36 protein-coding genes are annotated in these 49,273 nt (G+C 45.0%); 20 read left to right on the plus strand and 16 right to left on the minus strand.

The features are described from left to right. Window positions 1-126 precede the first annotated feature (126 nt). Window positions 127-933, minus strand: a complete 807-nt coding sequence (locus FHW89_RS27610; RefSeq protein ID WP_172338274.1) for an AraC family transcriptional regulator — start codon at window positions 931-933, stop codon at window positions 127-129. Window positions 934-1,013: 80 nt separating this feature from the next. Further along, window positions 1,014-1,901 carry an oxidoreductase gene (locus FHW89_RS27615; protein WP_172338275.1) on the minus strand — a complete coding sequence of 296 codons (888 nt, stop codon included), beginning with the start codon at window positions 1,899-1,901 and terminating at the stop codon, window positions 1,014-1,016. 301 nt (window positions 1,902-2,202) lie between these two features. On the opposite strand from FHW89_RS27615, the gene FHW89_RS27620 reads away from it, so the two are divergent. Together FHW89_RS27620 and FHW89_RS27625 are read left to right on the plus strand one after the other, a co-directional pair. Continuing rightward, window positions 2,203-4,362 (plus strand): DUF5703 domain-containing protein, encoded by a 2,160-nt coding sequence (locus FHW89_RS27620; RefSeq protein WP_172338276.1) that lies wholly within the window; start codon window positions 2,203-2,205, stop codon window positions 4,360-4,362. 7 nt (window positions 4,363-4,369) lie between these two features. After that, on the plus strand, window positions 4,370-5,755 hold the full coding sequence (locus FHW89_RS27625) for a GDSL-type esterase/lipase family protein (protein WP_172338277.1): 1,386 nt from the start codon (window positions 4,370-4,372) through the stop codon (window positions 5,753-5,755). Window positions 5,756-6,244: 489 nt separating this feature from the next. Here FHW89_RS27625 and FHW89_RS27630 read toward each other — a convergent pair whose 3' ends face one another. The 5 genes from FHW89_RS27630 to FHW89_RS27650 form a co-directional block, all read right to left on the minus strand. Continuing rightward, on the minus strand, window positions 6,245-6,715 hold the full coding sequence (locus FHW89_RS27630) for a carboxymuconolactone decarboxylase family protein (protein ID WP_172338278.1): 471 nt from the start codon (window positions 6,713-6,715) through the stop codon (window positions 6,245-6,247). Window positions 6,716-7,239: 524 nt separating this feature from the next. Beyond that, a complete protein-coding gene (locus FHW89_RS27635) occupies window positions 7,240-9,270 on the minus strand; it encodes a PAS domain S-box protein (protein WP_172338279.1) in 2,031 nt (676 codons plus the stop codon). Between the two features lie 211 nt (window positions 9,271-9,481). Then, complete coding sequence (locus tag FHW89_RS27640; RefSeq protein WP_172338280.1) at window positions 9,482-11,002, minus strand: RagB/SusD family nutrient uptake outer membrane protein; 1,521 nt, start codon at window positions 11,000-11,002, stop codon at window positions 9,482-9,484. Window positions 11,003-11,012: 10 nt separating this feature from the next. Continuing rightward, the gene (locus tag FHW89_RS27645) at window positions 11,013-14,348 is read right to left on the minus strand and encodes a TonB-dependent receptor (RefSeq protein ID WP_172338281.1); all 3,336 of its coding nucleotides are present in this window, start codon (window positions 14,346-14,348) and stop codon (window positions 11,013-11,015) included. A gap of 204 nt (window positions 14,349-14,552) precedes the next feature. Next, window positions 14,553-15,713 (minus strand): FecR family protein, encoded by a 1,161-nt coding sequence (locus tag FHW89_RS27650; RefSeq protein WP_172338282.1) that lies wholly within the window; start codon window positions 15,711-15,713, stop codon window positions 14,553-14,555. A gap of 139 nt (window positions 15,714-15,852) precedes the next feature. On the opposite strand from FHW89_RS27650, the gene FHW89_RS27655 reads away from it, so the two are divergent. Beyond that, entirely contained in the window at window positions 15,853-16,434 is a 582-nt protein-coding gene (locus FHW89_RS27655) for an RNA polymerase sigma factor (protein WP_172338283.1), read from the plus strand. 268 nt (window positions 16,435-16,702) lie between these two features. Here FHW89_RS27655 and FHW89_RS27660 read toward each other — a convergent pair whose 3' ends face one another. Next, a complete protein-coding gene (locus tag FHW89_RS27660) occupies window positions 16,703-17,113 on the minus strand; it encodes a hypothetical protein (protein ID WP_172338284.1) in 411 nt (136 codons plus the stop codon). Window positions 17,114-17,116: 3 nt separating this feature from the next. Continuing rightward, window positions 17,117-17,665: an RNA polymerase sigma factor gene (locus FHW89_RS27665; protein WP_172338285.1), complete on the minus strand. Its 549-nt coding sequence runs from the start codon at window positions 17,663-17,665 to the stop codon at window positions 17,117-17,119. A 114-nt stretch (window positions 17,666-17,779) separates the two neighbouring features. Here FHW89_RS27665 and FHW89_RS27670 point away from each other — a divergent pair, with 114 nt between their 5' ends. From FHW89_RS27670 to FHW89_RS27750, 17 genes are all read left to right on the plus strand, one after another. After that, a complete protein-coding gene (locus FHW89_RS27670) occupies window positions 17,780-18,127 on the plus strand; it encodes a hypothetical protein (RefSeq protein ID WP_172338286.1) in 348 nt (115 codons plus the stop codon). Between the two features lie 122 nt (window positions 18,128-18,249). After that, complete coding sequence (locus FHW89_RS27675; RefSeq protein ID WP_172338287.1) at window positions 18,250-20,682, plus strand: outer membrane beta-barrel family protein; 2,433 nt, start codon at window positions 18,250-18,252, stop codon at window positions 20,680-20,682. 263 nt (window positions 20,683-20,945) lie between these two features. Continuing rightward, window positions 20,946-21,698 (plus strand): MBL fold metallo-hydrolase, encoded by a 753-nt coding sequence (locus FHW89_RS27680; protein WP_172338288.1) that lies wholly within the window; start codon window positions 20,946-20,948, stop codon window positions 21,696-21,698. Between the two features lie 383 nt (window positions 21,699-22,081). Continuing rightward, the gene (locus tag FHW89_RS27685; protein WP_172338289.1) at window positions 22,082-23,086 is read left to right on the plus strand and encodes a YncE family protein; all 1,005 of its coding nucleotides are present in this window, start codon (window positions 22,082-22,084) and stop codon (window positions 23,084-23,086) included. 105 nt (window positions 23,087-23,191) lie between these two features. Then, window positions 23,192-23,869, plus strand: coding sequence for a response regulator transcription factor (locus FHW89_RS27690; RefSeq protein WP_172338290.1), 678 nt, complete (start codon window positions 23,192-23,194; stop codon window positions 23,867-23,869). Next, window positions 23,866-25,125: a cell wall metabolism sensor histidine kinase WalK gene (locus tag FHW89_RS27695; protein WP_172338291.1), complete on the plus strand. Its 1,260-nt coding sequence runs from the start codon at window positions 23,866-23,868 to the stop codon at window positions 25,123-25,125. Before FHW89_RS27690 ends, FHW89_RS27695 begins: the two co-directional genes overlap by 4 nt. 145 nt (window positions 25,126-25,270) lie before the next feature. Further along, a complete protein-coding gene (locus FHW89_RS27700) occupies window positions 25,271-26,506 on the plus strand; it encodes a TolC family protein (RefSeq protein ID WP_172338292.1) in 1,236 nt (411 codons plus the stop codon). Between the two features lies 1 nt (window position 26,507). Further along, window positions 26,508-27,452: an efflux RND transporter periplasmic adaptor subunit gene (locus FHW89_RS27705; protein ID WP_172338293.1), complete on the plus strand. Its 945-nt coding sequence runs from the start codon at window positions 26,508-26,510 to the stop codon at window positions 27,450-27,452. After that, entirely contained in the window at window positions 27,449-30,505 is a 3,057-nt protein-coding gene (locus FHW89_RS27710; RefSeq protein ID WP_172338294.1) for an efflux RND transporter permease subunit, read from the plus strand. The genes FHW89_RS27705 and FHW89_RS27710 overlap by 4 nt, the downstream gene beginning before the upstream one ends. Window positions 30,506-30,802: 297 nt before the next feature. Beyond that, window positions 30,803-31,483 (plus strand): response regulator transcription factor, encoded by a 681-nt coding sequence (locus tag FHW89_RS27715; protein WP_172338295.1) that lies wholly within the window; start codon window positions 30,803-30,805, stop codon window positions 31,481-31,483. Continuing rightward, window positions 31,480-32,847, plus strand: a complete 1,368-nt coding sequence (locus FHW89_RS27720) for an ATP-binding protein (protein WP_172338296.1) — start codon at window positions 31,480-31,482, stop codon at window positions 32,845-32,847. Before FHW89_RS27715 ends, FHW89_RS27720 begins: the two co-directional genes overlap by 4 nt. Before the next feature lie 387 nt (window positions 32,848-33,234). Next, window positions 33,235-33,942 carry an MgtC/SapB family protein gene (locus tag FHW89_RS27725; protein ID WP_172338297.1) on the plus strand — a complete coding sequence of 236 codons (708 nt, stop codon included), beginning with the start codon at window positions 33,235-33,237 and terminating at the stop codon, window positions 33,940-33,942. A 20-nt stretch (window positions 33,943-33,962) separates the two neighbouring features. Then, entirely contained in the window at window positions 33,963-36,674 is a 2,712-nt protein-coding gene (gene mgtA / locus FHW89_RS27730) for a magnesium-translocating P-type ATPase (protein ID WP_172338298.1), read from the plus strand. A 94-nt stretch (window positions 36,675-36,768) separates the two neighbouring features. After that, entirely contained in the window at window positions 36,769-37,890 is a 1,122-nt protein-coding gene (locus tag FHW89_RS27735) for an efflux RND transporter periplasmic adaptor subunit (protein ID WP_172338299.1), read from the plus strand. An 18-nt stretch (window positions 37,891-37,908) separates the two neighbouring features. Continuing rightward, window positions 37,909-41,010 carry an efflux RND transporter permease subunit gene (locus FHW89_RS27740; RefSeq protein ID WP_172338300.1) on the plus strand — a complete coding sequence of 1,034 codons (3,102 nt, stop codon included), beginning with the start codon at window positions 37,909-37,911 and terminating at the stop codon, window positions 41,008-41,010. Between the two features lie 12 nt (window positions 41,011-41,022). After that, complete coding sequence (locus FHW89_RS27745; protein WP_172338301.1) at window positions 41,023-42,312, plus strand: TolC family protein; 1,290 nt, start codon at window positions 41,023-41,025, stop codon at window positions 42,310-42,312. Window positions 42,313-42,616: 304 nt separating this feature from the next. Further along, window positions 42,617-42,934 (plus strand): DUF1275 family protein, encoded by a 318-nt coding sequence (locus tag FHW89_RS27750; RefSeq protein ID WP_371742499.1) that lies wholly within the window; start codon window positions 42,617-42,619, stop codon window positions 42,932-42,934. Between the two features lie 134 nt (window positions 42,935-43,068). Here FHW89_RS27750 and FHW89_RS27755 read toward each other — a convergent pair whose 3' ends face one another. The 7 genes from FHW89_RS27755 to FHW89_RS27785 form a co-directional block, all read right to left on the minus strand. Beyond that, a complete protein-coding gene (locus FHW89_RS27755) occupies window positions 43,069-44,037 on the minus strand; it encodes an ABC transporter permease (protein ID WP_172338302.1) in 969 nt (322 codons plus the stop codon). Next, a complete protein-coding gene (locus FHW89_RS27760) occupies window positions 44,018-44,998 on the minus strand; it encodes an ABC transporter ATP-binding protein (RefSeq protein ID WP_172338303.1) in 981 nt (326 codons plus the stop codon). The genes FHW89_RS27755 and FHW89_RS27760 overlap by 20 nt, the downstream gene beginning before the upstream one ends. Window positions 44,999-45,021: 23 nt before the next feature. Then, window positions 45,022-45,876 (minus strand): NEW3 domain-containing protein, encoded by an 855-nt coding sequence (locus FHW89_RS27765; RefSeq protein WP_172338304.1) that lies wholly within the window; start codon window positions 45,874-45,876, stop codon window positions 45,022-45,024. Between the two features lie 106 nt (window positions 45,877-45,982). After that, on the minus strand, window positions 45,983-46,543 hold the full coding sequence (locus FHW89_RS27770; RefSeq protein WP_172338305.1) for an ATP-binding protein: 561 nt from the start codon (window positions 46,541-46,543) through the stop codon (window positions 45,983-45,985). A 384-nt stretch (window positions 46,544-46,927) separates the two neighbouring features. Further along, window positions 46,928-47,686, minus strand: a complete 759-nt coding sequence (locus tag FHW89_RS27775; protein ID WP_172338306.1) for a hypothetical protein — start codon at window positions 47,684-47,686, stop codon at window positions 46,928-46,930. 150 nt (window positions 47,687-47,836) lie between these two features. Beyond that, complete coding sequence (locus FHW89_RS27780) at window positions 47,837-49,087, minus strand: HAMP domain-containing sensor histidine kinase (RefSeq protein WP_172338307.1); 1,251 nt, start codon at window positions 49,085-49,087, stop codon at window positions 47,837-47,839. After that, a partial coding sequence (locus tag FHW89_RS27785; protein WP_172338308.1) for a winged helix-turn-helix domain-containing protein occupies window positions 49,087-49,273 on the minus strand: 187 nt, incomplete at its 5' end. The genes FHW89_RS27785 and FHW89_RS27780, both read right to left, overlap by 1 nt.

Below are 49,273 nucleotides of genomic sequence, written 5' to 3' on the forward strand. Positions count from 1 at the left end.
ACAAAGTATTTAGTTCTTAACCCCCCCCTGCACCCCCCATTTCAACAATAACAACTAGTACTAAATAGAACTATCTTAAAACCAAAGGTGAGTCGATATGCGTCATACTATCGATACATCACTACATCACACCCTCGATGGCGCTACACCAAACGTTTTCTTAAAAGCATAAGAGAAATGTGAAAGATCCTCAAAGCCCAGTTCCAGGTAAACATCAGATGGGGCTTTGCCTTGTTCCTTGATCTGGTAGTGTGCCTCCTGCAATCTTTTTTGCTGTAACCAGCGGCTTGGGGTGATGTGGAAGATCTTTTCAAAATCGCGCTTAAAAGTGGCCAGGCTACGGCCGGTTAAATACGCAAACCTTTTGAGCTGTACGTTAAAGTGGAAATTTTTATTCATAAAGCCTTCCAGGTCAATTTTACCAGGCTCGCTAAAATCAAACAGCACATCTTTAAGTTCGGGGTTGCCCTGTAGCAATATTAGGATGGCCTCACGCAATTTGATAGCCAGCAGGTTTTTATCCATGGGTAGCTGAATATGTTCATAAGGCTGCAACGAATCCATAAAGCTTTTGTAAAGCGCGTTAGGTTTTAGGACAACGATGCTATCGCCCTCATATTGCTTTTGCGCCGTATAGCCATATTCCATACTAAAATTGCGGAGCGTTTGCTGGTCCAGGAGCACCGATACCGATTTAAACTCGCCGCCTGGAGGGGGCTGTTTCAGGAATTTAACCAGCTGGTTGCGCCGACTCAGCCTGAAATCGCCGGGACCGGAGTGATATACTTTATTCGCGTCGGTAAGGGTAAGGTCGCCCGAGATCTGGAAGCTGAAAGCATGCTCCGGGATAAACTGTTCGCCGCCACGGCTCCGGGTATAATAACAGGAGTAATGGATCTCTGATTGCGGACTTAGTTCGTTCTCTTTTAGCATATAAATCAAATTTAAAAAATTAAAACAGGATCACCCGCAAATTGCAGATGACCCTGTTGGGGATATCCTATATCAAATGATTATTTGCCCTTCTTGTTGATGAGATTTTTACCCATTTCTGTTTCCAGGAAATCTTCGGCTTCATGGTGGTCTGTAGAAAGGCTCACCGGTAGCCATTTTTCCATTTCGGCAGCACGCTGGCTATCGGCATTTTTTAATAAAGCGATAGCTTCACTGCCCAGTACCAGGTGTGTTGGTGGCTCTGGATTGTCAACGAGTTCCACCATTACTTTGGCCGCTTTATCCGGATCGCCTACGGGTACAAATTTACCGCTTTTGAAAAAATTGGTACGGGCTTCTACGGTTGATTCATAACCCTCAACCAATGGGGCGTAGGTCATGGAATCGCCTGCCCAGTCGGTACGGAAACCACCTGGTTCCACACAGGTTACATGGATGCCCAGATCGGCTACCTCTTTGGCCAGCGCTTCGCTGAAACCACCCAGACCAAACTTGGCTGCCTGGTACATGGTTAGTCCGGCATTACCCACGCGCCCGCCAACCGAGCTGATCTGCAAAATACGGCCCGAGCGTTGCTTACGCATATAAGGCAATACCACACGGGTGATTTCGATAGGAGCATACAGGTTGGTTTCCAGCTGGCTGCGAACCTGCTCATCCGTAAAAGCTTCGGCAGCGCCAATGATGCCAAAACCGGCATTGTTCACCAGTACGTCGATACGGCCAAAATGGGCGATGGTGCTTTCAACAGCCTTAACGATCTGTGCTTTGTTGGTTACGTCCAATTGCACCGGAAATAACTGACCGGGATATTGAGCGGCCAGGTCTTTTAATTGTTCGGGTTTGCGGGCCGTAGCAGCAACTTTATCGCCTTTGGCCAGTACTGCTTCTGTTAGGCTGCGTCCCAATCCGCGGGAGCTACCTGTTATAAACCATATTTTTGTCATTGTATTTTTTATTTTGTTTGTATAACAAAGGTCGGTAGTATTTGAGGATGCCGCTTTGTTGAAACGCTCAAGTTGCTTTGTTGAAACGTTCAGAGCCTCACCCCAACCCTCTCCTTTGGAGAGGGGGCTAAAAAAGAAAATTTGGAAAGTCCTCTCCTTTGGAGAGGATTTAGGTGAGGCTTCCCCCGGGTTAATCCTTTTTTAATATTTTATTAAGTTCCCTTGGTTTATTTGTATCACCAATTAACCTATTATTGTTATTCCAAACCAATTACTAACACCATTCCGCAAATAGACCAATATGTATAAAAAGTACTTCGGACAATTAAGCCTTGGCCTGACATCGATTGCGTTGACCTCAACCGCGTTTGCCAAACCCCTTCAACAGGATACCCTGCTTAACCAATACAACGTAACCTGGGATACGCCCGGACCAACATCGGCACAATCAATGCCCCTGGGTAATGGCGATATCGGCCTTAATGTGTGGGTAGAGAAGAACGGCGACCTGGTATTCTACATCAGCAAAACGGATGCCTGGGGTGGCGAACTCAAGGAGCAAAAAGATCCCTGGATGCAGCAAGGCGGCGTACTCATGAAGCTGGGCGCTATCCATGTGTCCGTGAGCCCCAACCCATTGACCAAAAGCACTGCCTTTAAACAGATACTGAAGCTTAAAAACAGCGAGATATTGGTGCAGGAAGGGGAAGGCAGATCGGCAGTGAAGCTGCGGGTTTGGGTGGATGCTAATCACCCGGTGATCAGGGTGGAGGCGCAGAGCGGCAGCCTGGTAAGTGTGAACGTAAAGTTGGATAACTGGCGGGCGGGCCAAACCGATACCATACTAAACAATCAGCAAAACCAGATAGCCTGGTATCATCATAATTCGGCAACAACTGATCCACACCTGGCTAACCTGACCTTTGGTGCCATAGTAAAAGGTAAAGGACTTGTAAGCAAAGATGCATCAACATTGCAATCCGGCAAAGTGACCTCGCAGTTGATCTCTATTTATCCTTTAACCGCTGTTGCCGGTAGTGGCGAACAATGGCTGTCGAAATTAAAACAACAGGTAGCCGGGATCGAAAAATTAGGGCTCGAACAAACCCGCGCTGCGCATCAGCAGTGGTGGCGGCAGTTCTGGAATCGCAGCCATATATTTTTAAATGGCGACGAGCAGGCCAGGCAGGTTACCCAGGGTTATGTATTGCAGCGTTTTGTTACCGCCTGCGCGGGTCGTGGTACAGGACCTATCAAGTTCAACGGGTCGATATTTGTGGTGGATAATCCTAATTGGAAACGCGATGGCAAGGCCGATGTGCAAAATGCCGATTTCAGAGCCTGGGGAGGGCAATACTGGTTCCAGAATACCCGTGCCATGTACTGGCCTCGCCTCATGGCCGGCGACTTTGACATGATGCTGCCCCTGTTTAATATGTACGCCAAAATATTACCGGCTAACACGGCGCAGGTAAAACAGTTTTACAATCATGGCGGCGCCTACTTTGCCGAAACCTCGCCGTTTTGGGGTGGCTTGCAATATATGGGCCCGGATGTAAAAGCCAATTATACCGGTCATTATTTTACGCCGATACTGGAGTTGAGCATGATGATGCTCGACTATTATGAATATACAGGCGACGCTAAATTTGCTAAACAAACCCTGCTGCCGATAGCCACCGCGGGGCTGCAATTTTTTGATCAGCATTTTGGTCGCGACAGCACAGGTAAACTCCTGCTTGATCCGGACAATGCCATCGAGATGTTCTGGAAGGTGCACAACCCTGCACCGGATATCGCGGCGCTGCATGCCGTGATTAGCCGGATGCTGCAATTGCCTGCTGCGCTTGTTGATGATAAAACCCGGGCGCAATGGCAAAAGTTATACAGTATACTGCCGCCGCTGCCGGTAAGCGAGGATAGAAAATTATTGCTGCCTTATACCGGTCCGCAAACGGCCAAATCATTCAACAGCGAAAACCCGGAGCTGTACTCCATCTATCCGTTCAGGCTGTATGGCATCGGCAAGCCCGACCTGGAACTGGCACGTAATACTTTTGATGCCCGTAAACAACGCGCCAAAGGCTGCTGGGTGCAGGACCCTATACAGGCCGCCATGCTGGGTGAGGCCGATGTGGCCAAAGACTATGTTAGCTTCGCGCTTACCCGCAAAGCGCCCGATCTGAAATTCCCCGCTTTCTGGGCATCGGGCAATGATTATCATCCCGATGAGGATAACGGAGGCAACGGCGAAAACGGTCTGCAACAAATGCTGCTGCAAGCCGATGGCAAAAAAATTATCCTGCTACCCGCCTGGCCCGCCGGGTGGAATGCCGATTTTAAGCTGAACGCCCCTTACAATACTACCGTTGAAGGCAAAGTACTGAACGGCAAATTACAAAACCTTAAAGTTATCCCGGCCAGCCGCATGGCCGATGTGATAGATATGAGCAAGAAATAAGATCATTATGAAAAACATTCTCATCGTATGCATGGCCTTATGCCTGGTATTACCGGCAAGGGCTATCACCCGAATTACTTGTATAGGCGCGAGCATTACCCATGGTGCAACCCTGCCCAATCCGGCAACACAGGCGTTCCCGGCACAGCTGGGAGCTTTGTTAGGTAAGGATTACCAGGTGAGCAATTTTGGTGTGAGCGGCGCTACATTACTAAGCAAAGGTAATTTCCCTTATGTGAGCACACCGGCCTATCAGCAGGCATTGAAAAGCAACCCGGATATTGTATTTATAGATCTGGGTGGTAATGATGCGAAGGCTATCAATCGCCCGCGCTATAATGAATTTGAGGGCGACTACCACACGCTCATCAAATCTTTCCGGGAGCTGCCATCGCACCCGCGCATCATTTTACTGTTGGCTATGCCTTCTTTTGAAAAGGACAGCACAGGCATTTATGATCCGGTTATTGTAAATCAGGTAAACCCGCACATCAGGCAGGTAGCGTATGACGAAAAACTGGAAGTACTGGATATGCATTCGCCGTTGATCAACCATGCGGAGCTGATGCCCGACGGGATTCACCCCAACATACAGGGCTCGGCCATCGCTGCCCAAAAACTGTATGACGCCGTATTGCTGAAGCCAGATAACGGGTTTGATATTTTTAAAGCCATCAAAGAACCCTATAAAACCGACTCGTTTTACGGCTATCCTTGCGCTACATTTACCCTTGATGGTCGGGAATGTAAAGTGGTAAAACCCAAGCGGGCGGCCAAGGGCCATCCCTGGATCTGGCGGGCACGCTTCTGGGGCCACGAGCCGCAAACAGATATCGCCCTGCTGGAACATGGTTTTCATGTGGTATACAGCGACGTAGCCGAACTGCTGGGCAACGACGAAGCCATTACCCGCTGGAATAATTTTTACAAGATCCTGCACGATGGCGGTCTGGGCCAGAAAGCGGTACTGGAAGGCATGAGCCGCGGAGGCATTTATATCTATAACTGGGCAGCCGTTAATCCAACAAAGGTAGCTGCGGTATATGCCGATAACGCCCTGCTCGATCTGCAGTTTTGGTCAGACTCCACTCTACTTAAAAAAGATTTTAACCTCAAACAGGTAAAGGACCTGGCGGCGCTGAAGGCAAGCCCGATAGATAAAATTTCGCATATAGTAGCCGGGAAATACCCCATGCTGCATCTCTCGGCCGATGAAGACGAGGCCCTTGATCCCTCAAAAAATACGCTGCTGTTTGAGCAAAAGGTAAAAGCCTTGGGCGGCTCCATCACCGTGATCCACAAACCTGGTTTTAAACACCACCCGCACAGCCTGCCCAATCCGCAGCCCATTGTTGATTTTATTTTGAGGGCAACGGGATATACTAATTATTGATTTTCCTGTTTGAACTTATTGCTGCAATAAGGATTGAGAAAATCAGAAGGAGCGGGAGACAGCGCGATTCCCTCCCTCGGGAGAGTAGGGAGGGGTTTACACTGCCTTCATCATGAATAAACCCCACTTTCCACAGTCGCTCGGCCGGAGCCTACAGGTGTTGGGAATACGGAAAAAGAGCGGAGGGCAGTGCGATTCCCCTTTTGAGAGGGGTGTAGGGGTGTGTTCTTCTGCTTCATGAATACACCCCTTCCATCACACAAGCCTACGCCCCCCTCTCAAGGAAACTTGATCGGTATTAGAAGGATGTCATTTCGAACAAGGTACGAGGAGAAACTATCTCTTGAGCGCAGCGAAAAATCTTATACATCAGATAGGCAAATCTTATAAGATTTCTCTTCGCTCTACTACACGCTCCTACCCCTGCTCATCGAAATGACACTTTTTTTTAGGGACTGCACCACAAGGGTAAATTAAATACCTATTTTATTACGCCCTTACCTTATACTGACCGGGTTGGTAAGCGCCAACCGGTGCCGGGAACGCGATGTTCAGCCGGTTATAGCTATTAATAGTGATCACGGCTATAGTCAGGTCGATGAGTTCCTGTTCGGTAAATTGGCTGCTGGCATGACGGTAGATCTCGTCGGACACTGGGCCATCGGTAACTTTGGTCAAGGCTTCGGCCCAGGCCAGCGCAGCACGTTCGCGTTCGGTGTAAAAAGGAGCCTCGCGCCAGGCGCTCAGCAGGTACAGGCGTTGTTCGGTTTCGCCTTCGGCACGCAAGTCTTTGGAGTGCATATCCAAACAAAAGGCGCATCCGTTGATTTGTGATACGCGGAATTCAATTAAATGTAAAAGTGATTCTTCAACCGGCGATTTAGACAGGTAGATAGCCAAACCATATATAGCTTTCATCGCTTCCGGGCCTTTTTGATGTACATTAAGTCGTTGTTCCATTTTTTTGATCTTTAATGAGTATGAATAATTAATTTATACTCCAATGATGAATGAGATCAGAGAAACTGGACATGATTGATAAAAAAATTTCACTTTTATTTTTTAGGGTTGTATATGGAATAATAACTTATGAAAAGACAGACGTACCAAAAGGTTTGTCAGTCTGAGCTTGTCGAAGACTCGGGCGTAAAGGCCTGTTCACCATGACACCCCATTTTATCCTTGGGCCTTTTCATTAAATCGCCCCCGCAGTCGCTCGGCTCCTGCCGAGTGACGATTATCCGCAGGCCTCTGGCCTGCGAATTCAAACATCACCATTCTTGTTTTTTACAGCGGCCGGAGGCCGGGTAATAGTGGTCACTCGGCAGGAGCCGAGCGACTGCGGGGTAAAGACAGGTGCGCCAAGAAGGGGCCTGTCAGTCTGAGCTTGTCGAAGACTCGCGCGCAGAGGCCTGTCCACCATGGTTCGACGGAGCTCACCATAATACCTTTTTTTATCCTTGGGCTTTCCCGCTAAAATACGATTACCTGTTGAGCGGTATCTCGAAGAAGAATGTTGATCCTTTTTCCGGCTCGCTATCCAGCCAGAGCTTACCATGATGGCGGGTAATGATCTCTTTACTGATATATAAACCGATGCCGAGCCCCGATATGTGGGAAGCCAGTTCCTCAACCCGGTAAAAACGGGAGAATATACGTTCCTGGTGCTCTTTCAGAATTCCCATGCCATAATCCTGTACGGATACCCTAACTATATGATGCACCACGGAAATGGTCACATTAACCAGTTTTTCGTTGGGCGAGTATTTTATGGCATTGGAAAGCAGGTTAACGATAACCTGTTCTATCCGCTGCTTATCGGCCGAAATGAAGATCTCCTGTTCGGGATGATGTAATACAATCTGGTGCGTTTTGGTTGAATACTGGATGAGTTCGATAGTTTCCTGTACAACCTGCGTAATGTTAAAGTTGCTAAAAGAAAGGGGTAGTTGGCCGGTCTCTATTTTTGAAACATCCAGCAGGTCGGATATCAATTCGGATAGTTTTTTAACCTGTAGCAGCGCCTTTTGTAAAAAGGGTTTATTAAGGTCGGTATCCGGAAGCGTGCGGTTCAATATCTGCAAGTAACCGCTTAAACTGGTTACAGGTGTTTTTAGCTCGTGGCTGGCCAGGCCTATAAACTCTTCTTTTTTATCATTAAGCTTACTTATTTCCTCGTACAGTTTGGTGTTATCCAACGCTATAGCTGCCTGGGTTGCAACACCCGATACCAGTTGTTCATGTTCCCTGGTAAATTTGGCTGGTTCCGGATGCCCATAAAACAAGCCACCTATCACCGAACCCGATTTAGAAACTACCGGCACTGCCAGGTAACTCACCACAGGTAAATGCCCTTGAGGCATACCAAAATGCGGACTATTCTTGCCATATCGCGGATCCTGGGTTATATCATCAGAACGTACTATGCTTTCACCTGTAAAGGTAGGATGAAAAACGGCTGTATTCCGGGGTATCCCAAAACGTTCAAAAGCTTCCCTTGGCGCTCCTGACAGTGCAAACAACGTATAGGATTCACCATCCTCATCAATATTGTTATAAAAAAACGCGCCGAATGCCGCACCGGTTAACCTGGTAGTAGTATCGGTTACTTTTTGCAGGATATCACTCACATCCATCCGCTCCGAAATAACTTTTCCCAAAGCGTTGAGCACTTCCAGGTTTTCCGCGTAACGTAACAGCCTGGCTTCCGTTTCCTTTTGATGGGCGTTGTTCCTGATCACTTTGGCGGCCCCTATCACCCGGCCGTTAGTATCCCGGATGGGCGAAACAGATATAGAAACCGGGATCTCCAACCCAGCCTTGGTAACCCGGAAAGTTACATAATGCTCCACCTTTTTATTCTTGCGGATCCTTTCCAGAATAAGATCTTCTTCCTCCAGACGATCCTCGGGGATAAGCATGGTAATATGCTTCCCGATAACATCCTTTTCGGTATAGCCCAGCAATTTTTCTGCCGCAGGGTTCCAGCTGGTAATAACCCCATCCAGGTTTTTACCGATGATGGCATCATCCGATGATTCGACAATGGCGGCCAGCTTGGCACTTTTTTCTTCGGCCAGTTTGGCCTCGGTTTGGTCAACAATGGTACCTATAAAGCGCTCGGGCTCCTGTTGTTTATTAAAATAGACTTTGCCTTGTGCTCTTAGCCACCTTATCTCGGGCTTATCAAACCTGATGATACGATACGTCATATCATAGCTATGATCGCCAAGTGGATCCATGGCTTTTTTCATAGCCAGCTCCAGGGCATCCCTATCTGCAGGGTAAATATGCTCCGTAAAAAGTTCAAAATTTATTTCGGCTTCCGGCGGTAAGCCATACAGGTGTTTACACTCATCAGACCAGGTAAGTTCGCCGGTTAGCGGCTTATAATCCCATGTACCTAAATTAGCAGAAGCAATGGCCATACGTAACCTGGCCTCGCTTTTTTCGAGTTCGGCTTCACGTTGTTGATACTGTGCAAGCTGCTGCTGTAAATCGGTAAGGCTTTCCATGGTATAGATACAAAACTAAGTTATTGAATTTTGATTTATGCCAATAAAAACCATAAAAATTGATTATTTTATCATTATTTAATAAACTATTTGCTTAATATGAAAGCAACAAGACAAACGACTTAATTAAAGAGCAATATTTTTGATGTCTTTTTATAAAAAAACCCGGCAGTAAAATTCTTACCGCCGGGTTGTTATCAGCTAATAGTTATTATTTATAATCCGGGTTTTGGATCAGTACGCCCCCGCTCTTGTCAATTTCTGTTTGCGGCAGCGGCCAGTGGTAAAACTTATCTTCAAAATGATAATTGATGAGACTGGTTTTTACCGCGTTAAGTACCGGCCCGGCAATATGCCATCTTAACAGATCATAATGACGCAGACCTTCAAAAGCCAGCTCAATGCGGCGCTCATGCCTGATCCGCTCGCGCATCTGATCTTTGTTGTAACCTGCCGGATATGCAGGCATACCTACACGTGCGCGCAGATCAGCCATGGCTTTGTAAACCGTAGCATCCGGACCGGCAACTTCATTCTGGGCCTCGGCATACATCAGCATCACCTCACCTAAACGTAATATTACGGCGTCTTGCTGGCTCAGGGTCGAGAAGCCATAAGGCATATTATTAGGCTCAAGGAATTTGATGGTACCATAACCCGTAGGGCGCAGGTTTGACGGGTGGTATACCTTACCCGGACCGAAATAAACCGAATCGGCATATACCGTTTTTGCCAGCCTTGGATCGCGATTTTTGAACTGGTTCTTGGTATCGGTTAGCGGCGATGTGCCATATGGCAGGCCATCGGTACATTCAAAAGCATCCACCATGTTTTGCAATGGCGCACAGGCATCATAATCGCCGTAGTACAGATCCCATGGTGTTGTATTATTTGGCGCCAGGAAGTTGATCGAGAAGATGATCTCGGTATTATTCTTTTGTGTAGCATCGCGAAAGATGTCTTCAAAATTTGTGCTCAGCTTATACTGCCCCATCAGGTCGAGGCACAAGTCCCTAACCTGTGCAAGCATAGCCGGATCAGGGGTGCCATTATTACCAAAACCGGCAAATAACAATACCCGTGCCTTTAAAGCTTTTGCCGATGATGCAGCCGCATGCCCGCCATTGGCGTAATAGGCAGCGGTGTTCAAATTAGCGATGCTATAGTCCAAATCCGCGGTAATTTGGGTCAATACCTGGGCCGCAGGCACTTTCGGCTGTTTCTGATTGCTCAGATCAAGCGGCTGCAGTACCAGAGGCACATCGCCATAAATACTGTACAGCTGAAAATAGAAGAAAGCCCTGATAAACCGTACCTCGCCTTCGTACACTTTTCTTTGCGCATCAGAGATGTCTGAGCCTTTGTAGTTACCCAGGTTTTGTAAAAACAGGTTTACCCGTGCAATACCTACATAGCTATCGTTATAAATGCCGGTTTCGTACCCGCCTGTAGTGGGGTTAAAGTTACCCTGAACAAAATCTTTGGAGCTGCCGGAGTTAAACTGGTTGTACCCGTTATCGGTAAAACAATCCCTGAAACCCATGCCTACGGCAAATTCTTCGGGCTGCAAAGAAGCGTAAACAGCGGCAAGGGCCTCATCAAAATCGGCTTTTGATTTGTAGAAGGTTGATGTGGCTATCTGATCCGCGGGGTTCAGATCAAGCGTTTTTTTACATGCGCCTAAAAACAGCGATGTAATGAATATAGTGGTTATGATAATTCGATTTTTCATGTGGGGCTAATTATAAAGTAACATTTAAACCAAAGGAGTATATTTTATTTTGCGGATACTGCACCTGGTCGCCGCTGCCATAACGTTCAGGATCAAGCCCCTTAAACTTGGTTATGGTTATTAAATTATCACCGGCAAAATAAACCCTCAGCCTGTTGATCCCGATCTTTTTGGTGATCTGAGCCGGTAGCGTATACCCGAATACCAGGTTTTTAAGTCGTAAATAGGAGGCATCCTGCAGGAAGTAACTTGACCGCCTGCCGATCTTATCCGGTGCACTCTGCCCAAAATAAATACGCGGCATAGTGGTTGACGGATGTTCCGGCGTCCAGGCATTTAACCAGTCGGTGGTTGGCGAAGCACCCTGCACAAACGGAATGGTTCCCCAGCCGGATACGTATGATTTAACACCATAAACCCCTTGCGCCATAGCCGACAGATCAAACCCTTTAAAGCTGGCACCAATATTAAAGGAGTAATTCAGTTTTGGATAAACACCACCAATAATGGTTTTGTCATTCTGGTCAATTTTACCGTCGCCGTTCACATCCTTATATTTCAGATCGCCTGGCAGGGTTGAATCTGAAAACTGCTTTGGTGAGTTAGCCACCTCTGCTGCCGACTGGAATATACCGATCACCTGCAGCATATAGAATGAATTCCATGGCTGCCCGTTTTGGTTGATAGTATAATCGCCAATTTCTGTTTGACCAAACTGTACCAGTTTATTGCGGTTATGGTCAACATTAACACCTACATTATAAGCAAAACCCTTCAAGCCGCCATCTCTGATCACGTTGTTATAAGAAAGGCCAACCTCAATACCGCGGTTATTTACCACCCCATTATTAATAGTAGGGGCTCCCAGGCCAACGGCTGCGGTAACCTGCGCCTGCCTTAAAATATCTGATGTGGTTTTATTATACCAATCGGCTGTTAAGCTTAAATTTTTGAAAATGGTTATATCCAAACCAATATCGGTCATGGTAGTGGTTTCCCATTTAATGGTCGGATTGTTCAGGTTTTGCTGAGCAACGCCTGTTGTAAGGGTGGAGTTATCAAAAGAGTAGTTACCGGTAAAATTCAGCAATGCCTGGTAGGGGTAATTACCCACGTTTTGGTTACCCAATTGGCCCCATGACCCCCTTAGCTTAAAATTATCAAGCCAGGTAAGGTTGAGCGCTTTTACAAACGGCTCTTCGGTAGCGCGCCAGCCCGCCGAGAACGAAGGGAACACCCCCCATTTATTGGCGCCATAGAACCTGGAGCTTCCGTCATAACGGATGTTGCCCTCCAGCAGGTACCGGCCTTTAAAATCATAATCAACACGACCGAAGTACGACATCAAAGCCCATTGGTTTGATGTACCGTAAGCGTTTTGAATGTCTGAGCCGCCGGCGTTCAGTTCCTGCAGGTCAATGTCGGCAAAGTTTTTACGGTAGCCTTGCAGGTACTGGTATTTACTTTGCTCAACGCTGTAACCAAATTGTGCCTTAACGTTATGCCCGTGAAAATTATGCGCATAGTTTAAATAACTGTACAAATTGGTATAAACGGTTTGTTCGTCCTGGTCAGTTAAACCCTTGCCCAGGTCAAGCGATGTTTGCAGTTGGTTGGTCCTGAAATTGTATTCATCAAGGGTGGCTTTAAAATCCTTGTATTTATCCATGTTAAAATTCACCGCACCCTTGGTGTACCATGAAAAATCCTTATTAAACTGTACTTCAAACCAACCCTGTGCATTTACAGCATAATCATTGGTTACTCTTTTGTAGTTCTGATCAAGTACGGCTATCGGGTTTTTATTGTTATACTCAAAATCATAGGCTTTGTAAGTATAACGCCCGCTGCCATCAGTCAGGTACGGACCATATGTAGGCGCCTGTGACATGGCCGAAAGGAAAAGGTCCATAGATGAACCATCCCACTGGCTTGGCGACGAAGGGTTACCGGCTACTGCATCTCTTGTACCCGATTTTAACAACACATTGGTACCAAACTTGATATGGTCGTTAATTTTTGAAGTTAAGTTGATACGGGCATTGTAACGTTTATAATCAAACCCCCGTTCAATGCCTTGCTGGTTTACATAACCCAATGACACGTTATAGGTAGTTTTCTCGTTACCACCGGTAAAGGTAAGGTTATGATTTTGTGTTGGTGCTGTTCTGAATATCAGGCTCAACCAGTCGGTATTCGGGTAGTGCAGCCTGTCGGTACTGTTACGGTACAGGTCGATCTGATCCTGCGGATAAAGCGAACCCGGATCTGTTGTACCACTGTTGATGCGGGCCTGGTTAAACAGTTCCATGTATTGGGCTGAATTGGTTACCAGCTTAAACATTTTGGTAGGGCTGTAAAAACCTACGTTACCATCATAGGTAACCGCCATCTGGCCCGATTTACCTTGTTTGGTAGTGATCAATACCACACCATTGGCAGCTCTTGAACCATATATGGAGGCCGAAGCCGCATCTTTCAGTACGGATACATTGTCGATATCGGTTGGGTTAATGTCGCTGAAATTGCCCGGAACACCATCAATCAGGATCAACGGATCGGAACCCGCGCCGCTAAAAGTGCTGTTACCCCGGATACGGATAGATACGCTCTCGTTACCAGGTTCGCCCGAGCCAACATTGATCGCTACACCGGGAGCCAGGCCCTGAAGCATAGAGGCCGGATTCACTACCGGGCGCTTGTTCAGCGTTTCGCCCGTAACAGATGATACGGCACCGGTAAGGTTCACTTTCTTTTGGGTACCGTAACCTACCACCACAATTTCGCTCAGAGCTGATGTTTGCTCTTTTAAAGCCACATCAATACGGGTTTGGTTGCCCACCGCTATCTCCTGCGAAACAAAGCCGATAAAACTGAACACCAGAACGGCATTATTATCGTTCACCTCTATCTTATAAAAACCGCTCATATCGGTTTGCGCGCCTGTATTTGTACCCTTCACTTTTACGGTAACACCGGGTAGGCCAACACCTTTTTCGTCCTTCACCTGGCCGGTTATCGTAATAACCTGTACCGGTTTGGCCACGGCTGGCTTGGGAGTAACTACGATGGTGTTGTTATTCACCACATAGCTAAATGGCTGGTTCTGGAAGCATTGCTTTAACACGTCGCTCAGGTCGGCGTTTTGCAGGTGCACATTTACCGGCACCGCCTTTTTAAGCAGTTTGGCATTATAAAACACACTGAAGCCGCTTTGCAGGTGAATTTCCTGCAGAGTTTCTACCAGGGAGGCGTTATTTTTATCAAGGCTGATCTTTTGTGCAAATGATGTGGCTGCGCTCACTTGCAGTATGGTAACCAGGCACAAAAAAAACGACAATTTCATAATCAGAAATAATTTAGATCTAAGGCAGGGCCATTCCCTGCATCTTATTGCAGCAGATTTTTTATACATTTGAATGTTAGGTTAAATAATTGGTTATGAGAAATATGATCATTAATTGCTACCTGACAGCTATTCAAAGCTTTATACCAGGGGCGCTGCGAACGCTCCTGGTTATAAACAGGTAAACATTATAGGTAAGGAAAGTTACTTCATAATGATTACCCTCCTTCCTTCTATCTTATAGTGAATGGAACGGGTAAGTACCATCACATCCAGCAACTCATTTATACTTTTGTACTTGGATATAGTACCACCAAATTCATTCTTTTTCACCTCTTCATCGCGGTATTCCACATCAACATCATACCAGCGGCCTACTTGTTTCATCACTTCGGTGATATTCAGATCATGGAATATAAACAGTCCGTTTTTCCAGGCCATAGTTTGCTGTATATCGGCAGGGCTCACTTTGATGGCAGCTCCGTTAACCGCATTGCCCTGTTGCCCGGGCGCCAGCATTACCGCCGAAGCGCCGCTGCTCATCTGCACCGAACCTTCCAGCAGCGTAGTAGTTACATTATTGTTATCGCCGTAAGCGTTGATATTAAAATGGGTACCAAACACCTGTACCTTTGTGCTATTGGCCTGTACAATAAATGGTTTAGCCTTATTTTTAGCTACCTCAAAATAAGCCTCGCCGCTTAGTTCAACTTCGCGGGTTGCACCGGTAAAGGCCTGCGGAAACTTAATGGACGAAGCCGCGTTGAGCCAAACCCGGGTACCATCTTCCAGTACTACCTGGTACTGCCCGCCCCTTGGTGTGGTGATGGTATTAAACTCGGGCGTTGCAGCCGTATTGTTGTTTGTATTGGTAAAATGATATACCAGCATACCATTCCCGGTTTTACTTACAGTAACCCCGGGTCTGGTTGCCAGCTTGCCGTTTTTGGCATCATCAAGCACAATGCGCGAGCCATTGGCCAAAGTTAAATAGGCTTTATTGCCGCCGGGTAATATAGGCGGCTGAACTTTATTTGTCAGTTTTACAGTACCAGTTTCGTGATTTTTTTTACGCTGGATAAAAAATATCCCCGCGAATAGCACCGCCACAAAAACCGCGGCAACCTGCAGCCAGCGGTATCTGGCCACCTTACGCCGCGGCAATTGAACTACTTTGCGGTTATCGTTTAATCGCTGCCATATACGGGTACGCACATCTTCTTCCCTCACCTGGTCATCATCCCAGCCTTCATCAGCCAATGTCATTTCATCGCGGTATGTATCCAGCAGTTTTTTTTCGTCGGCTGTACATTGTCCGCTCATGTACTTTTCGTACAAAGCAAGGAATTCGTCTTTGGTTATCATTGGGCTACAATAGCAGGTTTATACCTTGTTAGTGTAAATTTTATATAGACACACACATTAATTTTTAATTTTTTTTTCAACCGGCAGTTAATTGTGGATTTATTTGGCTGGCTTTTCCTAATTTTATCCAACCAGTTGTATGCACAATCCCCCGATTAATGACTCTGAGCTGTGGCTTGCCATCCGTAATGATGACGAACAAGCATTTGCCGCACTTTTTGACCGGTACTGGATACGGTTGTATAAAACGGCGCTGCGATATCTGAAAGACCGCGAAGCCAGCGAAGAAGCCGTGCATGATGTGTTCCTGAATATCTGGAACAGGAGGCATGAGCTCGAGATCGAATCATTTCCCAATTTTTTATTGACCGCTATCCGCTACCAGGTTTATAACCGCATGCGGGCCGTAAAATCGCCGGTTGTTTTAACCATAACCGACGCGGAGATTAGCGAACTACTGGATCATAATGCCGGTGAAAGCCGCATCAAAGACCAGGAGCTATTGCATGAATTGGGGCAATACCTGGAGCAATTACCCAAACGCTGCCAGGAAATTTTCCAGATGAGCCGCATTGACCATCTCTCCAACCAGGAAATAGCCGGCCGGCTGGGTATCTCCAAACGCACAGTCGAAAACCAGATCACCATGGCACTCAAACACCTGCGGGTTTGTTTAAAACACGCATCGGTTATGGTGGCGTGGTGGTATATTTTTAAATAGGATTACCTGATGTATTTTGCTGTGGAGACTCACGATAGCCGCTGAGGAAGGCCGCATCTTTCCACCTCCGCGTCATTGCGAGGAGGAACGACGTGGCAATCCCCGATATGCAGAGCGTCTCTGTAAGTAGGGGATTGCCACGCTGCGCTCGCAATGACGCGTGAAGGGATAGTACAAAAACAACTGGGCTACCCCATATTCAAAATGCCGAACACGATCCAAATTGCGTCAGGCCTCCAATTTCCAGTTCTTTTCAGCATACAAGCGCTTAATTCTTTTCAACAACCCTTTGATCAAACATCAAAGTACCTAACAGTATCAACGTCCCCAGCATAAGCAGCCATTTAAACTTAAGCATGGCCTGCAAAAATTGGTTTCCGGAATTAATATCCACTATCGTTAAAATACCATAAACTATACCTAACCCCGCTATCAGGCCTAATAAAGCCAGTAAATTAAAGCGGATATCACTCCGTTTTTTCAACTTTAGCTGGAGCTGACGGCTAACTTTTGAGGCAAAATTGAAGGATAAACCCTGTTCTGGCTCTTTATTTAGCTTTTGAAATAATGACTGATAGCTTTCCACCTGCTGCTTTTCTGAAGCAGATAACATTTCGCCGGATGGCTTCAATTCACTATCCAGCATTGCCTGGATCTGTTCATCGGTCAGCTTTTTCATGATTTAATTTTTAAGATCGTGTTCAATTTTTTCTTTCAATAACTTGCGCGCCCTAAAAAGGTGGCTTTTAACCGTTCCCTCGGGTATGCCCGTGATCTGTTCAATTTCGGGACAGGTAAACTCGTTTAAATGGTATAAGGTTAAAACGGTGCGGTATTGCAGCGGCATCTGCTCAATCAGCAGGTTTACATAGGCCGCTGTATCTTTTTTCACAAGCTCCGACTCGGGGCTGTCTTCACTAAAATGATAATGATCTATATTTTCAGGATAGTCGGCCTGCCGGGCTGCCTTGCTTTTTTTTACATGGTCAACAGCGGTCAAATAGGCTATCCGCGCAATCCAGGTGGATAACTTGGATTGAAAACGGAATTTCGGGAGACTTTGATGTACTTTAATAAAAACTTCCTGGCAAATATCCTCCTTATCCTGCAGGTGTTGCACCAGGCGATTCACTACAAAGAAAACCAGCTTTTCATATTGTTTAACCAATACTTCAAAAGCGTGGAAATCTCCCCTTAATATCCTGGAAACAACTTCCTTTTCATTAAACATATTATAGTAGTCTGCATCGGCCAGTTAACGGTTGCAAAAATTAAAGAAAAATATTTGCAACCGTTCTGTTATTTTTAAAGACTACTGTATCAAAATCATTTAAATTAAAACATCATGAAACAGTTAATGCCTTTTATCGTCGTTATCATATTCTTTATCCTTATCGCCATATTCATACTTGCCCTGTACAACTACCGTTTAAAGAAACGCATTATTGACGCGGGCCCTTTAGATGAGATCGGTCTTAAATTTTTACAGCAGCTCTCGGGCTTTGGCACCGAAGCCATGAAATGGGCTATCATCCTGGCAACTACCGGCCTGGGTCTCATCGTTATGCAGTTTATCCCTTACAGTGCCGAAGATTCACCCCTTCCGTATGGGGTTGAAATGTTGTTTGTAGCTGCCGGTTTTTTCCTGTACTATCTTTTCATCCGCAATCACCGCGATAAACATCCGCTTTAATTCAATCATCAGGGTAGTTTACCCTAAAAAGCATTCCCGGTAAATACTGCAAATTTTAAAGGCTGTTGGTCTTTACGGGGATTGCGTTGTCAAAAATTTTCCATCTCCAAATCTTAATCACCATGACAACTAAACCATACGCCTTTAGCATCATTTTATCGCTTGCTTTCCTGATCATGCAAACCGGCAGCATCCTGGCCCAAACCAACAGTGGCAAATTGATATTAAAAGGAACCCTCTCCGATTCGACCACACACCATAAACTGGCTTTTGTAACGATAAAACTAAACGACGACGAAGGTCAAACCATCAGGGTCGGTGTTACCAGGGAGGACGGTTCATTTGCTTTTGCAGTGCTGCCACCCGCGGCTTATCATGTGGTGATGGTAGCCATAGGTTACGCGCCCAAAACGATCCTGCTTGATCTGCAGAAAGACACCGACCTGGGTTTAATCAGCCTGAAGCAGCAGGTGAACAGTTTAAAAGAAGTTGCTATAACCGGCACCAGGCCCATCATCAGACAAAAAGCCGACCGCATCATTTACGATCTGCAGGCCGACCCTGAAAGCAAATCCAACAATGTTTTGGGGATGATGCACAAGATCCCCTACATCACTTTGGATGGTCAGGATAACATCCTGTTAAAAGGCAATTCCAGCTTTAAAGTTCTTATCAACGGAAAGCCATCGCCCAGTATCGAAAACAATTTAAACGCCATATTGAAAAGTATGCCTGCATCCACTATTGAAAGAATAGAGGTGATCACCATACCGCCATCTAAATATGATGGCGAAGGCCTGGCGGGCATCATCAATATTATTACCGTAAAAAAACTAAATAACGGGTACAGCGGATCACTAAACGCCAATGAAAGCTTCCCTGTTGGCGGCCCCGGCGCGGGAGGATCTTTCACGGCTAAAAGCGGCAAGTTTGTGATAGCTGCTTTTGGCGGCGCGAGCATCGCTAACAATCCTACAACTACTTTTATCAATAACAGGGAAACATTCGGCACAACCCAAACCAACCTGCTGCAAACGGGAGATCGCCGGTTGAACAATAAAACAGCTTACTTTGGTACCGAAATGAGCTATGAGATCGATTCGCTTCACCTCATCTCGGGACAGTTTAACCTCAATGGTAGTCGTACAAGTAGTCATATGACCCAGGTATCCGGCCTGAACGGAACCTCGGGGATAAACGAGGCATACGACCTGTTGAATAATAATAAAGGGACAGGCTATGGCTGGGATGCCGCACTTAATTACCAGGTTGGTTTTAAAAGGGTTAAAAACAGGCTGCTAACTTTCTCTTATCAGTATTCGGGCAACCGCAACAACCGCGATGGGGATGTAACCATCACCAATCCGGTAAATTTTAACACACCGGATTATACCCAAACCGACAGGCAAAAATTCAATGAACATACCTTACAGGTTGATTTTGTAACCCCGGTTAAACAGGTAAATATTGAGGCGGGTGTAAAAGGCATCCTGCGTGCCAGTAACAGCAATTTTGGCTACAATAGTTTTAACAGTGCCACAGGGCAGTTTGATGAAGATGCGGCACTATCAAACCAATACACCAACAATCAAAATGTGTTCAGCGCCTACAATTCGTACCAGGTTAATTTAAAAAGCTGGAACATCAACGCCGGGTTCCGGGTAGAAGAAACCGTGATCAGGGCCGATTTTATCAGTACCTCCACGGTTGCCAAACAAAATTATTTCAACGTGCTGCCATCCATCGCCATAAGTAAAAATTTCAGCGATCAAACCGCGCTTACCTTTGGATTTTCGCAACGCATCCGCAGGCCGGGTATCAACAGGCTTAACCCTTATATCGACCGCTCCAATCCTAATTTTGAATCAACCGGAAACCCCAACCTGCGCCCCGTATTGCTGAATGATGTGCAGGCAGGTTACAGCAGCGGCAAAAAACTGTCATTAAACATAGGGTTGGATTATTCCTTCATGAACAACCTGGACTTGCAGGTGGCCGACTTTGACCCCACCACACAAATTACACGCACCAGTTATGCTAATACAGGCAAAGCAAGCAGCTTTGGCGGCAACCTGTCCCTTGCCTACCGCGTTAGTAAGCTGTACAATGTAAGCCTGAACGGTAACCTGATGTACCTGTGGTTGCAGGGAACCGCGGATGGCAGTATAGTACGTAACGACAGACTGATGTATTCCTTCTCCCTTTCAAATGGTTTCCGTTTCAATAAAGGATGGGCAGCAAACGTCGACCTGAATGTGGTTAGCCGCAATCCTACTGGCTTGCAAGGCTATTCAAACGGATTTGTAAGTACTTCTTTGAGTGTAAATAAAGAGCTCATCAAAAACAAACTGGGCTTTGCCGCCCGGGTGAATAATCCATTCACGGGTTACAGGAATAATATCACCCACACCTTCGGGCCCGATTTTAACCAGCTGTACACCTCCCGCGATTATTACCGGTCATTCGGCATCAGCCTGAATTATAAATTTGGTGGGCTCAATGATGGTGTTAATAAAAGCCGGAGATCTATCGAGAACAATGATGTAGCTAATTAGTATTGTGACATGCCTCACACAGTTTCCCGGTTGCTGTGTGATAGATTTGTGTTGCGATCACAGATGCTGGAAAGAGCGTTTACTGCCGGTTAAAATCCCCTCTTGAGAGGGGGCGCGTAGGATTGTGTAATGGCAGGGGTGTGTTCATCAAGCGAAGAACACACCCCTCCACCCCTCTCAAGAGGGGAATCGCACACCCCTCCCGCTCTTTTTCTTTCCAACACCCGAGATCTCAACACAGAAATTAAACTTATTTATAAAACATGAAAGATATAGTTAATGTAACCTACCTGGGCGGGCCCACCATTATCCTGGAAATAGGCGGATTAAGATTGATAACCGACCCAACACTTGATCCCGCCGGCGAAACATTTATGCTCGGCGATAAACCGGGCTACTGGAAAACTTCGGGGCCGGCCACTACGGAGGTTGGGCATATAGATGCGGTGCTTCTCAGTCATGATCAGCATGGCGATAACCTTGATCATGCAGGTCGAAGATTATTGGAAGCCGTTGGCAATACATTCACAACGCACATTGGTGCGGAGCGGCTTGGGCCTGATGCTACCGGGCTGGCGCCATGGGAAACCATCCGTTTAAATGATCAGGTTACCATAACCGGCACACCGGCAAGGCACGGCCCCGCTGGCAGCGAAAAAATAACCGGAGATGTGACCGGCTTTATTGTAGAGAGCCCCGACCTCCAGATCTATATCACCGGCGACACCGTTTTTTATGAAGGGATCACAGAAATAGCCTCCAGGTACAATCCCCAATACGTTTTCATTTTTGCAGGCGCCGCCAAACCCCGCGGCCCATTCAACGTAACTATGGGCAGTAACGATGCTATTGACACCGCCTCCGCTTTCCCGAACGCAACCATTATCCCGGTACACTTTGAAGGCTGGTCGCATTACACCGAAGGCGGCGAGGTACTTCAACAATCATTCACCGCTCTGGGTATTGCAGACAGGCTCCGGATTTTAACGCTGGGTGAGAGAACGAGTTTGTCGTAAACAATACAATGACCTAGTTTAGGTAATCTCCCCAATTTTTCGTATATTTATATAGATTCACAGCCCGAATGTCTTTCAGCAGACATCCGGGCTGTTTGGTTAAGGATAGCATTAAACTCAAAACCAGCATCTTTTTATACAGCTATTTAATTATCAATAAATTAATACTTTTTAAACTTTTCAAAACCCATCAAAAATTTGTTAAAAAGTGTTAAAATGGCGTTAAAATTTAGTTAAAGTGGCCAAAAAGCAAGGATTTTCATCGGCTTTTTGAGTTAAAAAGTGTTAAAATTTAAGGTTTAAAAAGTTTTTTGAACCGGCGCAGGACCTTTACAAGTTTTCTACAGAATCAAGGCTGAACTTTAAATCAAAAAAAAGAACCCATGAAAAAATTTATATCAGCTCTGGCTTTGATGGTGTCCATTGGCCTGCTCCCGCAACTGCTGCATGCGCAAACCTATGAGCTGGATAAAACTATCCCCCTGCCCGGCGATGGTGGCTATGATTACCTGTCGATTGATAAGGTAAACAACCGTTTATATGTGTCGCACGGTACGGCTGTGAATGTGATCGATCTGAAAACCGAAAAACTGGCAGGCCTTATCGGCGATCTCAAAGGCATACATGGCATCGCTATCGACAATAAAGCCAACCGCGGCTTTATCAGCGACGGCAAAGCCAACGCCGTAGTAGCATTTGATCTTAAAACCCTGAAGGTTATTGCAACCATACCCTTAACAGGTGCCAACGGCCCCGATGCTATTATGTACGATCCTTACAGCGACCGTGTTTTCAGCTTTAACGGTGAAAGCAACAACTCATCGGTAGTTGATCCGAATACTTTAAAACAGGTTGGAACAGTTACACTGGGCGGTGCCCCTGAATTTGCCGTAGCCGATGGCAAAGGCAAAATTTACAACAACCTGGAAGATAAAAGCAGTTTGAATATCATCGACAGCAAAACCCTCAAAGTGATTAAAAACTATCCGCTTGCCCCATGCGGCGGGCCAACCGGTTTAGCTTTGGATGCTGTAAATCAGCGGGTATTTACTGTTTGCCGCGAAAATAAAGGTGTGAGTGTGGTAAACATCAATACCGGTAAAGTGGTGACCACCTTACCTATAGGCGCCGGTGTTGATGCTGTGGTTTATGATCCGGAGACTAAGCTCATCTTCTGCTCCTGCGGTGATGGGGTAACTACGATCATCAAACAGCAATCGGCCGATGAGTATAAAGTGATCCAGACCTTGCAAACTGCCTATCGTGCTAAAACCATGGCCCTTGACCCTAAAACGCACAAAATTTATTTAAGCGTGGCCGAGTTTGTAAAGGGGACACGAACCGCTTTGCCTAACACTTTTAAAGTACTGGTTTATAAACTAAAATAAACAGGTTCAAGGCTCGAGAGACGTGGTTCGAGGCTCTAACCTTAAAAAACGAACCCCGGCCCTCGATCCCCGAACCCAAATTATTCGTATTTTTAAAAAAAAAGCTTGAAATTATTGATCATAGAAGATGAGGCAGGCCTGCGGGATAGTATCGAAGCGTACTTTACCGAAGAGGGAAATATCTGCGAAACTGCGCATGATTTTTCTTCGGCCATGTCCAAGGTTAATTTGTACCGGTATGACTGTATTGTGCTGGATATCACCCTACCCAATGGTAGTGGTCTGGATATATTAAAACACCTGAAAGCCGGACAACAGGCCGATGGCGTTTTGATCATTTCGGCCAAAAACTCATTAGACGACCGCCTAACCGGGCTTGATCTGGGCGCCGATGATTATCTCACCAAACCTTTCCACCTTTCGGAATTGAGGGCGCGGGTTGCGGCTATTGTCCGGCGTAAAGCATTTAATGGCAACAATATCCTTACACTCAATGAGATCTTTATCGACCTAACGGCCAAAGAAGTAAAGATCAACCAAACAGCGGTTAAATTTACCCGCAAGGAGTATAGCTTACTCTTATATTTTATAGCCAATAAAGGCAAGGTGGTTTCAAAAAGCGCCATTGCCGAACATCTTTGGGGCGACAGCATAGACATTGCCGACAACTTTGATTTTATTTATTCGCACATCAAAAACATCCGCAAAAAAATGGTGGAAGCAGGTGGTAAGGATTATATCCAGGCCGCCTACGGCATGGGCTACAAGTTTACCGATGCATGAAGCTGCTCGACAAATATAACCGCATCAACATCAGCGTAACGGTAATTATTATGCTGGTTACGGGTGTTATCTATTACTTCACTATCCATGCCATACTTACCCACCAGGTTGATAAAGCTTTACTGGTAGAAGAACGTGAGGTATTTGATTACGTTCAGCTTAACCATCACTTGCCGCAGGTGTTCAGGACCAACCACCAGGAGATCATCTTTACACCCGCTAACGGTCCGGTTCAAAGAAAATTTATTGATACCTCCTATCGTGATACCAAAGATCAGGACATGGAGCCGGCCCGTGCCATTATCACATCGGTAACCGTGGGTTCGCAGCTATACAAGATCACCGTAATACAATCAACAGTAGAAACCGAGGATCTGATAGGTGATGTTTTCCTGATCACCATTATACTTATTGTTGTTTTGGTGATAGCACTGTTTTTATCAAACCGATTGATATTACGACGCATTTGGCAGCCTTTTTATACCATACTTAATCAGCTTAAAGTATTTAACCTGGCCGAGGATAAGGCCGTTGCCTCCGTACCCTCAACTATTGATGAATTTACAGAACTTGACCAAGCAGTAGGCATCATGGCCACCAAAGCCAAGGATGATTATCTTAACCTGAAAGCATTTACAGAAAATGCCGCTCATGAGCTGATGACGCCCATATCCGTCATCAATTCCAAACTGGATACGCTGGTACAAACCGGGCAATTCTCCGATTCGCAAAGCCAGTTGCTTAATGATATCTATAATACGGTAGCCCGCTTAACCCGGCTTAACAAATCCATGCTGTTACTCACCAAAATTGAGAATGGCCTGATACATGACCAGCAAAACATTAATCTGAAAGAGTTACTGAGCACGAGTTTTTGGCAATATGAAGAATTGCTTGGCAGCCTGAATATCAAACTAACAACCCAGCTTAACGACTGTGAAGTACAGGCCAGTCCGCTGTTAATGGAAGTATTGATAAACAACCTGATCAGTAATGCCATCAGGCATAACCTGCCAGGCGGCTCAATCACTGTCTCGCTCGATCAGCAACAGTTACAGATCAGCAATAGCGGGAAAGATGGAGAGATTGATATTGAGCGTGTCTTTAAACGGTTCCAAAAATCTTCGGCTTCTGAGGGCATCGGGCTTGGTCTTACCATTTGCCGGCAGATCTGCAATAATTATGGGTTCAATCTGCAATACCAGTTTAGCCAAAATACCCACCATTTTACCATAAGCTTTGCCGTTACAGAATAATTCCAGAATTGATATTTAGCTTAGTAACATCCAAAAAATGGAATTGTATTGAAACTTTTAAAGATTAATTATAAAGCTTAGATTTAGACTATCGGTCGCTAAGCCTAACCCCATCTGCGTAACCGGTATGGGCCCATTGTAACTTATGAAACATCTGCTCGTATCACTTCTATGTTTACTGATGAGTTCTTTTTGCTTCGCGCAGCAAAAAACACTGGACGACTACTTACAGGTAGCCGTAAAGAATAGCCCGCTGTTAAAGGACCTCAACAACCAGATATTATCGGCACAACTGGATAGCGTCCGGATAAAGGCCGGCTTAAAACCCCAGGTAAGCGCGGGAAGCGCGGGTCTGTATGCCCCGGTTATTCGTGGCTATGGCTATTCGCAGGCCATTACCAATGGGCAAACGCTTGATGCTTTATTATCTGTCAATAAATCCTTCATCAGCAATGGTTATCTGAAGGCGCAATATGCTGGTATCGGCCTTCAGCGCGATTCTTTGCGCAATAATATTAAACTCTCTGAGCAGGATCTGCGCCGCACCATTGCCGCGCAATATATAGCCGCTTATGGGAGTTTGCAACAGGTAAAGTTTAATAAAGAAGTGGTAACCCTGTTGAGCGGTGAAGAAGACTTGCTCAAAAAACTCACCCGGAATAATGTGTACCATCAAAGTGATTACCTCACCTTCCTGGTTACTTTAAAACAGGCACAATTACAACTTTCGCAGGCCACGCTACAGTATAAAACAGATTTTGCGACGCTGAATTACCTTACCGGTATTACAGATACTACCGTTGCTGAACTACAAAAACCGGCACTGCAAAGAGCGATCAATGCCGACAAAACCAACAGCATATTTTTCAGGCAATACGCACTTGACAGCTTACGGCTGCTCAATACCCGCAAACTCATCGATTACACCTACAAACCCCAGGTAAAAGCCTTTGCCGATGGTGGTTATAACTCCGATCTGACCGCCCTTTATTATAAACATTTTGGTACCAGTATTGGCTTTAGCCTTACTGTACCTATTTACGATGGCGGTCAGCGTAAGCTATCATACAAAAAACTATCGCTGGAAGAAGAATCCCGCAAAAACTATAAGAGCTTTTTTGCCCAGCAATATAGTCAGCAGATCATCCAGCTGAACCAGCAGATAGATGGCTATGATACGCTGATAGCAGATATCAACAACCAGTTCAAATACTCCGAAACTTTAATCAAAGTAGATACTCAACTGTTACAAACCGGCGATCTGCGGATGGCTGATCTGATACTGGCTATCAATAATTATCTCAGCATCCGTAACCTGCTAACGCAAAATACCATCAGCAGATTGCTGCTCATTAACCAACTCAACTACTGGAACCGATAATATGAAGACTTTATCATCGCCATATTTTAAATTTTTAACCTTCGCGTGCGCGTGCCTGATATTAACCATATCGGCATGTAACCATGATACCGCTGCCGCAGACGATGCCCCTGTACAATCACAAACACCGGTTACGGTAACTTCCATCAGTAATGGCACCATGGCCGATTCTATCACGCTCAACGCCACTTCATCGTTCATGCAGAAGAGCTATGTAAAAGCCAACGCCATAGGCTATATACAACGCGTATATGTAAAGCCCGGGCAATATGTAAGCGCGGGCCAATTGCTGTTCACCATAAAAACCAAAGAGGCGCAAAGCATTGGCAATACCATCAATGTGCTGGATACCACCTTTAAGTTTTCGGGCGTAAATCGGATCAAAGCATCAAGCAGCGGCTACATAACTCAACTGCTGCACCAGGTTGGCGACTATGTACAAGATGGTGAACAATTGGCCGCCATAAGTGATAAAGAAAGTTTTGCCTTTGTGATGCAGCTGCCTTACGAACTTCAAAGCACACTGCACAACAACCAGGATATTACTCTCACTTTACCCGGTGGACACACACTCAACGGTCGTGTAGCCTTAGTTTTACCTTCGGTTGATACCCTGTCGCAAACACAGGGTGTGGTGATCAGGGTACACAGCGCCGATCCTATCCCCGAAAACCTGGTGGCCCGGGCGCATGTCATTAAATCGGCAAAAAGTAATGTACCCTCGCTACCCAAATCGGCTGTGTTAGCTAATGAAACACAAACCGATTTCTGGGTGATGAAACTCATTAATGATACCACCGCCATCAAAGTGGCAGTACAAAAGGGAATTGAAACAGGCACTCAGGTAGAGATACTTTCGCCAAAGTTTGGCCCGGCGGATAAAATTGTGGTTACCGGTAATTATGGATTGGCTGATACTGCCAAAGTGAAAATTGTGAAGCCATGAAAAACCTGAATAACTTTTTCATCACGCATAAAAAACCTATCAGTTTGATGTTGTTCATCATATTGCTGGGTGGCGGTTTTGCCTATTCGCGCTTACAAACTTCCTTGTTCCCGGAAATCACTTTTCCTAAGATCAAGATCATAGCCGATGCCGGTTTGCAGCCGGTAAACAAAATGATGATCACGGTGACTAAACCACTGGAAAACGCCGTAAAGCAGGTGCCTAACCTGCAATATGTACGTAGCACTACCAGCCGCGGAAGCTGCGAAATATCAGCCTTCATGAACTGGAACGCGGATATCGACCTGAGTCAGCAACAGATCCAATCGCGTATAGATCAGATCAAGAATGACCTCCCGCCGGATGTGAATATCAGTGTCGAGAAAATGAATCCCTCTATCCTGCCGGTAAGCGGGTATACGCTGGAGAGCCATAGTAAATCGCCCATTGAATTAAAACAGCTGGCCACCTATACGGTAAAACCATTTCTGTCGCAAGTGGATGGCGTGTCCGAGATCAGGGTTATCGGCGGTAAAACCAAAGAATATTGGCTGGTGCTGAACGCCCAAAAGATGAGCTCATTGGGCCTTACGCCAGACATCATAACCAATACGATGGCGCAAACAGGTTTTATTAAATCAGAAGGCTATCTGTCGGATTATAAAATGCTGTATCTAACCGTGACCGACGCATCCGTAAATACCAGCAAACAACTGGAAAACATGGTGATCAGCAATAACCGGAAACGGGTAATTCAGCTTAAAGATATCGGCAGCATACAGATCAATCCCGGTATTGAGTATACCAAGGTAAACGCCAATGGTCATGAGGGTGTTCTGATCGCAGTGATCAAACAGCCCAATGCTAATTTGATCGACCTCTCTGATGCCATGACCCAAAAGGTTGCCGATCTGCAGAAGATCCTTCCGGCCGGCGTTACCATCAAACCATACTATGTTCAAGCCGATTTTGTAAATGCCTCTGTAAAAAGCGTAGGCGACAGTTTATGGGTGGGGCTGGCGCTCGCTATTATTGTAGCTATTATTTTTTTATGGTCGATAAAAGCCAGCGCCACTATTCTGATCACCATCCCGGTTACGCTTTGCCTCACCCTGATTGTTCTGTACGCCTTGGGTTATACCTTTAATATCATGACGCTGGGCGCCATAGCAGCAGCCATAGGTTTGATCATTGACGATGCCATTGTGGTTGTAGAACAGATCCACCGCACGCATGAGGAACATCCGGAAGAGCCAACCCTTACCCTACTACAACGGGCGGTTGATTATCTTTTCCCGGCCATGGTTGGTTCGTCCATCAGTACCATCGTTATTTTTATTCCGTTCATCATGATGAGTGGTGTTGCCGGTGCCTATTTTAAGGTAATGACCGACACGATGATCATCACCTTGGTTTGCTCCTTTTTTGTAACCTGGATAGGCTTACCAGTCATATACCTGTTGCTTACCCGCAACCACCAAACCAACAGTGTACAGGTAAAAGAAGCGCATGGGGTAAAACAGCAGCGCTGGGTATCGTTTTTCATTCTCCGTCCTTATTTAAGCATCATTATGATGCTGGCGCTTGCTGCCGTCATTATTTTTATTCCTGCCGGCTTAAAAACGGGCTTTTTACCAGACATGGATGAGGGCAGCATTGTACTGGATTACACTTCGCCGCCAGGAACATCGCTTGAGGAAACCGACCGAATGTTGCGCGACATCGAGAAGATCATCATCAAAGAACCCGAAGTGGCTGCCTATTCACGCAGAACGGGTACACAAATGGGTTTCTTTATAACCGAGCCCAACACCGGCGATTACCTGATACAGCTTAAAAAAGGTCACGATAAAACTACCGAAGAAGTGATCAGTGATCTGCGCCAGAAGATCGAATCGACCCAGCCTGCCCTAAGGGTAGATTTTGGACAGGTGATTGGTGATATGTTAGGCGACCTGATGACATCTACCCAGCCCATCGAGATCAAAGTTTTTGGCGACGACCAGGTTAAACTGCAACAGCTATCCAAACAAATAGCCGCCGCTGTAACCAATGTAAAAGGCACAGCCGATGTATTTGATGGCATTGTGGTTGCCGGGCCATCGGTAAACATTATACCCGATTATACCATGCTGGCGCAGTACAATTTGACGCCGGCCAATCTGCAAACGCAGGTACAATCCGCATTACAGGGTAATGTGATAGGTAGTTTGTTTGAGAAAGAACAACAATCACCCATCCGCATGGTTTATCCCGGTAATCGCTCTTTAGATGTGGCCAGCCTTAAAAAACTAACCGTGTTTTTACCCAATGGCAAACCATTGCCTATCAGTCAGCTGGCCAATGTGGAATTAAGAACGGGCGACGCGGAGGTACAACGCGAAAACCTGCAGGCCATGGGTGTTATCAGTGCCCGGCTGGATAATGTAGATCTGGGTTCGGTTATGCCGGCCATCAAAAAAAATATCAGCGCCATCAATCTGCCCACCGGATACCATGTGGAATATGGGGGTGCTTATGCCGAGCAGCAACAATCATTCAAGGAGCTGTTGATCATCCTGATTACTTCAAGCCTGTTGGTTTTTGGTGTGATCCTTTTCCTGTTTAAACAGTTCCGCATCGCGCTGCTCATCCTGGTAGTGGCGGTATTGGGTATCGGCGGTAGTTTCCTGGCCTTATGGTTAACGCAAACGCCATTGAACGTGGGTAGCTATACCGGCCTCATCATGATTGTGGGTATCATCGGCGAAAATGCCATATTTACTTTCTGGCAGTTCAGGGAAAGTACCCGGCATAAAAATATCAACGAGGCTATTATCTATTCTATCTCTACCCGTTTAAGGCCCAAATTAATGACCGCACTTGGGGCCATTATTGCCTTGTTGCCATTGGCATTGGGCATCGGTGCCGGCGCGCAACTTCATCAGCCATTGGCTATCGCGGTTATCGGTGGATTTCTGGCAGCATTGCCTTTGTTGTTAATCGTACTGCCCAGTATGTTATGGTTGCTTTATCGTAATCATACATTTGTGCATAGGCCGGTAACTACGTAGTTTGAGCGTAATTAAAGCCGGGTCGCAGAATTAACTCACCCGATCTACGCTGTTAATACACGCGTCATTGCGAGGAGGAACGACGTGGCAATCCCCAATCTGCAGAGCCACTCTGTGTAGTTAGGGATTGCCACGCTATCGCCCGCAATGACGCGTAGAGAAATAGCAGTCGGAGGAGGGGTAACGGGCGCAGCGATGTCGGGGTGAGTTGATATACGACTGGTTTTCCAATCATACGATCAAAGCCACAGCGGTTTTCCAAATATTATACAGAGATTTGCAGGTAAATGATATCCTATGCACATACTCGTTATTGAAGATGAACAAAGAGTAGCCGAGCTGATCAAAAAAGGGCTCGAAGAACACGGCTTCCAGATAACGCTGGCATACGATGGGGAGATGGGGAAAAAACTATCCCTGTCAAAAGAATTTGATCTTATTCTGATGGATATCATTCTTCCCAAGATCAACGGGATAGACCTATGTAAGGAAATACGAAGCTCCCGACCTGATATCCCAATTATCATGCTCACCGCATTAGGTACTACAGATGATAAAGTAGAGGGCTTTGATGCCGGAGCAAACGACTACCTGGTAAAACCTTTTGACTTTCGTGAGCTTCATGCACGCATCCGTGCGTTAACCAACCGGGTTCAGCACAATAATACTTTTAACCAGGGCTTTATTTTGCGCTTTGCCGATCTGGAAATGAACCTGCAAACCAAGATCGTGACCAGGAATAATGAGGTGATTGACCTCACACCTAAAGAATTTCGCTTATTGGAGTATATGATGAAGAATGCCCAGCGCGTTTTATCCAGAACCGAGATAGCCGAAAAAGTTTGGGACACCTTTGATTCGGGCACCAATTTTATTGATGTCTACATCAACTACCTCCGGAAAAAGATCGACAAGAACTTCGCTACCAAACTCATACACACCAAGCCGGGCATGGGCTTTATTTTCAAAGAAGGATGAAGATCAGGACCCAACTTTTATTGTTGTTTTTAGGATTGTTCGGAGTACTCCTGCTCGCGTTTTCCATATTTATATACTTATCCTCGGCGCAAACCCGCAAAGACGAATATTACAACCAACTAAAAAGGGAGGCCATCACCAAAGCCAACCTGCTTTTTGATGCTAAAGTTGCTCCATCGGTATTACAACTGATTTATAAAAGTTCTTCCAACGCCCTCTTTGAAGAAGAAGTGGCTATTTACGATACCTCGTTCAATTTATTATATCATGATGCCGTACAAATTGATAAGGTAAAAGAAACCCGGCAAATGATCGACCAGATCGTACAGCAAAAAGAGATCACCTTTGACCAAGGCCGTTTGCAGGTGGTGGGGCTTTTATACACGCATCATGGCAAAAACTATGTCATTACAGCGGCTGCTAATGATGAGTATGGTCTGCAACGCCTGGGAGAATTAAAAAACACGCTGATCCTGTCGTTCATCATCATTATCTGTTTTACCGTTATTGCCGGCTATTACTTTGCCGGCAGGGCCCTGAAACCCGTTGCCGAGATTATTGATAATGTAAAGGAAATTACGGCAACCCGCCTGGATATGCGCGTACCTGTTAAAAGTGAAAAAGACGAAATTGGTGAGCTGGCCATCACATTTAACCAAATGCTTGATCGCTTGGAGAACTCCTTTAACGCGCAAAAAAGTTTTGTTAATAACATATCCCATGAACTCCGCACGCCGCTTGCCACAGTGGTTGGGGAACTACAGCTTGCACTTATAAAAGACCGTTCCATAGCAGAATATAAAGAGGTGATTGGCTTATCGCTTCATGATGCCAAAAGATTGGTAAAACTATCCAACGGCCTGCTCGACCTGGCCAAAGCCAGTTTTGACCAAAAGGAGATCAGGATGAAAGAACTGCGGGTGGATGAATTATTAATGGATGCCCGCGAAACCGTTATCAAAACAATGGATGGTTTTAATGTGGATGTATTGTTTGAGCAGGAAATAGAAGATGATGATAATATTTCTGTGATGGGTAATGAATACTTGTTAAAAGTGGCATTTATCAACCTTATGGAAAACGCCTGCAAATTCTCGCCCGATCATCTATGCACCGTAACCATCACTTATCTGCAGGACAAGGTAATCCTGGTCTTTAAAGACAACGGCATAGGCATCAAAGCACAGGACATCCCGCATATTTTCTCGGAATTTTATCGCGGCACCAATAAGGATTTTACCTGGGGAAATGGCATAGGCTTATCCTTAACCGATAAAATAATCTCTATGCACGGAGGCAGCATTAGCGTAGCCTCAACAGAAAATAAAGGCAGCACTTTTACCATTACGCTCCACCACGTTTAGCCTTTATTTTTCTAATAAATTTCTAATAAATTTCTGTTTCTCCTCTAACGGCCTTTTTCAAAAAGTCGCCTTACTTTTGCTGCACAATAAAAAAACAACAGATGGACTCAGGCCCCGAATCGTATTTAAAAATTAATAGTTAACCGCCCGCCTATTACATAACCCTGTTATGCTGATGAGGCCGGCACAACAACAGCGTTATGTTCAAATTTCTGACTTTCAGCAAATTGAACCGCCACTATCTGGGAGATGGTGGAAGTTCAAACCATATGCCTGCTACAAATAACGGTGCAGAACAAGAAGTATTTTCTACCCAGATCTTTTTCAGCAGCCCCGCAGGCGAACTCTTCGATTACCGTCAACTCAAAAAAAGGAGGAAGATTCGCCATGCTCACAATTTATGATTTCACCTTAAGGCTAACTGTGGCCTTTATGCTCGGTGCCGTGATCGGTACTGAGCGCCAGTGGCGGCAACGGATGGCAGGCCTCCGTACCAATATGCTGGTTGCTTTGGGGGCATGTATGTTTGTAGCCCTTGGAGTACGCATAGGGGGTGATGCCACGGGCCGTATATCCTCTTACGTGGTAAGCGGCATCGGCTTCCTGGGTGCAGGCGTCATCATGAAAGATGACGTTAACATCAGGGGTTTAAACACTGCTGCTACACTGTGGTGCTCGGCAGCAGTAGGCGCATCATGCGGTACCGGGTTTATTGCGGAAGCTTGCATCGGGTCGGCATTTATCATTCTTACCCATGTGGTGATGCGCCCGCTTGGTACACGGCTTAGTCGTCTGCCTCTGAATAAAGACACCTCCGTTCCGGTGCACTATCTCATCATCATTAAATGCAGGCAGGAGGTTGAAAATCATCTCCGGGTATTGTTGTTGCAGTTTACCAATCATGATGAAAAGATATTGCTTCGTTCGCTTAAAAGTACCGACGATAATGACAGCAGCATAGCCGTTATCACCGCCGAGATCCTGGCTAATGGAAATGAAGATACCGCCATGGAAAAAATAGCAGGCCGCCTTACCATAGAGCACCAGGTTTATGAAGTAAGCTGGAATAAAGCCGGCCATGAAAACGATCTGTAAAACATATAAAATATTAAGTAATGCTCACTATCAATAAAGCCTCCCTAAGAAAAGTAGCCGCCGACAGTAAAAAAATCCTGTTGAGCGGTAATGAAGACGCTGCAGCAACCAAACTCAAAAATGCCTCAAGCCACGATCAGGATTTTTTTCTGGCCATGCTGGATAGCAGTGCGGAAGGATTGTCCTTAGCCCAGGCTAAGGATCGTTTGGACAGATTTGGGTTGAATGAAGTGCATCATGAAAAAGCGCCATCCTGGTTCAGGCAACTGGTTGAGGCTTTTATTAATCCCTTCATTGGTATCTTATTAATTATAGCGGCCATATCATTTATACTGGATGTCTGGCTGGCCAAACCCGGAGAAGCTGATTATAAAACCGTGTTCATGGTTGGTATTATGGTGATGACCAGCGCCATATTACGCTTTGTTCAGGAATATCGGAGCAACCGGGCTGCTGAACAGCTGAAAAGCATGGTTACTACCACAGCAACCGTTTTACGGAAATCAGTTGGTAAAAAAGAATTCGATATTAAAAAACTGGTACCGGGTGATATTGTATTTCTTTCGGCCGGAGATATGATCCCGGCGGATTGCCGCATCATGCAATCCAAGGACCTTTTTGTAAGCCAGGCCATGTTAACCGGCGAATCTTTGCCGGTTGAAAAAAGGAGCTTGCCTATTCGAGATGCCGAAAGTAAACCCTTGCTGGATCTGGATAATATATGCTTTATGGGCACCAATGTGGTGAGCGGTTCGGCTATGGCCATTTGCGTAAACACCGGCAATCAAACCTATTTTGGTTCGCTTAGTAAAGACATTGTTGGCAAACGGGCCGAAACCAGTTTTGATAAGGGTGTAAACAAGGTAAGCTATTTGCTCATCCGCTTCATGATGGTGATGGTTCCCCTGATATTCCTAATCAACGGCTTTGTTAAAGGTAACTGGTGGGAAGCTCTCCTATTTGCCATTGCGGTTGCTGTAGGGTTAACTCCCGAAATGCTGCCCATGATTGTAACCGCCAACCTGGCTAAAGGCGCCGTTAACATGAGCAAAAGAAAGGTGATCATTAAACGGCTTAGCGCCATTCAAAACATAGGCGCCATGGATATTCTGTGCACCGACAAAACAGGCACATTAACCATGGATAAAATTGTGCTGGAAAAACATCTGAACATTTTTGGAGACGAGGATGAGGAAGTATTAAAGTGGGCCTATCTCAATAGTTTTCACCAAACCGGCCTCAAAAACTTATTGGATGTGGCTGTCCTGGAGCATATAGAAATTCATGAATACCTAAAAGTAGAAGAATACTATTTAAAAGTTGACGAGATCCCTTTCGATTTTCAGCGCCGCCGGATGTCTGTTATCTTAAAACAACGAAACGGTAAACATTTACTCATATGCAAAGGCGCTGTAGAGGAGATGCTGGATTTGTGTAATTACGCATTTGACCCCGGTGAGGATAAACAGCTGCATATCGAATCAGACAAGGTTATGCCGATGGATGAAAACCGGAGAAACATGATCCTCAATACTTCTAAAAAGTTAAATGCCGAGGGTCTGCGGGTTTTATTGGTGGCTATTAAAGAATTTGACGACCGCGCCCTCACCTATTCTGTAGATGATGAAAAAGATATGATCCTTACCGGTTTTATCGGATTTCTTGATCCCGCAAAGCCATCGGCAAAAACCTCCATCGAGGCCTTACAAAAGCTTGGCGTTAATGTGAAAGTGCTTACCGGGGATAATGAGATCGTTACCAAAAAGATCTGCCGCGATGTAGGTATCCCTTACAGCCGGATCCTGCTTGGAAGCGACGTAGAACAAATGAGCGATGACGAGCTGAAACACCAGGTAGATGATGTTTCTATCCTCGCCAAACTTAGTCCGCTGCAAAAAGCACGGGTGGTTAAAATATTACAGTCCAAAGGGCATACTGTTGGCTTCATGGGCGATGGCATCAATGACGCGGCTGCTTTAAGGGATGCCGATGTAGGTATATCTGTAGATACGGCTGTGGATATCGCCAAAGAAAGCGCCGACATTATTCTGCTCGAAAAGGATCTGATGGTTCTGCGCAAAGGTGTGATCTATGGCCGCAGGACTTTCGGCAACATCATCAAATATATTAAAATGACCGCCAGCAGCAATTTTGGCAACATGTTCAGCATGTTGGGTGCAAGCGCGCTGCTATCTTTCCTGCCCATGCTTCCGGTTCAGATCCTTGTTCAGAATTTGCTGTATGATGTATCGCAGATATCTATTCCCTGGGATACTATGGATGAGGAATTTATCGAGAAACCCAAAAAATGGGATGCATCGGGCATCACCCGGTTTATGCTGTACATCGGCCCTATCAGTTCCATTTTTGATTATGCCACTTTCGCGGTTATGTTCTTTGTATTCAAGGCCAATAGCCAGGCTCATCAGCAGTTGTTTCAAAGCGGGTGGTTTATCGAAGGTTTATTATCTCAAACGCTCATCGTACACATGATCCGGACACGCAAGATACCCTTCATACAAAGCTGGGCTACTGCTCCTATCATCGCGTTAACTTCAATGATTATGCTGATAGGTATCCTGATCCCGTTTTCGTCATTTGCCGAAAGTTTAAAGATGCAGCCGCTGCCGCTGATTTATTTCCCCTGGTTAATTGGCATACTGACAGCCTACTGTATACTCACTCAATTGGTTAAAACCTGGTACATTAAAAAATTCAATCAATGGCTTTGATGCAATAAGTATTTCAGGAACAAGGCGCAAAGATCCGGGGAGGGCCATTCAGCAACACAACACTCATAACATATTTAAACCCCTATAATTCAACATGATGAAAAACAATTTTTATGTAGTCCTGTGCGCCATATGCACAGGGCTCATGGCCGTCTCGTGCCATGAACATAGCACAGAACAATACGTTAATTTACTTACAGTAAAGGGCGATACCATTACTGTCGCCCCTCATTCCCATTTAAAAGACAAGCTTAAAACAACTACCTTAAAAAACGAACCTTACAGTTTACAGGTCATCACAACAGGTGTTATCAAAGCTATCCCAACGCAATACGCCGAAATAGCGCCCCCTTTTCAGGGGAGGGTTACCAAAACGTATTTGCACTTAGGCATGAAAACCACACCATCAACACCACTGTTTGAGATCAGCTCACCGGATTTTATAACCGCGCAAAAGATCTTTTTCCAGGAAAAATCACAGATGCTGCAGACCCAGAAAACCTTAAAACGGCAACAGGATCTGATGGCAAACGGCGTAGGCACGCAAAAAGATCTGGAAGAAGCCCAAACCGCTTATGTGGTTGAAAAAAAAGAGTATGAAAATGCGGTTATCGGTATTAAGATATTCAAAGCCGATCCTGAAAAACTATCCCTGGGTCAGCCATTGGTGGTACATGCTCCCATTACCGGCGAAGTGGTGGATAACAAGGTGGTACTGGGACAATTTATAAAAGATGATGCCGCCAGTGTGGCCACCATAGCCGATCTGTCAAAAGTATGGATAGCCGGGCAAGTGAAAGAAAAAGACATACGCTATGTACATGAGCATGATAAGTGCGACATTCAGGTATCTGCCCTGCCCGGGAAACACCTCAAAGGAAAAGTATATCACGTAAATGATATGGTTGATGATGATACCCGAAGTGTACAGGTGCTTATAGAGTGCAACAATAATGACCATACACTTAAACCCGGCATGTATGCCACTGTTGATTTCATTGACGCCCCTACATCTGCCGTCCTTATTCCTCAAACTGCTCTGTTACAAATGAGCGGAACCAATTTCGTTTTTGTGACTTCGTCCGACGGAAAATATATCAAACGAAAAGTAGTAACCGGCGGAAACGACAATGACCGCGTAGTCATCACCTCCGGCTTAAAAAGCGGCGAAGAGATCATTTCAGAAGGCGGCTTTTACTTGCTGGAAGCCCGGTAAACCTATAACTCACATAACATGAAAAAACTAATATTTACCGCGATAAAAAAGCGTTGGCTTTTTGTGGCCTTATTTGTATTGCTGGCTTTCTTTGGTTACTACTCCTGGAAACAGTTGTCTATTGAAGCCTATCCCGATATTGCTGATGTAACTTCACAGGTAGTAACACAGGTTCCAGGCCTGGCAGCCGAAGAGGTGGAGCAACAGATCACCATACCTATTGAACGCGCATTAAATGGTTTGCCGGGCATGCACGTAATGCGTAGCCGCAGCATCTTTGGTCTTTCCCTCATCACACTGGTATTTGATGATGGGGTTGACGATTATTGGGCCCGGCAAAGGATCCAGGAGCGCCTGGCCGGCGTTCAGCTGCCGTTTAGCGCCGTTCCTGGTCTTGACCCCTTAACCTCACCAACTGGTGAAGTATACCGGTATATCATTGAAAGCACCAACCATGATCTAAGGGCTTTGACTGATCTGCAGCAATGGGTGATCATTCCCCGCATCAAGCAAGTTACCGGCGTGGCCGATGTAGCCAATTTCGGTGGCATTACTACACAATTCCAGGTAGAGATTGATCCGGACAAACTGGCTCAATATCATCTTTCGCTTACCGATGTGCAAACCGCCATCAACAACAACAATACCAACGCCGGTGGCAGTGTTTTAAACCGTGGCGAACAGGGATATGTGGTGCGCGGAATAGGATTGGTTAAAGATCTTCAGGGACTCGGTGATGTTGTAGTTAAATCGGTTAGCGGCGTACCTGTTTTGATCAAAGATATAGGTGAGCTTAAATTCGGTACCCTGGAGCGTAAAGGGGTACTGGGTTATACCGACAGAAAGATTGATCATAACGATGGTATAGAAGGGATCGTAGTGATGCTGAAGGGGCAGAACCCATCTGTTGTTCTGGAAGGTATACACCAGGCCGTTGATAACCTCAATAAGAATATACTTCCCGAAGGTGTTACGATCAGACCATATCTCGACCGTACAAACCTCATCAATAAAACCCTGGATACCGTTTCCCATACGCTGCTGGAAGGGATGGCCCTGGTGATCATTGTGCTCATTGTATTTTTGGGTAACTGGCGTGGCGCGCTCATTGTGGTTATTACCATTCCTTTGGCTCTATTGGTCGCCTTTATTTTGATGAAATTTACCAATATCCCGGCTAACCTGCTTTCCCTGGGAGCAATTGACTTTGGGATCATTGTAGATGGCGCCATCGTGATGATGGAAACCATTCTTAAAAAAAGAGAAAAAAATCCCGGTGAAGTACTGGGAGAAGCAAGTATAAGTACAAGAGCCCTCGAAGTAGCAAAACCTATCCTGTTTTCTACCATTATCATCATTACCGCATATCTGCCCTTGTTCTCTTTTGAACGTGTAGAGAAGAAACTTTTTACCCCGATGGCCTTCACGGTAGGCTACGCGCTTTTGGGTGCATTAGCCGTAGCCTTATTGCTTATTCCGGGTTTAGCCTATGCAGTGTACCGTAAACCAAGGAAGCTTTACCATAACAAATGGCTGGAGTACCTGTCGGCCAAATATGAAAACCGGATCACTAAGATCATGAATAAACCCAAGTGGGTTTTCATTCCTTTGGCACTGGCTTTCGCAGGTGCGATTATTTTGTCGATAACCGTGGGTAAGGATTTTTTACCTCCTCTGGATGAAGGCTCCATCTGGCTGCAAGTTTCTTTACCGCCGGGCATAACACTTCAAAAGTCGCAGCAAATGAGCGATGCCTTAAGAGCAGCCACACTTAAACATCCCGAAATTACTTATGTAACGGTTCAGGCTGGTCGTAATGATGATGGCACAGATTATTTTACCCCTTCACACTTTGAGGTCTCAGTAGGCTTAAAACCATACAACGAATGGGAAGGCGGCAAAACCAAGTATGACCTGATCAATGAATTATCAAAAGAATATGCCGCTATGCCCGGTTATTCAGTCGCTTTTACACAGCCCATGATCGATGGTGTAATGGATAAAATTGCCGGAGCCCACAGCGAATTGGTATTGAAGGTATTTGGCAATGATTTCAAAGAAACCCGCCGTATTGCCGAAGCAGCTGTATCTACACTACAAACCATAAAAGGCGCGGTTGATATCGCTATTGACCAAGAACCACCACTTCCGCAATTGCAGATCCAAGTAAATCGCGATGCTGTGGCAAGATACGGGCTCAACATGAGTGATGTAGCAGAGTTAATTGAGGTGGCTATCGGTGGTAAAGCCATAGCCCAGGTTTTTATATCAGATAAGGTTTACGATGTGATTTGCCGCTACAAAGAAGAGAGCCGAAATACTCCCGAAAAAATCGCCAACCTGATGCTCACTTCTCAATCAGGGGCCAAAATACCTTTATCGCAGGTGGCCGAAATAAAAACGGATATTGGAGAAAGCTCCATTTCCAGGGAAATGAATCGCCGCCAGCTTACTGTTCGCCTTAATTTAAGGGGAATAGATTTATCAACCTTTTTAGCAGAAGCACAGGCAAAAATAAACCAGCAGGTTAAATACGACAAAGAAAAATACCAGATAGCATGGGGAGGTCAGTTTGAAAACCAAAACAGGGCCTACGCAAAACTGGCAGTTATTGTGCCTCTGGCCTTGGCCATCATGTTCCTGCTGCTTTATGGGGCTTTCGGCAAATTCAGGCAGGCGGGACTTATCTTAAGCATTGTTCCACTGGCTTTATTTGGTGGTATGCTAGCCCTCAACGTGCGCGACATGACGCTGAACGTATCTTCGGCAGTAGGTTTTATCGCCTTATTTGGTGTTGCTATACAAAACGGTGTTATTTTGATTTCGCATATTAATGATCTGCGCAAAAAAGGCTCCGATATACTCCAGGCTGTAATACAAGGCACCAGGCATCGTTTCCGCCCGGTATTGATGACAGCTACCGTTGCGGCTTTAGGTCTGCTGCCAGCCTCGTTAGCTACAGGCATTGGCTCTGATGTACAAAGGCCATTAGCAACAGTAATTGTTTACGGTCTTTTTGTAGCCACCGCTATTACCCTGTTTGTTTTGCCGGCTTTGTATTACCTCATAGAAAGCAAATGGGGTAGCCGTGATTTTCAACTATCAATCCAAGAAGCTTAATCATAAATATTTATGAAATACATCATCAAATACATTTTAACGTTCGCATTTACCCTTGGTATTGCCGTTAATGTTTACGCGCAAATAGATACTATTTTAACGTACTCAAAGAACATTTCACTTATTCCATATCTCAATCTGGTGGGCAAACAAAACCTGGGATTGCTTGCACAACAATATAATGTAAGTATTGCCGAAGCGGGTATAGAAAGTGCCAAAATTTTTCCAGATCCTCAGCTATCTGTGGGCGCCTATAACAACCAGGAATCAAAACTACATTTAGGCCAGGGTGTAAATTTTAGTTTGGGAACTACGCTTGAATTAGGCGGAAAGCGTAGCGCCAGGATTAACCTGGCTAAAAGTCAGGCAGAATTGAGCAAAGCTTTACTAACCGATTACCTCCGGAACCTGAGAGCTGATGCCGCTATGGCTTATTATAACGCTATTCGGCAAAAGGATTTTCTTGTGGTACAGGAAAACTCTTATCAAACCATGAAACGCCTTGCTGATGCCGATTCTATCCGTTTTAAGCTTGGCGCCATCGCTCAAATAGATGCCAGGCAATCAAAATTAGAAGCCAGCAGTTTTTTGAATTCCGTTATACAAAATGAATCCGATTGGAAATCTGCTCTGGTACAATTGAGTGTATTTACCGGGAATAAAAATATGGACACCTTATTTGTTCCAGTTAAAAATTCCGATAACCTGGAACGAACATTCGTACTGGCGCAATTAATTAATAACGCCCAAAACAACAGGGCCGATGCTGTAGCTGCTCAAAACAGTAAAACTGTTGCCGAAAAAAACCTGTCGCTCGTAAAAGCAAACCGGATAATTGATTTAGGGATCAACACTGGCATGCAATTTAGCGGCGCATCTACCAATGAAATTGCTCCTACTCCTACCTATCACTCCGTTAATGCAGGACTCAGTGTACCATTAAAGTTCTCCAATCATTACAAAGGAGATCTGAAAGCGGCTCATTTTACCATTCAACAGGCAGCCGTTCAATACCACCAGGTTTTACAGCAGATCCAGGCAGATGTGACTCAATCGTATTTCAATTACAAATCAGCTCAAAAACAAGTTCAACAATACAAAAACGGTTTAATAGCAGATGCCGAGAAAGTGCTGAATGGTAAAATATACAGCTACAAACGGGGTGAGACTTCCTTGCTGGAAGTTTTGAATGCCCAGCGAACCTACAACGACTTACAAGAGAGCTACTATCAATCTTTATACAATTACGCAGCTGCATTGATCACGCTAGAACGTTCGGCGGGAATATGGGATCTTCAATAAGATTATTATGAATCGTTCTTCTTATGCTTCTTAGAAAAGTATTTAGCCTAAAAACAAAAAGCCTTCAAATGATATCATTTGAAGGCTTTTGCAATTGATGAAGCGGAATGGACGGGACCGGTTTTGGCTTACCCATGCGCTACTATATTCCTTATTGTGAAGTAATTATAAAATCCATTATCGCCTTTGTCACCCTAAATGTTACCCTATAACACTGATTCTATTTTAGCGAATTTTGGAAAGAACATTATCTAATAAGTCAAACTTAAGGAATTAATTTTGAAAAAGCATTGTCGGTTTATTTATAATTATTTTGCTACCGGTGGCCTTGCTTGGTTACCGTTATCATGGCAGTCTGCTGGCTAAGAAAATGTTTGTAGTCGGCCTGCTTTTTGCGATGTGCATTCAAAACGCCTTGGTTTCCATTATTTCCGGTTCTTTAGTCAGTACCGCCCACTTGACGGGCACCTTTACTGATCTCTGTATCGAGTTGGCGCAGGTATTGCAAAAATCAAACACTGACCGGCCTTTGCTTAAATCGCGCATCAGGCTGCGGCTGGCGATCATTTTTTTCTTTATGTGCGGCCCGTTCGGTGGCGCTTACCTGTTCCGTTCCTGCTAAGTTTCAATAAAAACAGACAGAACTGTTCGGCGAAACCCAACACTGGATTCAAAGTACTCATTCCAAACAGACTTGTCTGGGTTAAATCAAACGGAGTTTATCTACCCATACTTCTTACACCATTTGATCTCTCATCAGCTACGTATCTCACGCCGCATGAAAAAATAATAAGCAAATGCAAAACACCCTGCTGTTGATGCCATTAAACCGCTTACTTGCGGCCATACGATCATGACACTTTCCTTAAACGGCAATGGCGCTGGTATGGCGCCCGCCATTTGCTCCATGGTTACAGGACCAAGGCTGCGAACCGATGGCATCAGCAAAGTCGTAACGGCATCTGAGTAAAGCTGATTAGGGGCGATGCGTTGCAGATTCAAAATAAGATCATTATAACTGATGATTTCTGCCTGGCTAAGATAAGCTGGATCAGGTAAGAAGGACTTGACAATAAGATTAATGACAATTTGGTAAAATATTGTAAAGAATAACCAGATCCCGATGGCCGTAAGTGCAGAAGTTGCCGCTTGCTTAAACAGGATGGAAAGCACGATGGATAAACTTAACCAAAAAGCCACATAAACAATAGTGATCACAATAAACCCCAGTATGCGAAGCAGCTCCTGCGGCTCCATGCGCACACCGGTCAATACTAATCCACCGCCTATCATCAGCAAAGCTAATGCAACAAACAAACCGCTAACGATAACCAGGGCGCTCACAAATTTCGCCAGCAGCAAATTATCCCGGTAAATGGGCTGCGCCATCAGGCGGGTCAAAGTACCGCTGTTCTGCTCGGAATTAACAGCGTCAAAACCTAAACAGATACCCAGTAACGGTGCCAGAAAACTCAGGAACACATGAAATGGCGGGATGGAATTATCGGTTGTGGTTAACAATTTCAGATATAAAAAAAGATGATCCGGATCTTTTGTATTTCCTATTGCTGATTTGATATTCGCCAGCGATACGTACATCGCGGCGATAAAAGTAAGCACAATAAGCGCAATCAGTATGCTGAAGCGCCAGCTGCGTATATGATCAGCTATTTCCTTATGAATCATAACTCCAAAAGGCCCCGGATCAAGAGATTGACTTTTCATAGCTTGTATTTTTAGTACTATTTGATTCAAAATATTTCTGGTAAATATCGTCGAGTCCATAATTTTTTTGATTGACACCGATTACATCGTAGCCTTTTCCAACCAGAAAGCGAACAAGAGCTGCAGTTACATCGCGGCTGCTGGTAAATTCCAGTTCATTTTCGTGGATGCGAATCTGGGTAATGGCTTCCCATGCCTGGAGTTCCGGCTCCTGCTGCCAGGGTTGTGAAACGGGTTGTGCTACCCTGATTGAAGTGACATGGCTATCGGCGCCGAATAGTTGACCGGACAGCGCGCCGATATCTCCCTGTGCCAGCAATTGGCCCTTCACAAAAATCCCAACCCGGTCGCACACCTGTTGGACGTGGTGTAAATGGTGCGATGAGAGTAAAACGGTAAGTCCCTGCTGCCGGCTCAACTGTTTGATGAGCGCCAAAAAGTCTCTTACGCCGGTTGGGTCTATACCAAGCGTTGGCTCATCCAGGATAATGACCTCGGGGTTCTTGATCAGCACATCGGCCAGACCAAGTCGCTGTTTCATGCCTCGGGAAAAAGCCGAAGTCTTTTTATGTTGGTCTGCAGCAAGTCCCACAATCTCCAGCACTTCGGCCGAACGCTTTTTTAGTTCATTTTCCGGTACGCCGTTCAGTCTGCCGATATACACCAGGTTTTCCAGCGCGGTCATGTTATCATAAAAACCGACGCTATCAGGCATATAACCCACTTTTTTCTTAACCGAAATAGGGTTGCTGGTAGCGTTATGCCCGCAAACAAAAGCGGTACCGCTCGTCGGGTCGGTAAGCCCGAGCATCATCAATATGGTGGTAGTTTTGCCTGCGCCATTAGGCCCCAGCAATCCGAAGATCTCGCCCTTGTTTATATCAAGGTTTAAACCATCTACCGCTTTAACAGCGCCATACTGTTTGGTTAAGCCCTTTAATTGTATAATAGGATCTTTCATTGGTAAAAAATGGATTGGCTATTTTATCTTCTGCCATATTTACGAATGAGATAATAAACGATGCCAATGGCCAATAGAATGACCAAAACGCCGATCCAGCCGGAAAGCAAGGACGTTTTGACCGCCAGTCGGAAAGCGATCTGTGAGTTGGTATTGCTATTAGTTGCCGAAAAATTAGCAGCATAGTCCCCGGCAATGGTTTTGTCCGGCACTTTTACGGTCGCTTTAACATCGATGGTTTTCCCGGCTTCCAGTTGTTTGATACTCGCGGGTTCAAAAGTAGATTCCCAGCCGGTAGGCAATTGTGCGGTAACCTGCAGGTCATTCAACGGCAGGGAGCCGGTATTTTTGACGGTTAGCTGCAACTCTTTTTGGCTGCCCGAGGTTACTTCGTCGCTTAATCTTCCGGTAGGTGTGCTTAATGTCAAGCTGTAGGAGCCTTTAACTACGGCTTCCAGGTTCAGCGATAGGGTATCGGAACCGGATACGGCCCTGATCGGAACCTTGTATTTTTTCGGGGAGGCGGTAGCCGTGGCATTAATCTCGATGGCGATATCCTGGGTTTTGCCGGCATCCATATTAATGGAAGTTACCTGGCTACCGTCCACTTTATAAGCGATTGCCCAGCCAAAGGGAATATCGGTTTTAAGTTCGTAGATCTTGGCGCTGGCCGAGCCGTTATGGAGCGTCGTGCTGTAACGGAAGGTTTCATTGGTTGCGGCCTCGATGTTCATCAGTTTGGCGGTAAAGCCCGACTTGCCAGCCGGCCAGGTGACTGGTTGTTGTGCCTGTGATTCGAAGGCGGATACCAGAAATAATAAAAGAAATGTAAATCTGCGCGCTACGCTTAAATGGGTAATAGTGATTTGGGGTAACATGATCTAACAACTAAAATGGTTAATGATAGCTTTCAAAAATGCTTTTTCGATAATGGTTTAATGTTTAAAAATTGATGGTTCAAAGAAAAAAATCAGCCAAAAAATTTCAAATAGTTTTAACACTTTTTAACAATTTAGATATTAGCCTGGACGAGTAAGCCGTGACATTCATTGTTGCCGAGTTATAAAGATCGGGTACCGGATAGAAACCCTTAACGCAGGTTTGGATATAGGAATCTGCTAACAAGTCATCACGCTTTAATTCAGTAAAATCCAAAGGGAGTAATTTGAATAGGGCTATCCTGCCGGCCAGGGTTTGAGTAATGCTATTTAACAAATGGAAGTTTTGTGAGCCCGATAGAATATATTGTCCCATTATTTTGGATTCATCAACCCTGCTCTGTATATAAGAAAACAAAGCTGGCGCTCGTTGCACCTCATCCAAAATAACTTTCTGATCGTATTGATTCAAAAAAGCAATAGGATCTTCTAATGCGAATAAACGTGTATTTGGATTTTCCAGTGTTACATAACGATAATCACTAAAAAGCTCTTTTAATAAGGTTGTCTTACCTGATTGCCGGGGACCAGTAACAGCTAAAACAGGAAATTTTGTTTGTTGGGCCTTAATAATAGGTGCTATCTGCCTTGGTATAAATTTGCTCATCTCTTATGAAATTACAGACAAAGTTGCAATTTACATAGCAAAAACTTTCAATTTGCATGACTTTAATTGGCAATATACATAAAATGGAGATTTATACTAAACTATGGATGATAACCAATTCTGCTAGAAAGTAAAGGATACCAAATCCCCGCATGTCCGTGGGGATTCTAAACATTCACAACAATTCAATTTCGCCAAGGAGGATGCCGTACCCGATCTCGATTTGAATGAAGTGATCGGAAAATCAGTAAAAGGGGAGGGATCCGTAATGCCGGCACCCAAGCGCAGTGCCTTTGTTATCCTCGAAAAGAAAAGATGATGATTAAACATGGGTTGCTTTGCGTTGTTTAAATGAAGTAGCAATTGATGAAGAGTTGAGATTATTTAAAACCTTCTGCCTATAATGATTTTGATAATGGCCTTATCTGCATTTTGTGTAAAGCCATAACCTATTCCCCCATTAAATTCCCATTGCGGATCAAAATTTAGATCGGTTGCTACGAATAACTGGTGATCCTGTTGTTTGAAAATGTCATAATGAAAAAAGGGCCCAGTACTACCATAATATTCTAATCCGAGGGCAACAACTTTGGTTACATCATAGCTGCCTTTAACATTAGGTGAAAAGGTAAATCCCCGGTTTTCATCCGGGCCTTTAAAGCTTTTCTCCAGTGTTGGGTTAATGGAAATATAAAATTTATTCCATTTTTTATCTACAATGGGTCTTATTTCCAACGTGCTGGTATTTGCTGAAAATGCACTTTTCTGAAAGCCAAATTCGGTCGAAATACTCACACCTATGGGCCAGTTCCAGCTTTGCGGTGCGGCAACTCTTGGTCTGATATGCGAGCCTACGTAAGCAGTGCGTCCGGCATCTCCCACAGAATTGAAAAAATAAAAACCGGTTTCGAACCAAGTAGTCCAGCCATGGGTTATCTCAATGGTTTCATGTTCTACATGATTTGTTGGAAGCTCACCATTAGTGATAGTTTTACTTCCATTGAGGGTAAAATTACTGTGCAGCTCCAACATTGTTCTACCCTTTTCAACTGTTTCAGAACCATAAACCTGGATCTCATAATTGTCCTGTGCTTTAAGTTTCAGGATAGAAAACATAAGGATTAGCAAGCATAGATATTTCATTAGTATTTAGCTTTAAAACGCATGTAAAATCACATTCGTCCTAAAACTATCTCCGCAATCTGAAGCAAAATTGTAGTTGGATGGTAGATCTTAATTGTATTAAAAAATTGACAGAACAGGGACTTTTAATCTTGGATTACCTAAGGTTTTTCAGAACTTGAGGATAAAAGTGTGCCACCCGGAATCATACTCATAGTGAATACCATAACCATAATGCTGACAGATATTTTTAACCAGCGTTAATCCAAGACCAGTACCCTGCGATTCTTTCCCTTTTTGAAAACGTTCGAAGATCAATTGTTCATTTAATGAATAATTGGCTCCGGTATTCTTAATGGATAATTGCTCTCCGTGCAATTCAATAATAACTACGCCGCCAGTGTTATTATGCCTGATCGCATTACTAAAGAGGTTATTTAATAAGATGTCGACCAGGTATTTACTGGCCAGCAACTGTTTGGGTTGTAAATTATGCTCAAACGAAAGGTATTTAGTTTGCATCAGTTCTTGAAACTGCAGCATTTTTTCCGACAACACAGTCTTCAGATTAATCGATTCATTATCAGTAATCAATTTGTTTTCCAGTTTGGCCAGCAATAATAACGATTGATTAAGTCGGGTGGATTTATTGATAGACCCGTAAATGTCCGTAATCTGCTCCAATTGTCCGGCGCTTAATGTTTCATCCTGGATCAGTGTATCCAGTTTCGTAGTCACTACAGCCAAGGGCGTCATCATTTCGTGGGAGGCATTCTCCGTAAATTGCTTCAGGTTCAGGTAATCATAGGTAACTCTTAACGACATTTCCCTAATAGCTTCGTTCAGTTCAGCAAATTCCGTCACCTTACTTGGTTTTCCTTTAAACTGGTCAACATCTGCGATATTGAATTGCTTGATTTCTTTTAAAGTCAACTGAAATGGTTTCCAAAGACCATTGAGCATATACTTATTGATAATAAATAACACCAACAAAAGGCCTGCAAGCAGCACTAATGTAATGATGGTAATAACCTCTATGAGATATTTTTGCCCTGCTCTGGAAATGGTTATAACAACTTTGTAGTTCGTATGCTTTAATTTCACTAGGTCTTCAACCGCACGTCCAGCTTCTTTTCGCTGCGCTTTTGGATTGAAATAGGTAGTATCAAAAAAACGTTTCTGCAATTTTTGCTCATTGGTTCTGGTAAATACAGCATGATCACGGTCGAGGTCATATTGTTGCGGGTCCTGGTTACTGCTCCTTACATACTCCTCTGCTTCTATCAATTGCTGCTGAAGCCCCTGGTCCAGTTGTTGCTGAGCAATGTAATTAATTGCAAAATAATAGATAATCGCCCCGGCCAGTAAGACGGTCAAGGTTATATAAATACTCGTCCTGGTATAATGTGCCGATAATTTCATTACCCCATAAATTTATAACCAATCCCATAAATAGAAGTTAAATAATCCTTCCCCCCCGCATCCATCAGTTTCCTGCGCAGGTTTTTGACGTGGGTATAAATAAAATCAAAATTATCATGCATATCCATTTCATCGCCCCATAAATGTTCAGCTATGGCATTTTTAGAGATAACTTTTCCCTTATTG

The sequence above is a fragment of the Mucilaginibacter sp. SG564 genome, assembly GCF_013149275.1.
Taxonomy (GTDB): Bacteria; Bacteroidota; Bacteroidia; order Sphingobacteriales; family Sphingobacteriaceae; genus Mucilaginibacter.

Bases quoted from the DNA above. Each gene is read 5' to 3' on its own strand.
- FHW89_RS27635 (WP_172338279.1), bottom strand. From the start codon at position 9,270: ATGGAAAGCCTTACCGATTTACAGCAGCAGCTTGCACAGTATCAACAA.
- FHW89_RS27735 (WP_172338299.1), top strand. From the start codon at position 36,769: ATGATGAAAAACAATTTTTATGTAGTCCTGTGCGCCATATGCACAGGG.
- FHW89_RS27665 (WP_172338285.1), bottom strand. From the start codon at position 17,665: ATGTTTAATGAAAAGGAAGTTGTTTCCAGGATATTAAGGGGAGATTTC.
- FHW89_RS27655 (WP_172338283.1), top strand. From the start codon at position 15,853: ATGCACAATCCCCCGATTAATGACTCTGAGCTGTGGCTTGCCATCCGT.
- FHW89_RS27770 (WP_172338305.1), bottom strand. From the start codon at position 46,543: ATGAGCAAATTTATACCAAGGCAGATAGCACCTATTATTAAGGCCCAA.
- FHW89_RS27680 (WP_172338288.1), top strand. From the start codon at position 20,946: ATGAAAGATATAGTTAATGTAACCTACCTGGGCGGGCCCACCATTATC.
- FHW89_RS27660 (WP_172338284.1), bottom strand. From the start codon at position 17,113: ATGAAAAAGCTGACCGATGAACAGATCCAGGCAATGCTGGATAGTGAA.
- FHW89_RS27640 (WP_172338280.1), bottom strand. From the start codon at position 11,002: ATGAAAAATCGAATTATCATAACCACTATATTCATTACATCGCTGTTT.
- FHW89_RS27650 (WP_172338282.1), bottom strand. From the start codon at position 15,713: ATGATAACCAAAGACGAATTCCTTGCTTTGTACGAAAAGTACATGAGC.
- FHW89_RS27705 (WP_172338293.1), top strand. From the start codon at position 26,508: ATGAAGACTTTATCATCGCCATATTTTAAATTTTTAACCTTCGCGTGC.
- FHW89_RS27760 (WP_172338303.1), bottom strand. From the start codon at position 44,998: ATGAAAGATCCTATTATACAATTAAAGGGCTTAACCAAACAGTATGGC.
- FHW89_RS27620 (WP_172338276.1), top strand. From the start codon at position 2,203: ATGTATAAAAAGTACTTCGGACAATTAAGCCTTGGCCTGACATCGATT.
- FHW89_RS27670 (WP_172338286.1), top strand. From the start codon at position 17,780: ATGAAACAGTTAATGCCTTTTATCGTCGTTATCATATTCTTTATCCTT.
- FHW89_RS27675 (WP_172338287.1), top strand. From the start codon at position 18,250: ATGACAACTAAACCATACGCCTTTAGCATCATTTTATCGCTTGCTTTC.
- FHW89_RS27700 (WP_172338292.1), top strand. From the start codon at position 25,271: ATGAAACATCTGCTCGTATCACTTCTATGTTTACTGATGAGTTCTTTT.
- FHW89_RS27625 (WP_172338277.1), top strand. From the start codon at position 4,370: ATGAAAAACATTCTCATCGTATGCATGGCCTTATGCCTGGTATTACCG.
- FHW89_RS27615 (WP_172338275.1), bottom strand. From the start codon at position 1,901: ATGACAAAAATATGGTTTATAACAGGTAGCTCCCGCGGATTGGGACGC.
- FHW89_RS27745 (WP_172338301.1), top strand. From the start codon at position 41,023: ATGAAATACATCATCAAATACATTTTAACGTTCGCATTTACCCTTGGT.
- FHW89_RS27710 (WP_172338294.1), top strand. From the start codon at position 27,449: ATGAAAAACCTGAATAACTTTTTCATCACGCATAAAAAACCTATCAGT.
- FHW89_RS27765 (WP_172338304.1), bottom strand. From the start codon at position 45,876: ATGTTACCCCAAATCACTATTACCCATTTAAGCGTAGCGCGCAGATTT.
- FHW89_RS27775 (WP_172338306.1), bottom strand. From the start codon at position 47,686: ATGAAATATCTATGCTTGCTAATCCTTATGTTTTCTATCCTGAAACTT.
- FHW89_RS27630 (WP_172338278.1), bottom strand. From the start codon at position 6,715: ATGGAACAACGACTTAATGTACATCAAAAAGGCCCGGAAGCGATGAAA.
- FHW89_RS27725 (WP_172338297.1), top strand. From the start codon at position 33,235: ATGCTCACAATTTATGATTTCACCTTAAGGCTAACTGTGGCCTTTATG.
- FHW89_RS27695 (WP_172338291.1), top strand. From the start codon at position 23,866: ATGAAGCTGCTCGACAAATATAACCGCATCAACATCAGCGTAACGGTA.
- FHW89_RS27740 (WP_172338300.1), top strand. From the start codon at position 37,909: ATGAAAAAACTAATATTTACCGCGATAAAAAAGCGTTGGCTTTTTGTG.
- FHW89_RS27720 (WP_172338296.1), top strand. From the start codon at position 31,480: ATGAAGATCAGGACCCAACTTTTATTGTTGTTTTTAGGATTGTTCGGA.
- FHW89_RS27780 (WP_172338307.1), bottom strand. From the start codon at position 49,087: ATGAAATTATCGGCACATTATACCAGGACGAGTATTTATATAACCTTG.
- FHW89_RS27715 (WP_172338295.1), top strand. From the start codon at position 30,803: ATGCACATACTCGTTATTGAAGATGAACAAAGAGTAGCCGAGCTGATC.
- mgtA (WP_172338298.1), top strand. From the start codon at position 33,963: ATGCTCACTATCAATAAAGCCTCCCTAAGAAAAGTAGCCGCCGACAGT.
- FHW89_RS27755 (WP_172338302.1), bottom strand. From the start codon at position 44,037: ATGAAAAGTCAATCTCTTGATCCGGGGCCTTTTGGAGTTATGATTCAT.
- FHW89_RS27685 (WP_172338289.1), top strand. From the start codon at position 22,082: ATGAAAAAATTTATATCAGCTCTGGCTTTGATGGTGTCCATTGGCCTG.
- FHW89_RS27610 (WP_172338274.1), bottom strand. From the start codon at position 933: ATGCTAAAAGAGAACGAACTAAGTCCGCAATCAGAGATCCATTACTCC.
- FHW89_RS27645 (WP_172338281.1), bottom strand. From the start codon at position 14,348: ATGAAATTGTCGTTTTTTTTGTGCCTGGTTACCATACTGCAAGTGAGC.